We start from the raw sequence: 56,400 nt of genomic DNA, 5'->3' as shown, positions 1-56,400 counted from the left end.
AGAAAGGTAGTACCGGTCGCTTCCGCCCATGAGGAGACCCGTGTTCCGACCTGTCCCCCTGGTCATCATCACCCTCCTGACGGCCTTGACGGCTCCCGTGACGCTCGCCCGCCCCGTGGCCGCCGCCCCCTCCCCGGCGATCGTCAACGTGGCCCACCGCGGGGCCTCCGCCGACGCGCCCGAGAACACCCTCGCGGCTTTCGTGCTGGCCCGCGTCCAGCGCGCCGACGTGTTCGAACTCGACGTCCAGCAGACCAGCGACCACCGGCTGGTCCTGATGCACGACCGCACGCTCGCGCGCACCACCGACGCCGAGCGCGTCTTCCCCGGCCGCGCCCCCTGGGCGGTCGGCGACTTCACCCTCGCGGAGATCCGCAGGCTCGACGCCGGGTCCTGGTTCGGATCGCGATACGAGGGGGAGCGGGTGCCCACGCTGGGCGAGACGCTCGCCGCGATGCGCGGCAGCGGCCTCGGCCTGCTCCTGGAGATCAAGGACCCGGCGCGCCATCCGGGCATCGAGACCCGCGTCGCCGGCGAGCTGCGGCGGCACCGGGCCTGGCTGTCCGCGGGCCGGGTGATCGTGCAGTCCTTCGACTGGGGCTCCATGCGCAGGTTCCACCAGATCATGCCGGACATCCCGATCGGCCTGCTCGGCACGCCCGAGCCCGGGCGGCTCGCCGCGCTGTCCAGGTACGCCGGGCTGATCAACGTCCCCTACACCGACGTGACCCGCGACTACGTCCGGCGGATCCACCGCTACCGGATGCGGGTGATCTGCTGGACGGTGGACGGCCAGGCGGCGATGCGCCGCCTGGCCGCCTACGGGGTCGACGGCATCGTCACCAACCGGCCGGCCGTGCTGCGGCGGGCGCTCGACCGGTGACGACGCGCGGCGGTCAGCTCACGGCCGCCGCCGCCGTCATCGCGGTCGTGATCCGGCGCAGGTCGTCGTCGTCCACGACGTACGGCGGCATCGTGTAGATCAGGTCGCGGAACGGCCGGATCCACACGCCGTGCCGGGCCGCGGCCCGGGTGGCGGCGGGCAGGTCCACCTCGTGGTCGAGCTGGATCACCCCGATCGCCCCCAGCACCCGCACGTCAAGAACCCCGGCGACGCCACGGGCCTGGTCCAGCCCCTCGCGCAGGCCCTTGGCGATCGCCTCGATCCCGGTCCGCCAGTCCTGGCCGAGCAGCACGTCCAGGGACGCGTTGGCCACGGCGGCCGACAGCGGGTTGCCCATGAAGGTCGGGCCGTGCGCGAGCACCGGGAAGTCGCCGCGCCCGATGCCCTCGGCGACCTCGGTCGTGCACAGCGCCGCCGCCATGGTGAGGTAGCCCCCGGTCAGGGCCTTGCCGACGCACATCACGTCGGGGGCCACCCCCGCGTGGCCGGCGGCGAACAGCTCGCCGGTGCGCCCGAAGCCGGTGGCGATCTCGTCGAACACCAGCAGCACCTGGTGCTCGTCGCAGAGCGCGCGCAGCTCACGAAGGTAGCCGGGGGAGTGGAAGCGCATCCCCCCGGCGTTCTGCACGACCGGTTCGACGATCACGGCGGCGAGTTCGTGCGCGTGCCGTCCGATCAGGTCGGCCAGGTGCGCCACGTAGCCGGGGTCGGGCTCGACCTCGTAACCGGACGGCGGCGCGTCGGCGAACACCTGCCGGGGCAGCACGCCGTCCCACATGGTGTGCATGCCGCCGTCCGGGTCGCACACCGACATCGGGTGGAAGGTGTCACCGTGGTAGCCGCCGCGCCAGGTCAGCAGCCGATGCTTGCCAGGACGGCCGAGCGAGCGCCAGTACTGCAGGCACATCTTGATCGCCACCTCCACCGACACCGACCCGGAGTCGGTGAGGAAGACGTGCCGCAGCGGCTCCGGCGTGATCTCCACCAGCCGGGCGGCGAGCCGGACGGCGGGCTCGTGCGTGAGCCCGCCGAACATCACGTGGCTCATCCGCCCGGCCTGGTCCCGCAGTGCGTCGTCGAGCACCGGATGACGGTAGCCGTGGATCGCGGACCACCACGACGACATGGCGTCCACCAGCTCGGTGTGCCCTTCGACCGGCTCGGCGGGACGCAGCCGCGTCCCCCGGGCCGACTCGATGAGCAGCGGCGGCTGACCGCCCGGCATCGCGGCATAGGGGTGCCAGACGTGCGCGCGGTCGAGGTCGAGCAGGTCGCACGGGCGCAGCGCGCGGTCAGGCATTGGGCGGCAGGTCGGTGCCCGCTCCGCGCCGGCGCACCACGACCAGGTCGGTACGCGCCCCTGTGACCCCTGTGCCCGCTGTGTCCTCGGCCTCCTCCTCGACGGCGTCCGCCGCCGGGGCGCCGCCCCGGTGCTCCGGCAGCGTGGTCGTCCCCGAGTCCTCCACCTCGAACCCGGCGTCGGCGATCATCTCCAGGTCGGCCTTGCCCGCCTGGCCCTCGCTGGTCAGGTAGTCGCCCAGGAAGATCGAGTTGACCAGGTGCAGCGCGAGCGGCTGGAGTGTGCGCAGGTGGATCTCCCGCCCGCCGGACAGCCGCACCTCCACGTCCGGGCAGACGAACCGCACCATGGCCAGGATGCGCAGGCAGCGCTGCGGGGTGAGGTGCCACTCCTGGCCGAGCGGCGTGCCCTCGAACGGGATCAGGAAGTTGACCGGCACCGAGTCGACGTCCAGCTCGCGCAGTGCGAACACCACGTCCACCAGGTCGGCGTCGCTCTCGCCCATCCCGGCGATCAGCCCGGAGCAGGCGGAAAGGCCCGCCGCCTTGGCGTCGCGCACGGTCTCGACCCGGTCGTCGTAGCCGTGGGTGGTGCAGATCTCGTCGTAGGTCGCCTCGGCGGTGTTCAGGTTGTGGTTGTAGGCGTGCGCCCCGGCGTCGCGCAGCCGTTCGGCCTGCCCGCCGGACAGGAACCCGAGGCAGGCGCAGATCTCCACGTCGCCCGCGCGCTCCTTGATCGCGGCGATGGTGTTCGCGACGCGCTCCACGTCGCGGTCCGTCGGGCCGCGACCGCTCGCGACCAGGCAGACCCGCTTGGCCCCGCCGGCGACCCCGGCCGCGGCGGCGTCGGCGGCCTGCTCCGGCTTGAGCCAGGTGTAGGTGAGCACCCCGGCCTTGGAACCCAGTCGCTGCGAGCAGTAGCCGCAGTCCTCGGGGCACAGCCCCGACTTCAGGTTGACCAGGTAGTTGAGCTTGACTCGGCGTCCGAACCAGCGCCTGCGCACCTTCCCCGCGGCGGCCACGACGTCGAGGAGTTCCTCGTCGGTGGTCGCCAGCACGGCGAGCGCTTCCTCCCGCGTCGGTGATTCGGCGCGGAGTCCCTTGTCCACGAGCGTGTTCAACAGGTCCATGTGGTGATCCTCAACCGTATCGCCGCCTGAGGCCAATGCCCGATCCGCACAAGCCGTACTGATCAATCTTTGTGCGCTTCGGCCGGGACGCCGGTGCGGCCCCGGTCCGGCCCAATCTGGTGCGTCCCGGTCGGGTGTCGCTTCAATCCGGCTCTATTTCCGGACGGGGCCCGGATCCGGGCGCCGCGCGGCGCCCGGACGCCAGGATATGGCCGATCACCGCCGTGTAGTCGTGGTCGCCCAGCCCGGCGGCCTCGGCGTCGGCCAGCCAGGACCGGGCCGCCTCGGCGAGCCGTCCGGCCGCGCCCGCCTCGTGCGTGATGAGGCCCGCGTCCTTGACGGCGTTCCGTAGAGCGAACAGCTTGGGCGGATCGTCGGCCTCGACGGCCGGACGGCGGCGCTCGGCCTGCGGCCCCAGCGGGGTCAGGCCGAGGACCCGCCAGGCGATGTCGCGGGGCAGCCCGAGACGGTCGGCCAGCGCCAGCGTCTCGCCGAGCGCGGTGAGCGTGATGAGCAGGGCCTCGTTGGCGACCAGCTTGGCCGCCGCGCCCGAGCCGAGCGGGCCCGCCTCGACCGGGGTGCCGAGCACGCCGAGCAGCGGCAGGGCGGCGGCCACCGGGCCGGGATCGCCGCCGACGAAGACCGACAGCGTGCCGCTCTCGGCCTCGTTCAGGCTGCCCAGCACCGGCGCGTCGATCAGCGCGACCTCTGGCGGCAGCACGGCGCGCAGGTCGGCCACGGCGGGCGGACCCACGGTGGACATGTCGATGACGGTCGCGCCGGGGGACACGGCGGCGGCGATGCCGTCGGGACCCTCGGTCACCTCGCGCAGCGCGGCAGGCCCGGTGACCATCACCACGACGGTGGCGACGCCGCGCGCCGCCTCGGCCGGGGTGGCCGCGACCCGCGCGCCCCGGGCGGCGAGCGGGTCGGCCCGAGCCGCCGTGCGGTTCCACACGATCAGTTCGTGGCCCGCGGCCAGCAGCCGGGCGGCCATCCGCCCGCCCATCGCGCCCAGGCCGATCCACGCGACCTCGCTCATCGTGCCCCCCAAAGATCACGATCGTCAGCAGACCGAGCCTAACGCGCGCGGGCCGTCCGCCCGCGGACCTCGCCCCGCGTCGTGGCGGGGCGGGTTCCCGCCGGGGTCAGCTCTGGTCGAGGACCGTCATGACCAGGATGAGCCCGCGCCGCGAGTGGTCGGCCCGGCGCAGGTGGGAGATCTTCACGGCCAGCGGGGTGGTGCGTCCCCGGCGGTTGACCGCGTCCATGACCACGCCGTCCATCCGGTTCACCGCGCGGGCGTCGCGGGTCATGGCGGCCCGCAGGTGCGGCGTCAGCGCGTCGAGCGGCAGCCCGATGTCGAGCGAGGCGAGCGGCTTGCCCGCCGCCTCGTCGGAGCGCAGCCCCCACAGCTCCTCGGCGCCGGGACTCCAGACGATCACGATGAGGTCGTCGTCCAGCACGATCACGGCGTCGCCCAGGCTGCGCACCACGGCGGAGACGAACTGGTTGGCCTGGTCGAGCTCGATGCTGCGGTTCGTCAGCGCGTCGTTGATGTGCTGGAGCTCGTCGTTGGTGGACTGGAGCTCCTCGTTCATGGTCTCCAGTTCCTCATTGGTGGACTGGAGCTCCTCGTTGGTGGTCTCCAGCTCTTCGTTGGTGGACTGGAGTTCTTCATTGGTGGTCTCCAGTTCCTCGTTGAGCGACTGGAGTTCCTCATAGGCCTGTTCCAGCTCCCGGTTGGCCTGCTCGAACTCGTCGCGGAGCTTGCGGTAGCGGGTGACGTCGGAGAAGTGGATCCCCACCCCCACGAGGTCGCCGCCGGACAGCAGCGGGACCACCGAGACGTCGAACACGCTGCTCTCCGCCGCGCCCACCCGGTGCCACACGACGTCCTGTAGCTCGATCGGGCGCATCGTCTGGCGGGCCTGCTCGATCACCGAGCGCAGCTCGATCGGCCGGTAGGAGACCTCCAGGTCCTGGAAGGGCCGCCCGACGTCGCGGGGGCGCAGGTTGAACAGGGCCTCCGCCCTGGTGTTGACCAGCGCCAGGCTGCCCTCACGGCTGATCACGATCTGCGCCACCGGCCCCGCGGCCAGCGCCATGGCCGCAAGCGCGGGCAGGTACGGCGAGCGCTCCGACGCCCCGCCCAGCGGCCACGAGGGCCGGTTGCCGGGCGCCGCCGTCTTGATCTTCCGGAACAGTCGCATCCGCAGATCGACCGGCTCGAACTTGTCGCCGTGGTTGAGCAGCATCTCGGCCTTGCCGAGGAACAGGTACCCCGGGTCGGCGAGCGCGAAGTGGAACCGCCGGACGATGCTGAGCTGCGTCTCGGTGTTGAAGTACATCAGCGTGTTGCGGGCGAGCAGCAGGTCGACGCGGGAGATCGGGGCGTCGCGGGTGAGGTCGTTGCGGCCGAAGATGAGCTGGCGCCGCAGGTCGCGGCGGAAGGCGTATCCGCTTTCCACGGGCTCGAAGAAGGTCTCCCGTAGCGCCGGCGGCACCGTGGTGAGCTGGCGTTCGGCGTAGACGCCCGCCCGCGCCACCTGCAGCGCCTTGTCGTCGAGGTCGGTGCCGTAGATCTTCACCCGGTCCCGGAAGGCGTCCATGCCCAGCTCGGAGGCCAGCACCATGGCGACCGTGTACGCCTCCTCGCCGCTCGCGCAGCCCGCGCTCCACACCCGGATCGCCTGGCCGGCCGTCCTGGCGCCGAGCAGTGGAGCGATCACGTCCTCGCGTAAGGTCTGCCAGGCGGCGGGGTCGCGGAAGAAGCCGGTGACGTTGATCAGCAGGCTGTCGAAGAGCCGTCCGTACTCCTCGGGCTCGACCTCCAGCAGGTCGCGGTACTCGCTGAAGTCGTTGAGCTTCAGTGCCTCCAGCCGGCGGTTGATCCGGCGCATGAGGGTCGTCCGCTTGTAACCCGTGAAATCGAATCCACGCGTCTCCTTCAGCAGAATGAGGAGTTCGTCGAACTCGCGCTCTTCCTCTGACGTCACATGGGAAGAGTACGCTTCAGAACCCCTGCCGTAAGGGGCCCCGGGCGCTATCGCGGGAGCGCTCTCACGCCTGTCGTTCGGCGGCCCTTCGCTGGCGTTCGGCCTCGCGGCGATGCGCCTCGGCGTCGCCGATTCCGGCGGCGGCCAGATCGTCGTGCAGCATCGCCGACTCCCGGTGGGCCTGGGCCGAGTAGGCCCGGCTCGCCTCGGCGCTGAGCCTGGCCGCCTCGGCGTACCGGCGGGCGGTCTCGATGACGTCGGGCACCGATCGCGGCGGAGGCGGCTCGCGCTCGGCGCGGGCGTCGGCGAGCTGCCGCCTGCGCCGGGCGACCTGCTCGGCCCTGATCCCCGCGCGGCGTCCGCGTTCCCGCGCCCGCGCGGCCCTGGCCCGCGCCTGCTCGGCGAGCAGCCGCGGCCCGGGTTCCGCGTCGCGCTCCCGCCGGGGCTCGTCGCCGCCGGTGGTCATCGGGCCTGCCCGTCACCGGCCGGGGGTGGACCTCCTGGCCCCGTTCGCGTGGGGGACTCCCGCACCTTGGCCCGCATCATGGCGAGCGTGTCGCGGCAGCGGTCCAGGGTGTCGGACAGGGTGGTCCTGGACCGGCCCGCCAGGAAGAGCCGCCACTGCATGGTGTTCACCTGCTGGCGCGCCTGACGGCGCAGCTCGTGCGACCGGTTGATCAGCGAGCGGCGGGTGTCGGCCGGAGGCGGAGGCTGGGACGGCTGCTCCTGGGCCGGAGGCTTGCCGGGCCGCAGGTGTCTCGTCCCGGCTCGCCCGGGGGCGACCGCCACGTGGGGGATCCGGCGGTAGCGGGGTAGGTGGCGTCGCACCCGGAGCAGCGGGAGGACCGCGGCGTCGAGGTCCACGCCCGCGTCGGCCAGCGCCTCCGTCAGCGCCGGGAACGCCTGGATGGCGGGCCGTACGTGCTCGGCCATCACCTCCAGCAGGCGGCACAGCCCGGGACCCGGCTCGGCGATGACCAGCCGGCCGCCCTTGGCGAGCAGGGTCTGGTGGGTGGCGGCCAGTTGCTCGACGCCGCTCATGTCGCAGAACGACAGCTCCCGGGCGGCCACGATCACGTGTGTCACCGGCGAGGCCGTGAGCTGCTCCAGTACGGCGAGCAGCGCGTGCACGGTCGTGGCGTCCAGCTCTCCCGCCAGGTTGATGACGGCAACGGTCTCGGCCACAGAAATGAGACGTACATGGAGATACATGCGCGTTTCCTCCGTTCGACCCCTGCACCCCTTGATGGAGGTCTCCCCGAGCCGTCTCGCCGGGGGCGAGCCGTGTAATGACATCCTGCACCTCCGCCGTGGCGACGGCCAGAGCCCCCGGGGGTGGGCGATGATCGCCGGGTGATCTACGGCTGTCCGGAACTGACAACCTGCGCCATATTCGGCTGACCCCCAATCGCACATACGGATGTGACGTCTACCACTTACCGATCGGATGTCCGGTCGGATCGGTGTGCTTCTATGTGCTACCCGGCTGGTCGTAGGGCCTATGGGCGACTTGTGGATCTTCATTTGGTTTACCGGTGACATGTAACGGACCAGTAACGGTCTACCGCCTAATGCAACTTATGCCCCATCGGTCGCATCCGTATGACTACGGTCTTCTTTTGTGTCTCTTGACCGGGGCTATGGACTGTCTTTGACATTCCGTGACCCACGCTCGAACGGTTGCGTGGCGCAGAGCAGGACCCGACGTCCCGCCGTACGACGATGTGAGAAGGAGCAAGATTGAACACCCGAGCCAAGCGCCTGGCCCTCCCCCTCGGAGGCGCACTGGTCGCCACCACCGTGGTCGGCGCGTCGCTCGCCACGACGGCCGAGGCGGCACCCGACCGTAAGACCGTCTCGCTGGCGTCCAAGTCCGGCGCGACGAAGGTGGCCGGCAAGTGGACCGCCGCCCGTCTGAAGGCGGCGAAGCACTACACCGACGGCTCCAGCGCGTCCGGTAAGTTCAAGACCTCCCGCAAGGCCAGCGCCGACGGTTCTCCCGGGCTCATCTCCCCGGACAGCAGCAACCGCTCCGCGGGCCGCTCCAAGAACGTGAACCTGCCCACCACCGTGGGCCGGGTGTTCTTCGAGGTGAACGGCCGGCCGTACTACTGCTCGGCCTCCGCCGTGGAGTCGAAGTACGCGAACCTGGTCGCCACCGCGGGCCACTGCGTCTACGACACCGACCAGAACACCGCCGTGCGGAACTTCGTGTTCATCCCCGGCTACCACGAGGGCAAGGCCAACTGGGGCTACTACGTGGGCGCCCAGATGCACACCCACTACGACTTCGCGAACTTCGAGGACTACGACAGGGACTACGCCTTCGTCAACGTCTACAACGGCATCAAGCGCGAGGGGCGCCGCTGGGTCGACGCCGGTCGCCTGAGCGACAACGTGGGCGGCCAGGGCTTCGCCTGGAACCAGAAGGTCGGCGCCAACGTCTACGTCTTCGGTTACCCGACCGCCGCGCACCCCGACGGCGACCGGGTCTACACCGGCGAGACCATGAAGTTCTGCTACGGCAAGACCTACTATGGCCCGGCCGTGCCGAAGTACAAGGTCGAAGAGGGTGTAGCGGTGAAGTGCGCCTTCACCCCCGGCTCCTCCGGCGGCCCGTTCATCAAGCAGTACAGCAACACCAAGCGGGTCGGTTACCTGAACGGCGTCGTGAGCCTCGCGATCGACTCCGACGACAACAACCGCTACGACCGCATCTCCTCGCCGTACTTCGACGGTGAGACCGCCGCGATCTACAAGTACGCCTCCAACCTGTGGACCGGGAAGCTCCCCGGCGTCCGCTAGTCGCGCGTACCCCACGAAGGGCCCGGCCATCGGCCGGGCCCTTCGTCGTGCGGTCATGACGGCTGTCAGGAGTGATCCGGGGCTTCACCATATCCTGCGAGACAGGATATGGTGAGCGGCATGAGCCAGCGTGCGATCACCGAGCCCGCCTTCCTGATCCTCACCGCGCTGGTGGGCGAGCCTCGGCACGGCTACGGCATCGTCCGCGAGGTCGAGGAGCTGTCGGAGGGCCGGGTGCAGTTGAAGATCGGCACCCTCTACGGCGTGCTCGACCGCCTGGCCGCCGACGAGCTGGTCGAGTTCGACCGCGAGGAGGTGCACCAGGGGCGGCTGCGCCGCTACTACCGGATCACCGACTCCGGTGCGCGGGCACTCGCCGCCGAGGCCGCCCGCCTGGCCGGGAACGCCGAGACCGCCCGCGCACGGCTGCGGGCCCACCACGCCTGGGGTGCTTGATGAGCCTGCTGGAAGACCGCTACCGCCTGGCGATCCGGGTGCTGCTGCCCCGCTCCTACCGTGCGGGGCGTGAGGAGGAGATGGTCGACGCCTTCATGGAGGGCGCCGGCGAGGCCGCCGACGAGCCGGACGCCCGGCCCCGGTGGCCGGAGATCGCCAGCCTGGCCGGGCTCGGGCTGCGCGTCCGGATGGGCGGTGCGGGAGCGTCGCCGCGATACGTCGCCCTGGGCGAGGCGGTCCGGCAGGTCGCCGTGCTCGGGCTGTTCTTTCACGCGACCATCGGGGTGGCCGTGGCCGTGGGCTTCCTGTGGACGACGCCCTCGCCGTACACCGTGCAAGGACTGGCGCGGGGGCTCGACAGCCTGCTCTGGGCGGCCGCCTTCCTGGCGCTGACCAGGGGGTCGACCCGGGCCGCCCGGGGGCTCGCGGTGGCGGCGGCGGTTCTGGCCACGGCCGTGACGCTGCCGGTCGATCCGCTCGGCGCGGTGCTCAACGTCCCGCTCGCCGCGGTGCCCGTGCTGGCGCTGTGGGCGGGCTTCCACCGCGCGGCGCCGCGGCCGGACCTGCCCGGGTGGCTCGCCGCGCTGCCGGTCGGGGCCGGGCTCGCGCTGGGCGCGCTGCTGCTCGTGGCGGGGGCGGCGTCGCTCGCGCCGAAGATCGACCTGCGCGTCTGGTCGTTCGTGTGGCCGTGGCTCGCCCCGTCGGGGCTGGCGTGCCTGGGCCTGCTGGCGGCGTCGGCCGTCCATCTGGCCGCTCGCCGCTCGCCGTTCCGCCCGTGGGCACTGGCGATCCTGGCCGTTCCCGTGCTGGTGGCCCGGCTTCACCCGCTGCTGTTCCAGGGCGTCGACCCGATCACCCGGACCATGGCCGTCGTGCAGATCGGTCAGTTCGCCGCCCTGGCGGTGTGCGCGGCGCTGTTCACCGTGCTGGCCCTGCGCGCTGTTCCCCGGGAGGCTCCGCTCGTGCGGTGAGGGGTTGCAGTGCCGCCCCATCGATTTCCAAGTGGCCCGCAAGACCCCCGAAGCAGGATGGCAATCGCGCCGACAAAGCCGGATATATGGCGAAAAGTCGGGATTGCCGGACCTCACCTGGGGAGAGCATGGCCATCGATGTCGTGGACGGAACCGGTTCGCTCAGCGTCTGCCTGATCGGAAAGTACCCCCCGATCGAGGGTGGGGTGAGCGCCCAGACCTACTGGGCGGCGCGGGTGCTCGCCGAGCGCGGCCACCGCGTGTACGTGGTGACCAACGCCGACGAGGTCGAGCCGTCGTTCCGCGTCCGGCTGGGCGACGGCGAGGCCGAGTACGAACCCACGTTTCCCGGGGGCGGGTTCGTGCGGGTCTTCCGCCCGGAGCGCTTCGGCCGCCGCATGGACCACATCCCGCAGGGCAACCCCTTCGTCAGCAAGCTCGCCGGCCTGGCCGTCCAGGTGGTCAGGGAGTTCCACTGCGATGTCGTGGTCGCCTCCTACCTGGAGCCGTACGGCGTCGCCGGGCACCTGGTGGGCGGCTGGACCGGGCTGCCGGTGCTGGTCCAGCACGCGGGCAGCGACCTCGACCGGCTGATGCGGATCCCCGAACTGGCGGCCACCTACCAGGAGGTCTTCCGCGCGGCCCGAACCGTCATCACCAAACCGGCGCTCACCGGCCGGTTCCTCGGCATGGGCGTGCGGCGCCGGGCGATCCGGATGTCGCCGCCCTACGCGGTGCCGCCCTGCTTCGGGCCGGACGCCGAACCGCTCGGCGCGGCGGAGATCGACGAGCTGGCGCGCTCGCTCCCGGACGGCACGCCGCCGTCCGGGTACGACCCCGCGCTGCCCACCATCGGCATGTACGGCAAGCCCGGCGAGTTCAAGGGCACCTTCGACCTGATCGCCGCGTTAGGCCGGGTCCGCGAGTCCGGCAGGGCGTTCAACCTGCTGCTGATGGCGGGCCGATCACGAACCGGCGCGGTCCGGGCCGCCGTGGACGAGCACGGGCTGCGCGACCGCACCTGGCTGCTGCCGTTCCTCCCGCACTGGCAGGTGCCGCGCCTCATCCGCGCCTGCACGGCCACCTGCTTCCTCGAACGCGACTTCCCGGTGGTCATCCACGGCCCGGTGGTGCCCCGTGAGGTCCTGGCCACGGGCACCTGCCTGGTGCTGTCCGGCGACATCCACGCCAAACAGGGCTACCGCGACGAGCTGACCGACGGCCACAACGTGGTGCTGGTGCCCGACCCCAAGGACCACGACGTCCTGGCCGCCCGCCTGACCACGCTGGTGGACGAGCCGGAGACCGCCCGCCGAATCGGCAGGAACGGCCTGTCGGTGGCCGCCGGGTTCCCCGGCTTCACCCCGTTCGGCGACGCCTGGGAAGACCTCCTGACCCGCGCGGTCACCCGCGACGCCACCCCCGCCGAGTCCGGCGAGACGCTGGCCGCCTGGGTCGCCGGGCGCATGCCCTGGACCAGGGAACTGCTCGGCGACGCCCTGGACGACCTGGTCGCCGAATTCGAGGCAGGGCGCACCGCCCCGGCCCCCCACGACCTGCGGACCCTCGACGAGTTCTGCGGCCACCTCGAACGGCGCTCCGCCGAGCGGGGCGACCCCGGCGGGCTGTCCGGCCCGCTGCGCTACCAGCGGGCCCGGCTGTGGGCGCTGCGCGCCGGCGAGACGAGACCCGGCCCCGCACTGCCCCCCGCCCCCGACGCGCTCGGCGGGCGCACGATCACGGCGGAGACCGTCGCCGGGCTGCGCCCGCTGGTCCGGGCCGAGATCCGGCTGGAGCGGTTCGAGCGCGACGTCGTCGAGCGGTTCTGCCTGGGCGGCGGCGCGGGCGGCGACCGCCCGGTGCTGATCTGCTTCGCCCGGCTCGCCAACCTGGCCCAGACCGAACTGCGGGTGAGCCCGGCGACGGCGGCGCTGCTGCGGCTGTGCGACGGGACCGCCCCGACCGCCGACGTCATCGAGCGGCTGGCCGCCGACGCCGGCGGCACCGCCGACCGGCTGACCGAGCGGCTGACTGGGCAGGTGCTCACCGCGCTGTCCGGCCTCTACCGGGCCGGGGTCGTGGTCTTCGTCCGGCCGTCCCCCGCCGAGGACGACCCGCGGGTCGCCGGCGACACCGGCCCCGTCCTCGTGGCCGGCTGAGGCGGCCCGACCCGGCCGTCTCCCACGGACCTCCGGCCGCACGGGGCGGCGCCCCGCCGTACCGGCGTGCCTGGAGGAGAAGGAGAGGAACGCCATGAGGACCATCACGGACGCCCCCGTCCCGGTGGCGGCGGGCATCGAGTTCGAACTGGAGCAGCTCGCCACCCGGCTGGGCGCGTCCGAGCCGGAGGTCTCCTGCGCCGGCTGCACCGGCTGCAAGGCGTAGCCCCCCAAAGACCCCGGCGGGAGGCCCCATCCTCCCGCCGGAACCCCCGGGGGCCGGGAACCTTCCGGCGTCCCGGGACCGCATCCGATGAACAGGAAGGAACAGCGATGACCACGATGACGATGGAGAGCCTGTCGCTCACCGGGGCGGACCTGGAGTTCGAGCTGGAGCAGCTCAACTCGAAGATCGTGATGGCCCAGCCCGACGTGGCCTGCAGCGGCTGCGGAAGCTGCTCGGGGTGCGCGCACAGCGGTTGCTCCGGCTGCGCCCACTAAGCAGGACGGGTAGGGCGCTCCGCGCGCCCACCTGAGCAGGGCAGGGCACGGCGGCCGGGGCCGTCGTGCCCGTTGGGCGGGCGATCACGGCGCCGCCACCGCCCGGCGCGTGAGACGTGCCGGGCGACCTTCGGTACCACCGCTAACAGGAGGAAGGCATGTTCGAGGACCTGCCGAGGCTCGGCGCCGGCCTTGGGTATCGCACCCCGCTGCACGAGCAGACGATGGCCGCGGCGGACGAGATCGACTTTCTTGAGATCATCTCCGACCAGTACCTGTACGCCGCCCCCGACAAGCTGGACCGGCTGCTCGCGCTCCGCGACCGGTTCACCCTGATCCCGCATGGCGTCGGCCTCTCCATCGGCACCGACGTCATCCCCGGCGCGGACTACCTGTCCCGGCTCGCGAGTCTGGTCGAGCGGACCGGCGCGCCGTGGTTCAGCGACCACCTGAGCTTCACCAAGGTCCCGGAGACCAACGTGGACCAGCTCACGCCGCTCTGGTTCACCGAGGAGACCCTGCGCGTGGTCTGCCGCAACGTCAAGACGGTGACCGAGCGGGTGGACGCGCCGTTCCTGCTGGAGAACATCACCTACTACGCCGAACTGCCCGGCGCGGAGATGACCGAGGCCGAGTTCATCACCCGCGTCCTTGAGGAGACCGGCACCGGCCTGCTGCTGGACGTGAACAACGTCTGGGTCAACTCCGTCAACCTCGGCTTCGACCCGTACGAGTTCCTGGACTCGATCCCGCTGGAGCGGACCGTGCAGATCCACATCGCGGGCGGCAAGGAGATCGGCGGCATGCTGGTCGACACGCACAGCGAGCCCGTCAGCGAGGAGGTCTGGGGGCTGCTCGACCACGTGCTGCGGCGCGCGCCGGTCAAGGCGGTGCTGCTGGAGTGGGACCAGGGCTGGCCGGAGTTCGGCGAGATCCTCGCCCACCTGAGCCGCTCGCGCGAGATGATGGCGGGCGCCGCCGCCGGGGAGAACGCGGCGTGACCCTCCTCGACATGCAGCGGGCCTTCAGCAGGATGCTGACGGACCAGACGTTCCAGCGCGGCTTCATGCTCGGGGAACCGGCCGCCCTCGCGGCCTACGACCTCAGCGACGCCGAGCTGAGCAGCCTGCGCGGCATCGACCGGGACCGGCTCGCGCTGCAGGCGCGGCTGCTGGCCGACAGCCGCCTGGAGCTCGCCCTGGGCGCGCTGCCGCTCACCTCGCTGCTGCTGCACCACGACCTGCACGACCACGTGGAGCGGTTCTGCGGCGAGTTCCCGCCGGTCCCCGAGGCCAACGGGGCGATGATCGTGGAGGCCGAGCGGCTGTGCGCCTTCGCCGTCCGGCTGCTGCGCGAGGGGACGCTGACGCCGGGCTGGGCCGAGGACGTCGTCGAGTACGAGCGGATCGTGCTCGACCTGAGCACCAGCCCGGCGGCCTGGGAGGGCGCGGCCACCGTCGCGCTGCTCAACGAGGCGGCCGGGCCGCTGAGCGCCGGCGACCTGCCCGGCCTGGTGCCGGTCACCTCCACCAACGTCCGCCTGGCCACCTTCTCCCACGACCTGGCCGCGATCGTCCCCGAACTGGAGGACGGGCGGGTGCCCGAGCGCGTGGAACGGCTGGCCCGCCCGCAGTACCTGCTGTTCGTCAAGCGGCCCGCCGCGGTGCTGGTGCGCCGCCTGCGGGTCAACGCCGCCACCGCCGCCCTGATCGAGGCGGGAGACGGGGTGCGGACCACGGAGGAGGTGCTCGCCGACGTCGCCCGCGCGGTCGGCGCCCCGGCACTGGCCCCCGACGCGCGGTCGGCGGCCCTGGCGACCCTGCTCAGCCTCCGCGAACTGGGCGCGGTCGGCTTCCGCGCGCCCGAGGGTGACCCGAAGGAGCAGTGACATGTGCGGAATCGCCGGAGTCGTCGGGGTGGCCGACGGCGAGCTGGTGGCGGAGATGACCCGGACGCTGGCCCACCGCGGCCCCGACGACCAGCGGTTCGACCTGGCCGGGCCGGTCGGCCTCGGCTTCCGGCGGCTGAGCGTGGTCGATCTGACCGGGGGACGGCAGCCGATGCGCCTGGCGGCGGGCGGCGTCCGGCTGATCGTCAACGGGGAGATCTACAACTACCGCGCGCTGCGGGCCAGGCTCGGCGGGCGCGGCCACGTCTTCACCTCCGCCTCCGACAGCGAGGTGATCCTGCACCTCTACGAGGAGTACGGCGAGCGGTTCGCCGAGCACCTGCGCGGCATGTTCGCCGTCGCCGTCGCGGACGGCGACCGCGTCCTGCTGGCCCGCGACCCGCTCGGCATCAAGCCGCTCTACTACGCGAGCGCGCCCGGCGCGCTGCTGTTCGCCTCCGAGGTCAAGGCGCTGCTGCGGCACCCCGGCGTGGACGCCGGACTGGACGCGCAGGCGTTCGCCGACCACCTGGTCCTCGGGCACATCAGCGGCGACCAGACCTACTTCCGGCACATCAGGAGCCTGCCGCCGGGATGCCTGCTCACCGCGTCGGCCGAGGATCCCGAGCCGCGCGTGACGCCGTACCGGGCGACGACCCCCGACCCCGCGGCGGGCGCCGCCACGTTCGACGAGGCCCTGGACAACGTCGTGGACCTGCTCCAGGACGCGGTGGCCACCCACCTGGCGGCGGACGTCGAGGTCGGGCTCACCCTGTCCGGCGGCCTGGACTCGGCGGTGCTGGCCACGCTCATGCGCCGGGTGACCGGCGAGCCGTTCCGCGTCTACAGCGTGGGGGACTCGCCCGGCCACCCCGACATCGTCCAGGCCCGGCGCGTCGCCGGGTGGCTGGACCTGCCCCACCACGTCGAGGTGATCGGCTTCCAGCGGTACCTGGACACCATCCCCGCCTACTTGTGGTCGTGCGAGACGCTGGTCGGGGTCGGCGGGATCCCGCTCTACCACCTGTCCGGGCGGATCGCCCGCGACGTGAAGGTGTGCCTGAACGGCGAGGGCGCCGACGAGCTGTTCGGCGGCTACGGCGACTACCTCGAAAGGCAGAGCCGCGTGCGGTACGTCCAGCCCCGGCTCGACACGCTGCGACGGCTGCGCGCGCTGCCGAGCCCGCGCGCCCGCGAGATCCTGCAGGGGCTGTCCGGCGAGCTGAGCTTCGAGGAGTACCTGGAACGGACCTTCGCCGACAACATGCGCGACCAGCTCGTCCGGATGCACCTGGAGACCCTGGACAAGTCGTCCATGGCGGCCGGGCTGGAGATGCGCGTGCCGTTCCTGGACAAGCCGCTGGTGGAATACGTCACCGCGCTGCCGACCGAGTACAAGGTGAGCCACCGGTTCGGCCTGCAGAAGCTGCTGCTGCGGCGCGCGGCGCTGCGGCTGTGCGGCGGCGAGGGGCCGCTGGCCGACAGCGTGCTGCGCCGCAAGATCGGCGCGCCTTCCTCGGGGTGGAGCCTGCGCGGCGAGCTGAAGCGGCTGTGCGACCGGTCGCTGCCCCCGGAGTACCGCGAGCGGCACGAGTTCGGCTTCTGCTTCGACGACAACCTGGACCTGCTGCTGTTCGACCTCTTCCACGAGATCTTCGTCGTCGGCCGGGGCGAGTTCCCCGGCGACCTCTCGGTGACCGGGTTCATCGCGCGCAAGGCCGGGCGTCCGCTCGCGTCCGCCGATGTCCGGTAGGTCGCCGCTGCTGCGGGTGATCGGGCTGCTCGGGGCCCACCGGGGGCGCACCGCCGTCACCTTCGGGCTCGGGTTCGCCGTGATCGGGCTGTCCACGGCGCTGCCGCTGGTCACCCGCGCGGTCATCGACGACGCGGTGCTGCCGGGCCGTACGGACCTGGTCGTCACGGGCGTCCTGGCGCTGCTCGGGCTGGCCGCGCTGCGCTGGGCCTGCGGCTCGCTGCGGCGGGCCGCGGGCGGGGTGATCGCCCTCGACGTGGAGTACGACCTGCGCTCCCGCCTGGCCCGGCGGCTGCTCGCGCTGGAGTCCGGCCGGTCCGACGCCCTGCCGACGGGGCAGGTGATGTCACGCCTGGGCACCGACATGGGCGCGATCAAGGGGTTCCTCGCCTTCGGCTTCCTGTACGGCGTGATCAACGCCCTGACGGCGGTGGCCGCGCTCGCGCAGATGGCCTTCCTGTCGCCCGCGCTCACCCTGGCGGTGCTGCCCACCACCGTGCTGTTCGCCGTCGTCGCGGTGCGCTACGACGCGCGGCAGCGGGCCGTGTTCCGCGCCCTGTACGCCAAGGAGGGCGACCTCGCGGCCGAGACGGAGGAGACGGCGGCCGGCATCGCGACGGTCAAGGCCCTCGGCGTCGAGGACCTCCGCCAGGAGCGCTTCGAACGCGTCAGCGCGGGCCTGATGACGGAGGGCCTGCGCGCCGCCCGGCTGCGCGCCCGCTTCGGCACCCCGCTCGGCGCGCTGCCCGCGCTCGGCCAGGCCACCATCCTCTGGTACGGCGGGCACCTGGTCATCGACGGCGCCCTCACCCTCGGCACGCTGATCTCCTTCAACGCCTACCTGCTCCTCCTCACCGGCCCCATGTACCTGCTCAGCGCCATGACCGGCGTCATCAGGCGGGCGACCGCCGCCGCGGAGCGCGTCTTCGAGATCCTCGACCGCACTCCCGCCATCACCGACGGCCCCCTGACCGCGCCGCGCCCACCGGAGGGGCCGCGCGGCGCCCGCGTCGTCTTCGAGGGCATCGGCGTGCACCCCGAGGGCGCGTCCCGCCCGGTGCTCGCGGACGTCCACCTCGCCGTGGAGCCGGGCGAACGCGTCCTGATCACCGGCCCGAACGGCGCGGGCAAGTCCACCCTCCTCGCGCTGATCCCACGCCTGACGGCCCCCACGACGGGCCGCGTCACCCTGGACGGCCACGACATCGCCGACCTCACCCTCGCCTCCCTGCGCGAGCAGGTCGCCATCGTCCCCCAGCACCCGATCCTGCTCTCCGGCACCCTCCGGGAGAACGTCGCCCTTGGCCGCCCCGACGCGCCGGACGGCGACATCCTCACCGCCCTCGAAACGGCAGGAGCCCTGGACCTGCTCGACGCCCTCCCAGGGGGCCTCGACACCAGAATCGGCGAGCACGGCGACACCCTGTCCGGCGGCCAACGCCAACGCCTGGCGATAGCCCGCGCCCTGCTCACCCACCCAAGACTCCTCCTCCTCGACGACGCCCTCTCCCAGGTGGACGCGGCCACCGCAGCATCCGTGGTGACCCGCCTGACCACAGCACTCCCAGGCATGACCATCCTCACCACCGGACCCGGCGCCCTACACCACCTGACAACCCGCACCATCCACCTTGCGAACGGCCGAACAGCCACCCCGAGCAGAGCCATGGCCGGAATGAGGGGGGCCGATGAACGGTAGCTCCGATGGTGGCGTGCGGGGTTGGCTGGGGCCGTTGCTGGTCGCGCGGTGGCGGGCGCTCGCGCTGGGTGGGGCGGCCGTGCTGGTGCGGACGGCGGCCGGGCTGAGTCTGCCGTACCTGGTGAAGCTCGGGATCGACGACGGTGTGGTGCGCGCGGATCGGGACGCGTTGACCTGGGTCTTCGTCGCCTGTGTCGTGGTCGTCGCGGTGCAGTGGGCGGCGGCCAGGGCCGAGGTCCTGGTCCTGGCCAAAGCAGCGCAGAGCGTGCTGCACACCGTGCGCTCCCGGCTGTTCGCCCACCTGCAGCGGCTCTCCCTGGACTTCCACGAGCGCGAGCGCGTGGGCGGGGTGGTGGCGCGGATCACCGGCGACGTCGCCGCCATGCAGCCGCTGGCCGCCGAGGCCCTGGTCGGGCTGGTCACCGGGGCGGTGACGGCGGTGGGCGTGACCGTCGTGCTCTTCGTGCTGGACTGGCGGCTGGCGCTGGCCGTCATGCTGGTGGCCCCGCCGCTGGCCGTCCTGGTCACGTGGTTCCGCCGCGGGTCGGCGGTGGCGTGGCGGCGCGTGCGGGAGAGCTCAGGCTCGGCCGCCGCCGAGGCGCGCGAGCTGGTCGCCGCCGTGCCCGTGCTGCAGGCGTTCCGCCGGGAGGAGGCGGCGGCCGGGCGGCTGGCCACGGCCTACGGACGGGAGCGGGACGCGTCCCGCCGCCCGGTGGTGCAGGCGGCGCTGTTCTTCCCCGCCGTGGAGTTCGGCGGGGCGGCGGCCACGGCGGTCGCGCTGGCCGTCGGCGGGCACCAGGTGATCGGCGGCGCACTGGAGATCGGCACCCTCGCGGCCTTCCTGCTTTACCTGCGGTTGCTGTTCGACCCGGTGTTCCAGCTCAGCGAGCTCTTCGACAGCGTGCAGGCCGGGACGGCGGGCGCCGCCCGCGTCGGCCAGGTGCTCGCGCGGCGGCCCGCCGTGGCCGAGCCCGCCGACCCCGTGCCGCCGCCCCGCGCGGCGGGCGAGCTGCGCATGCGAGACGTGCGGTTCACCTACCCAGGGGACGGTGACCCGCCGGAGGCGCTGCGCGGGGTGGACCTGTGCGTTCCCGCCGGGAGCACGCTGGCCCTGGTCGGGGCGACGGGGGCGGGCAAGTCGACCATCGCCAAGCTGCTGACCCGCGCCTACGATCCGGCTCACGGGACGGTCACCCTGGACGGCCTCGATCTGCGCGCGGTGGGCCTGGCGGGGCTGCGGCGCGCGATCGCCTACGTTCCGCAGGAGCCTTTCATGTTCGGGGGCACGATCCTGGAAAACCTGCTGCTCGGCAGGCCCGGCGCGGACCGGGACGAGGCGGCGGACGCCGTCGCGGCGGTGGGGGCGGACGCCCTGGTACGACGGCTGGACGGCGGGCTCGACGCCCCGGCGGGCGACCACCTGGCGGCGGGGGAGCGCCAGCTCCTCGCGTTCGCCCGGTTGTGGATCAGGCCCCCGGGGGTGCTCGTGCTCGACGAGGCCACCGGACACCTCGACGAGGAGTCCGAACGCCGGGCCCAGGAGGCGCTGCGCCGCCTCCGCCGAGGCCGGACCGTCGTCGTCATCGCCCACCGCCTGACCACCGTCCTCGAAGCCGACCAGGTCGCCGTCATCTCCAACGGCCGAGTAGTGGAATCCGGCCCACCCGCCACCCTCCTGACCCACGGCGGCCCCTTCGCCACCCTCTACGCCCAATGGCGGAAATCAGGCACCTCAACCTGACCGCTCCCGGCCGCGGTCAGGCTCTGTGGTGGGCGGTGGGGTTGGTTGATGTGAGGGATTGGCCGAACCAGTGCTGGAGGGCCTGGGGGAGGGTGTCGGGGGTGTCGGCGGCCCAGGCTACTTGGCCGTCGGGGCGGATGAGGAGGGCGTGGGCGGGTGGGGAGGGGCTGGTGGCGGGGACGAGGTCGACGCGGTCGCGCCAGGGATCGGCCGCTTCGCGGAGGCCGGGGACGCCGAGGTCGAGGAGTACCGGGCGGGCCGTGCGCATCAGTTCGGCGACCCGGGACGGCTCGCCGGACGGACGCTTAAGGGGGAGGTCGGGGGCGATCCGGCCGACGAGGGGGTGACCGTGGGGGGCGGGCCGGCGGACGTCCGCGCCGCTCATGAGTTCCGCCACGTGCCGCAGCGGCTCCTCGAACCGCAGCAGTTCGGTGACCAGTTCCCGCAGCGCCGCGCTCTCCTCACTGTCGCCGTCGCGGTCCAGTGCCGCCTGGGCTCGGGTGTGCAGCAGCGCGCGGGCGGCGGCGGCCCGGCGTTCGGTGTCGTAGGAGCCGAGCAGGTCCGGCGGCGCCCAGCCGCGCACCCGCGCGGCCAGTTTCCAGCCGAGGTTCAGCGCGTCGGTCATGCCCGCGTTGAGGGCCGAGCCGCCCGCCGGGAACAGGTGCGCGGCGTCTCCGGCCAACAGCACCCGCCCGTCCACGAAGCGGTCGGCGAGCCGGGCCTGGGCCACCGTCCGGGACATCCAGATCGGTTCGCCGAGCGGCAGTTCCGCGCCGAGCACCCGGCGCGCTGCCTCCTGGAACTCGGCGAGCGACACCGCGCCGCCGTCCACTCCGTCCTCGGTACCGGACTCGGGCCCGCGCCGTTCGCGGATGCCCACGACGTGGACGCCCGGGTGCAGCGAGGTCACGATGACGCGCCCGCGCGGGGTGTGGTTCCAGCCGGGCTCCAGGCGTCCGAAGCCGGGGACCTCGACCTCGGGGGCTTCGAGCAGCGCCCCGGCCGCGCCCTCGGACCGGAAGTGCCCGATCCGCACCGCGTCGGGGTCGGCCGTCCCGGGGAAGCCGATCCCGGCCTGCTCGCGCACCGGGCTGCGCGCGCCGTCGCAGCCCACGACGTATCCGGCGCGCAGCCGGTACGGCCCGTCGGGGCCGCGCACGGCCAGCGTCACCCCGCTCTCGTCCTGTGCCATGGTGGTCAGCTCGTGCCCGCGCCGGATCTCCGCGCCCAGCTCGGCGGCCCGTTCGCCGAGCAGCCGTTCCAGCCGGGGCTGCTGGATCACCAGCACCTCGAACGGCGGTTCGCCGCCCAGCCTGGACAGTTCCAGCGGGATCGGGCCGAACGGATACCTCGGGACCGGCCCTGAGTAGGGGCTGCCCTCGCTCAGGCGTCCCAGCAGGCCGCGCTGGTCGAGCAGCCGGATGATCTGCCCGCCCAGCCCGTTGGCCTTGGGCAGTTCGGACGGCTCCGGCCGCCGCTCCAGCACGACCGGCCGCAGGCCCGCCAGCCGCAGCTCGCACGCGAGCAGCAGCCCGGTCGGCCCGGCGCCGACGATGACGACATCGGTGTCCACGTTCGCCTCCAGATCGGTGGAAGGCTGTCAGGCTAGGTTGACAAAATCGGCTTTGTCAACCTAGCCTGACAGGGTGGACGTAGAGCGGATCTCCGAACGACTCAAGGCCGGTGACCCGGCCGTGGGGCTGCGCGCGGTCTCCGCGCTGCACCGGCTCGCCGAGCGCGTCGAGGCCCTGTCGGTCGCCGCCGCCAGAGAGCAGGGCTGGACCTGGGAGCAGATCGGCGACGCGCTCGGCATGTCCCGCCAGTCGGTGCACGCCAAGTACGGGAAGTGAGGCGCACATGCTCGGCCGATCCCGCAGTCCCTTCGCGTCGGTGGTGGACGCCGCGCTCGACGAGGCCCGCCGCCGGGGCAACCGCCGCCTGGGCACCGAGCACCTGCTGCTCGGACTGCTCCGCGCACCGGAGTCCCCGGCCGCCCGCGCCTTCGGGGTGGACCTGGGGACCGCCCGCTCCGGGCTCGACCTGCTCGACCGTGAGGCGCTGGCCTCGATCGGCATCCGGGTGGGGGACATCCTCGACCCGGAGTTCGCGCCGCACCGGCATCCGGCGGTGCGGGTCAGCGCGGTGACCTCCACGGCCCGGGCGACGCTCGGCAAGGCCGTGCGGGGCACGACCGTGCGCACCCGCCATGTCGCCCCAGCGCGGCTGCTGACGGCGCTGCTCGACTCGGCGGCCCCCGACCCGGTGGCCGATCTGATCCGCGTCCTCGGCGTGGATCGCGACGCCGTCCGGCGGCGGCTCGAAGCGTCCGGCTGATCGACCTTCATCGACACCGGTTGTAAAGAAGGAAGGTTTCCTCTAACCAACCAGTAATGTCAATTAACGACACAAGTCATGATTTGCCCCTACTGTGGCATGCCGTCGGATCCCCGATGGAGGAGCTTTCATGACCGTCGTCCGATTAGCGGCCGTCGCCGTACTCGCCGCGCTCGCCGTGTCGCAGACCGGTGTGGCCGGCCCGGCGTGGGCCCGTGCGGCCGCCGATCCCCTGGAGACCGCGTTCGCCGAGGCCGCCGCCGCCCGCGACGTGCCCCGCGACCTGCTGGTAGCGGTCGCCTACGCCGAGACCCACCTCGACGGCCACGGCGGCGCGCCCAGCGCCAGCGGCGGCTACGGCGTCATGCACCTGGTCGGCAATCCCACCACGCACACCCTCGAACGCGCCGCCGAACTGACCGGCGAGCCGGTCGCCAGGCTGCGCGCGGACACCGCCGCCAACGTCCTCGGCGGGGCGGCCGTGCTCCGCGCCCTCGCCGACGAGCAGGGCCTCGACGCCGCCGCCCGCAAGGACGTGGCCCGCTGGTACACGACCGTGGCCGAGTACGGCAACGCCTCCACGCCGGAGGTCGCCCGGCTGTACGCCGACACGGTCTACGAGCTGCTCGGCACCGGGTTCCGCGCGGCCGGAGTCACCGTCGCGCCGAGGGAGATCACCGTGGACCGCGGGCCGTACGCGCGGATCCAGGACCTCAACGCGCGCGGCTCGGGATTCCGCGCGGCGAGCGCCGACTACCCGGGCGCCGCGTGGGTGGCCGCCAACTCCGGCAACTACACCGGGGCGAACCGGGAGTCCAGCCACCGGATCGACCGGATCGTCATCCACGTGACCCAGGGGTCGTACGCCGGGACGATCTCCTGGTTCCAGAACCCGAGCGCCAAGGTCTCGGCGCACTACGTGGTCAGGTCCTCCAACGGGGCCGTCACCCAGATGGTCCGCGACAAGGACATCGCCTGGCACGCCGGGAACTGGAACTACAACACCCGGTCCATCGGCATCGAGCACGAGGGCTTCGTGAGCGACGCCTCGTGGTTCACCGACGCCATGTACCGGTCCTCGGCGGCGTTGACCCGTTACCTCTGCGACAAGTACGGCATCCCCAAGACCAGGGCCGCCATCATCGGCCACAAGGAGGTGCCGGGGGCCGACCACACCGACCCCGGGTCGCACTGGAACTGGTCCCGGTACATGGGGTTCGTGACCGGCGGCGGCAACCCGTCATGGTCGGCCACCGTGGACAACACCACCGCCGGACGGTTCACCGCGAGCGCCGCCTGGGGCACCTCGGCCTACTCGGGCCAGCGGCACGGGGCCGACTACCGGTTCACCGCGCCCGCGCGAACCAGCGATCCCGCCTGGTTCCGCGTCAAGATTCCCAGCGCGGGTACATACCGGGTGGACGTCTGGTACCCGGCCGACCCCGGCTACAACAGCGCGGCACCCTACATCGTCGCCGCGAGCGGCGGAAACAAGACCGTCTACGTGGACCAGCGCGCGGGCGGCGGCACCTGGCGCTCCATCGGCACGTTCTCCCTGGCCGCGGGAGACCGTGACGTCGTCGGCGTGAGCCGGTGGACCTCCGGCGCCGGTCAGGTGATCGCCGACGCGGTGCGGATCACCCGCACCTGAGAGACCGGCACGGCCGGCGCGTCCTGGCAGGGCGCCGGCCGTGCCCCGTACCCGATCCCGGCGAAGCCGCTCACGCACGGTGTCGAGCCAATGTTGATCAGGACCACCTTGGACGTCGGGTAGCGTTCTTCCCTTCGGCAGGAAGGTGAGAGAGCGCTATCAGGGGTTGTTATTTCCCTTAGTGGGCGAAATGACGGATGCTAGAAGGTCCAAAATTGTCAACAATGTCATCCCACTGTGTGCGATGCGAGTCAAGTGAGAGGCTTGGTCGGTCAGCATGATCGTCGATCGGGGAGTGAGCGTCATGGATGCCGTCGAATACCTTGAGGCGGCGGTGGATCAGGAGCACCGGCACGCCGGGCCGATGGTGCCACGCATGATCTTAGGTGCGCGCTTACGCGCCTTACGTGAGTCTATGGGCATTTCCAGGGAGGAGGCGGGCGAGGCCATCCGCGCCTCCCACTCCAAGATCAGCCGCTTGGAGCTGGCCCGGATCGGTTGCAAACTGCGAGATGTCGCCGACCTGCTCACCCTGTACGGCGTCAGCGGCGAAGACGAGCGGGCCACCCTGCTCGAACTCGCCCAGCACGCCAACACGCCGGGCTGGTGGAGCGCCTACTCCGACGTGACGCCGCACTGGCTGCACGCCTACCTCGGCCTGGAACAGGCCGCGAGCCTGATCCGCACCTACGAGGTGCAGTTCGTGCCCGGCCTGCTGCAGACCGCCGGTTACGCGCGGGCCGTCATCTCGCTCGGCGACATCGGCGTCTCCGAGTCGCGCGTGGAGCGCGGCGTCGAGCTGCGGATGGGCCGCCAGCAGATCCTGCACCGGGCCCACCCGCCACGCCTGTGGGCGGTGCTGGACGAGGCGGCGCTGCGCCGTCCGATCGGCGGCGCCGCGGTGATGCGGGCGCAGATCCAGCACCTCATCGAGGCGGCCGACATGCCGCACATCACCATCCAGATCCTGCCGTTCACAGCCGGCGGCCACGCGGCCTCCGGCGGGCCGATCACCATCCTGCGGCTGCCCGAGAGGGTCCTGCCCGACGTCGTGTACCTGGAGCAGCTCGCCAGCGCGCTCTATCCCGACCGCCCGGCCGATGTCGCGCACTACACGCACGTGATGAACCGCCTCGCCACCGAGGCCGCGCCCGCCGTCGAGACGCCCGCCCTGCTGCACCGCATCCTGCGGGACACCTGAGCGGTCGGCCCATCGGATAGCGTGCACTGGTGACTGAACCGGTTGAATTGGTAATTTTCGACTGCGACGGCGTGCTCGTGGACAGCGAGCGCATCGCGTCGCGGGTGCTCACGCCCGTGCTGCGCGAACTGGGCTGGCCGCTCGGCCAGGCGGAGGTCGTCGACCTGTTCATGGGCCGGTCCAGCAAGTCCATCAACGCGCTGATCGAGGCCAGGCTCGGCCCGGAGCTCGCGCTGGAGGCCGAGCGCCGCTTCCTGAGCGTCTACCGCGCGGCCCTCGACGCCGAGCTGACCCCGGTGGACGGCATCGTCGAGGCGCTGGACGCGATCACGCTTCCCACCTGCGTCGCCTCCAGCGGCAGTCACGGCAAGATGCGTCACACCCTCGGGCGCACCGGTCTGTATCCCCGCTTCGAGGGCCGGATCTTCAGCGCCACCGAGGTCGCCCACGGCAAGCCGGAACCCGATCTGTTCCTGCACGCGGCCGAGCGGTCGGGCGTGGAACCCGCCCGGTGCGTGGTGGTCGAGGACAGCCGGTACGGCGTGCAGGCGGCCCGCGCCGCCGGGATGCGCTCCTTCGGATACGCGGGCGGGCTCACCCCGCCGCACCGCCTGGAGGGCCCCGGCACGGTGATCTTCCATGACATGCGCGAACTGCCCTCGCTGATCGACCGGCTCAGGCTCACCGGGGGACCGGCCCCGGCCCCGAGCTGCGGGTGCGCGCCCGGCCGCTGACCGGCCATGCCGACCGGCACGGAGGCTCGCACGCGGGAGCGGAACCGTCGAGGAACGGCCGGCCTGGGTGGGTGGGCACGGAACCGACCGCCCTCGACATCGATCCTCCTGTGGGGTTCGACCTTCCTCCCCGAGAATTCCCGGCCGCGCACTCGCTATACGTAGCCAATCGGTCGCAGTGTGCTTACGCCTGGCTGACGTGTGAGCACACGTGGGCGTAGCGTCGGGTCCGATGACGACCTGCGAGCCCTGGGAAGGGACCGGCCGGACATGACAGATCCGATCAGATGCCCAGTGTGCGAAGGCCGCGACGGCGAGGGCGACCTGTCCTCCCGGTGCGGGTTCTGCTCCGGGCGGGGACGGGTGGAAGGTCCGGGCTCTCTGACCTCCGCCGAGGCCGCGGCGTGGGAGCGCGGGGCGTGGCAGGATCCGGCGGTCCCCGGGGCCTCGCCGTGCCGTTACTGCCTGGGTGCGGGCCAGGTCGTCAGCCTCGGCGGAGGCGGGCAGGTGGGCATGCAGATCACCACCGGCGACTGCCCGCTGTGCGCCGCTTGAGACCGCCCGGCGCGCGCCGGTCGAGTGGCGCGCGCCGTCCTCACGGACGCAGGACGGTCTTGCCGATGGTCGTCCGCTCCTCGTAGGCGCGGTGCGCGGCGGCGGCCTCGGCCAGCGGCAGCACCACCCCGGTCACCGCCTTGATCCGCCCGTCGGCGGCGTAGGCGAAGGCCCGGTCCTGCAGCGCGGCCACCTCGGCGGGCGGCAGCAGCACCGAGGCGAAGCCGCGCACGGTCAGCCCCCGGTTGAGGATGCCGGCCACGTCCAGCTCCGGCGGCGTGCCCCCGGCCGTGCCGTAGATGATCATCCGGCCGGTGCCGGGCGCGAGCAGGCCGAACGCGGTCCGCGCGACCTCCCCGCCCACCGTCTCGAAGACCACCGCCACGTCGCCGCCCGCGGCCTTCCTGACCTCGTCGTCCCAGCCGGGGCGGCCGTAGTCCACCACGGCGTCGGCGCCGAGCTCTTCGGCGAACGCGAGCTTGCGCTCACCCTTGACCGCCGCGACGACCCGCGCCCCGGCGTCCTTGGCGAGCTGCACCAGCAGGCCGCCGACCGCGCCGGTGGCCGCCTCGACGAGCACCGTCTCGCCCGGCCGGATGGCGGCGGCGTCCAGCGCGCCGATCGCCGCGGGCGCGGAGGCCAGCATGGCCAGGCCGTCGTCGAGTGCGAGGCCGTCCGGCAGCGCGCGTACGGCGGCGGCCGGCACCACGGCAAGCTCCGCGTAGCCGCCGCCGGCCATGCTCAGGGCGAGCACCCGCCGTCCCACCCACTCCTGGTCGGCCCCCGGCCCGGCCGCCACCACCGTGCCGCCGATCTCGAAGCCCGGCGTGAACGGCAGCGGCAGCGGCACCTGCGGCATCAGCCCGCCGCGGATCTGCACCTCGACGAACGAGACCCCCGCCCCCTCCACCCGGATCAGCAGCTCGTCCGCACCCGGGACCGGATCGGGTGTCTCCTCCAGCCGGAGCACGTCGGCCGGGCCGTACTCATGGAACCTGATGGCGCGCATGCGCACCCGCCTCCTCATGTCGTAGGACATCAGGGACGGTATCCAGAAGATACTTGTTACTTCAACGATACTTACTTACCATCAGGCGGGTGAAGGAACCGCTCGACCCGGAGATGTTCGACCCGGCCTGCCCGTCCAGCGCGATGCCGATCAGGATCGGCGACAAGTGGACCGCGATGGTGGTCGTCTGCCTGGAGGAGGGGCCCCGGCGCTTCTCGGAGCTGCGCGTGCCGATGCGGGGGGTGACCCCGAAGGTGCTCACCCAGACGCTGCGCGCGCTGGAGCGCGACGGCATGGTGACCCGCACCGTCTACCCGGAGATCCCGCCCCGCGTGGAGTACGAGCTGACCGAGCTGGGCCGCAGCCTGTTCGGGCCGATCGCGGCCTGCCGGGCGTGGGCCGCCGCGCATCTGGAAGACCTGATGCGGGCCCGGGAGGAGTACGACGAGATCACCGCCGAGTCACCGGGTGGAGCCCAGCTTGCGTGAGATGCGCAGCGCTGCCTCGGCCACCTGCGGCCCGAGCGTGCGCACCCTGGCGGCGGTGATGCGCGAGGTGAGCCCGGAGACCGAGATCGCCGAGGTCACCGTGTTGGCCTGGTTGAAGATGGGCGCGCCCACGCAGCGCACCTCCGGCTCGTTCTCCCGGTCGTCCACCGCGTAGCCGCGCTGCCTGATCCGGCCCAGCTCGGCGCGCAGGCTCGCGCCGTCGGTGATGGTGTGCCGGGTCACCGTGGGCAGCCCGCCCGCGACGACCTCCTCCACCACATGGTCCGGCTGCCAGGCGAGGATCGCCTTGCCCACCGCCGTGCAGTGCAGCGGCGCGCGGCTGCCGATCCGCGAGGCCATCCGCACATTCGTGGCGTTCTCCACCTTGTCGATGTAGACGATGTCGGGCGGATCGTAGATCACCAGGTGGACGGTCTCGCTCACCTCCACCATCAGCCGGTGCGACTCCTCGGCGGCGATCGCGCGCAGGTCCAGCTTGGCCAGGTAGGCCTGGCCCAAGTGGAGCGCTCCCGGCCCCAGCCGGTAGGCGCCGCTGCGGCGGTCGCGCACCAGCAGCCCGGCCTCGACGAGCGGCGTGGCGATGCGCAGCACGGTGCTCTTGGACATGCCGACGGCCTCGGCCAGCCGGGTCAGCGAGAGGTCGGCGCCGGTGTGGTCGCGCACGTGCCCGAGTACGGCCAGCGCCCGCCGCAGTGAGGCCGACCGGTTGCGCTCGGCGGGGGGTTCTGTCATCACCGCTCCAGAAGCTACGAGGCGGTTCTCCTCATTGTCACGTATGCACAACATCGTTCTGCAATGCACAACAAACCGGTCGCGCTCTTCCCGTGTAGTGGGCGCGAACTTAGTCTCTGCCGCCATCGGAGGTAATAGTGAAGATTCTTAACTGGGTAGCGACAGGTGCCGCCCTCCTCGCGCTCGCGGCCTGCGCGCCGTCCACCGCCCCGAGCGGCACGGGCGGTGATGAGAAGTCCGGCACCCTGCGGGTCTGGCTGTTCGACGAGCCGAACCGCGCGCCGAAGGAGAAGGTCGTTCAGGAGGCGATCGAGGAGTTCACCGCCGCCAACGCCGGGACCAAGGTCGAAGTGACCTACATCCCGACCACTCCGGCCAGGCACGAGAAGTTCAAGGGCGCGTTCAACGACCCCGCGAGCGCGCCGGACGTCGCCGAGTACGGCAACACCGACCTCGCCGAGTACGCGGCGGCGGACGGGTTCACCGACCTCGGGCCGGACCTCTCCAGCTGGCCCGAGTACGCGGATCTCAGCGGAGACCTCCGGCGATCCGCGACCGTGGACGGCAACCTGTACGGCATGCCGTGGTTCATCGGCATCCGCGCCCTCTATTACCGGACCGACGTCTTCGACGAGCTGAAGCTCAAGCCCCCGGCGACGATCGCCGAGCTGACCGAGTCGGCCCGCACGATCCGCGAGAAGAAGCCCGACCTGTACGGCATCGCCGTCGGCGGCGAGTACACCTTCGGCGCGCTGCCGTTCGTCTGGGACGCCGGCGGCGACATCGAGAAGCTGAACTCGCCCGAGTCCCGCAAGGGCGTCAAGGCGTACACCGACCTGCTCAGCGACGACGTCTGCCCGCCGCAGGCGTGCGCGAGCCTGACCGGCGGCAAGACCGTCGAGCTGTTCGCCAGCGGCAAGGCGGCGATGGGCATCCTGGGTAACTTCAGCAGGTCGGCGGTGGACGCGGGGGCGGCCGCGGGCAAGTACGGCGTCATCCCGCTGCCCGGCGCGGAGTCCGGCAAGATCGCACCCGCCTTCGCCGGCGGCAACAACCTGGGCGTGATGAAGAGCAGCAAGCACCGCTCGCTCGCCGTCAAGTTCCTGCAACTGCTCGGTGGCAAGACCTACCAGCTCAAGATGTACGACGCGATGGGGAACCTGCCGACCCTCACCGGGGCGCGCGACGAGCTCGCCGCGAAGGACCCGTTCCTCAAGCCCTTCCTGGAGACGGTGGCGGCGGGCACCAAGTTCGTGCCGATCGACCCGGCCTGGGTGAAGATCGACAACCAGAAGGTCATCCCCACCATGCTGCAGAAGATCGCGACCAAGCAGTCGGACGTCGACCAGGCCACCGATGAGGCGGCGACGGCGGTGAACACCGCCTTCGGACGGTCATGACCACTGCTCCTCCCTCCCCACCGCCCCCGGACCGTGACGACCCGTCGTCCTCCGGGGGCCCGGGACGGCCTCCCAGCGCGGACGCCGGAACCGTGACCGCCGGGCCCGCCGTCGTCTCGGCGGGCTCCGAGAGGTCGTCCCCGGAGGGTGCGGTGTCGGCGGAAGTGGCCGCCGGCACCGTGCCGGGGAGCGCGCCGGGCCGCGGGCGGCTCCGCCACGGGCGGCCGAAGGCCGGGCCCGGCGCCCGCCTGCGCCCGCTGATCTACCTGCTTCCCGCCGCCGCGGTGCTGGTGCCGCTGTTCGGCTACCCGATCTACATGCTGGGCCTGCTGTCCGTCTTCGACTACCGGCAGGCCCAGGTCAGCGGGGGCGAGCCGACGCGGTTCATCGGCTTCGGCAACTACGCCACACTGTTCTCCGACGACCGGTTCTGGTCGATCCTCGGCCAGACCGTGGTGTTCGCGCTGGCCCTGGTGATCGCCACGCTCGCCGTCGGCGCGACGCTCGCGGTGGTGCTGACCAGGGCCGGACGCTGGCCAGGGCTGCTGCTGTCGGTCGCCGCGATGGCGGCGTGGGCGGCCCCGGCGATGACCGGCTCGACGGTCTGGATGTTCCTCTTCGACGCCGACCTGGGCCTGGTCAACCAGGTGCTCGGGATCGACGGGTTCAACTGGTTCTACGACAAGTGGATCACCTTCGGAGTGATCGGCGCGACCGTCGTGTGGCACTCGTTCCCGCTGGTCATGGTGACGCTGTACGCGGGCATCCAGGCCATCCCGTCCTCCGTGCGAGAGGCGGCCTCGCTGGACGGCGCGTCGGAGTGGCAGTCGTTCTGGCGGATCATCGTGCCGATGTTGCGCCCGCTGATCACCATCGTGGTGATCCAGTCGATCATCTGGGACTTCAAGATCTTCACGCAGATCTACGTGATGACCAACGGAGGCGGCATCGCCCTGCAGAACTCGGTGCTCAACGTCTACGCCTACCAGACCGCGTTCGGTTCGTCGGAGTACGGCCTGGGCTCGGCGATCGGCGTGGTCATGACGCTCATCCTGCTGGTGGTCACGCTCTTCTACATTCGCGCGCTGTACCGGACGGGGGAGCGGCTGTGAGAAGAGCCCGCCTGGTGGCCAACACGGTCGCGGTGGTCACCGCCCTGGTCACGCTGTTCCCGATCTACTGGATGGTGCTGTCCGCGCTCAAGCCCGCCGGGGAGATCCAGTCGCTCCAGGTGCGGCCGTGGACGTTCGCCCCCACCTTCGAGCACTTCCAGCGGGTGCTCGGCGGGGAGAACTTCGCCCGCTACTTCGTCAACAGCCTGGTCGTGGCGCTGACCGTGGTCGTGCTTTCCGCGCTGGTCGCGTTCCTGGCGGCGGTGGCCGTCACCCGCTTCACCTTCCGGTTCAGGACGACCGTCCTGATCATGTTCCTGGTGGCCCAGATGGTGCCGGTCGAGGCCCTCACCATCCCGCTGTTCTTCCTGGTCCGCGACATCGGCGCCACCGTGCCGGGCGTCGGCCTGAACACGCTGGGGTCGCTGGTCCTGGTCCATCTGGCGTTCTCGCTGCCGTTCGCGATCTGGATGATGCGCGGGTTCGTCGCGGCGGTGCCGGAGGCGCTGGAGGAGGCCGCCATGATCGACGGCGCCAGCCGTGCCGTGGTGCTGTGGCGGATCCTGTTCCCGCTGGTCGCGCCGGGCCTGATCGCGACGAGCGTGTTCTCGTTCATCACCGCCTGGAACGACTTCATCTTCGCGCGGACCTTCATCATCTCGGCGAAGGACAACCAGACCCTGCCCGCCGCCCTGCTCGTCTTCTTCAAACCGGACGAGAACGACTGGGGTGGCATCATGGCCGCCTCGACGCTGATGACCATCCCGGTGCTGATCTTCTTCATCGCGGTGCAGCGCAGGCTGGTCTCGGGCCTGGGCGGCGCGGTCAAGGACTGAGCCGGCGGCCGGGCCGCCGTGGCCTACTCCAGGCCCCGGCGGATCCGGTCGCGTTCTCTCTTCAGCGCCTCGATCTCCGCGTTCAGTTCTTCTCGCCTGGTGAGGTCGGAGGCCTGGTCTCCGGCGTCCTGCGGATAGTCGACGGGGCCGCCCATGGCGTCCTTCAGCTTGGCGAGATCTTCGTCGATCTCCCGCAACCTCGCCTGCGGATCGTCGGTGGACATCCGGGCACCCCCTCGTCTGCCTGCCTTGACTGGCCTTCCTACCTACTGCCTACCTACTACGGCTACCCATTACGGCCGTCCACTCACAGCCAGGCGGGCAGGGCGGGCAGGGACGCACCAGGGGCGGGGGCCCGGCCGATGGTCCAGGCCAGCAGGCCGGCGGCGGGGGCATCGGCGGTGACGGCTGCTCCGGCGCCCGCGATCTCCCAGGTGCGGTCGCGGTCGGACGGGGCGAGGACGACCGCCGGGCAGCCCTCCCGCTTGGGCAGGTCACGGCTCACGTCGGACAGCAGGGCGTCCACCAGGTCGGCGGGGAACCGGTCGAAACCGACGCCGGTGTTCATGTCCACACTGTGGATCCAGACCTCCCGGACGCGCAGCCAGGGCAGGTCACGGCCGCTGAACACCGCGCCGCTGCGGTGACGCACCTTGGCGTCCCAGGACTCGTCGGGCATCTCGGCGATGGTCGCGCCCAGGCGCTTGCCCGCCTCGACCGCCTCGCCGTGCAGTCGCTCGGGGGTCAGGGTCGCGGCGCGGCGCTCGATGTCGGCGTTCCGGGCCTCGTCGGAGGCGTACATGGGGGTCTCGACACCGGTTCGCGCCCAGGTCAGCAGGTTGCCCAGGGCGTCGGCGGAGGCCGCGACGTGCCCGGCCACGTGGGCGCGGGTCCAGCCGGGCAGCAGGGAGGGCCCGGAGAGGTCGGCCGAGGCGATCTGCTCCTCCAGGAGCCGCTGGCCCTCGTCCATCCAGCGGAGTGCCCGCGCGATGTCCACAGCGTCACTCCTGTCACTCCTGTCACTCCTGTCGCTCGTGTCACTCATGTCGCTCCCCTTGCGTGTGCATACGTCGGTCCGACGCTACCCGATCGCGTTTCAGCGGACGATCGCCGGGTGTCTCACCTGGTGAGACGGGGGAAAACTCGCCAGAGGCCGCCGCCGAAGGCGCGCCGGCGGCTTGGCGTCCGAAACTCGAAAGGCGCCGGAAGCCGGGGCGGGCGCTAAAGTCCAGGCTATTTCCGTGACCATTCGACGGCATTGCGTGACGGCCGTGACGGGCAGGTCAGCGTAGGGGAGAAGCGGTCGATCCCATTTCCAGGGCCCACCGTTTGTCCGTATATAAGGGAAATGCGGCCACAACCCAACCCGGTCCACGGCCGACCGCCCCACTAATGGAAATGCGCTTCGCCCGATATCCGGAACGGCCCACGACCTGCCTCGACGGATTGTCATGTTCCGATTGACGGGCGGTGGTCATCTGTGGTCGGCTCGTCACTCCTGTTTCATCGGTCGCCGCTGCTCAGACCCGCGGGGGGAATTCACCTGATGCCGCGTCTCCACCGACATGCCCTGACGCGTGTCCTCGCCGTCGCGCTGCTCGCGAGCGCCGCGACGGCGCCGCCCGCCCATGCGCGGGCCGCCGTCACGGCGGGCGGCGAGACCGCGGCGCGTCCGCCCGCCGCCGCCAAGCCCCGGATCGAGCCCGTCCCCCAGGTCGAGGCCCCCTCCCGGATGAAGGAGGACGTGCCGCGCGGCCCCTCGATCGCCGCCCGGCCCGTCCCCGCCCGCGAGGTCGGGCCCCGGCCCCCGGCGGTGACCGTCCCCGAGGGCACCGCCCTGGCCGACCGGATCGCCGCCGACGCCACCGCGCGGCTCAAGGCCGCCGGGCTCGGCGGCGGCCCCGACGCGCGCAGGCTGCTGCCCGCTACCGGCCCGGACACCGACCACCTGCGGCTGCTCAAGCCCGTCACGCGCGAACTGGGCGGCCTGGCCGACGGGCTCAAGGACCTGACCGGGGTCGATCTCAACGCGATCCGCAAGACGGCGGCGCGGGGCGTGGCCGCGATGACCTTCCGGCTGTGCGCCGAGGCAGAGGGACGCCGGGCGTCGTGCTCCGGCCCGCAGCCGCTGCTCAAACCCGCCTCCGCCGACGTGACCGGCGACGGCACCGCCGACGTCACCGTCGAGGTCGTCCCCATGTTCGAGCGCGGCGCCGACCTCTCCGCCGGGGCCGGGGTGTCGGTGCGCCGCGCCGCGTCCAGCGAGACCAAGGGCGGCCCGCTGAAGGCCCAGGTGTGGGCCGAGTACGACCTGCCCGGCACGTCCGGAGCACGCCTGTCGGTCGGCTTCGACGGGCTCCACAGGGGCGGCTCGCTGTCCGCCGCCGACTGGGGCGTCTTCCGCGTGGCCAAGGCGGGGAGCGGCGTGTTCGACGTGCGCGCCGAGGTGAAGCGCTCCGGCCCGGCGGCCTCGACGGCGACCGTCGCCGCCGTCACCACCATGCGCGGCGACACACCGGTCGGCGCGACCGTGGCCAGCCTGGCCCAGCGGCCCGCGCCCACGCGGACGACCGCCCGGGCCCGGCTCGACCTCGCCCGGCTGGAGAGCACGATCACCCTCCGCTCGGAGGGCGGCGGACGCCTCGACGCGCTGGTGGTGAACGACCGGCGGGGGGCCGCGCCGTACCAGGAGCAGGTGACCCAGCTCAGCGTGAGCCGGGTGCCCGACCGGCTGACGGCCAGGCTCGGCCGTCCGGACAAGAGCGGCGCGGCGGAGGTCAGGCTCACCGGCTCGGCCCGCATCCCCTCGGCGAAGCTGCACAACTACGTCTTCCGCGGCGGACGGCCGGTCAAGGTCGCGAGCATCGGCATGACCGGCCTGCCCACCGACTTCCGCGCGCGCTACGACCCGGGCGGCGGCCGGAACCAGGGGCTGACCACCGAGACCGGCTCGGGCCGCGCCACGTCCGCCGACGTCGTCTACTACGACCAGGCGGCGGCCCGCACGGTGTTCACCGCCACCCTCAACGGGCTGCCCGCACGCGTGCGGCTGATCCACGACGCCGCCGCGCGCACCGTCACGCAGCGGTCCAGCTCCCGGATAGGCGGCTTCGCCGCCGTGCTGCAGCGCAACGGCGGCGCGGTCGCCACCCCCGACGGCGGCCACCTCACCATGATCAAGAGGGGCGACCGGCTGGGCGTCTCCGGCCGGATGAACGGCCTGTCCGGGTTCGAGGCCCGCTACGGCGACCGCCCGGAGGCCGCGCTGCGGCTCGGCCCGGACGGGGGACCGGGCGGCGGGGCGTTCGTCGCCGCGGCCGACATCGACGGAACGCACCTGACCCGGATAGAGCTGTCCAACACCCCCGCCGGCGTCCGCGTGCGGCTCGACCCGGCCGCCAGGAAGACCGAGTACACCGCGAGCGGGGCGATCTCCCGGCTGCGCGTCGCCTACACCGGCAGTCGCGGGGGCCCCACCATCGACGCCACCCTGCACGGCGTCCGGTCCCGCGTCGAGACCTCCTGGCAGATGGGCGAGCGGACGGTGGCCCACCTGTCCACGGACCAGCGGCTCGCCAAGGCCGACATCTTCGTCAGCAGGACCCCGGTGACCAAGGTCGCCCCCACGTCGGGGGAGGACCTCTCGATCACCGTCCAGGGGGTCCGCCGCGCGATCACCGTCACCGCCGACGTGCCGCGCCGCCGTCTGGACTGGAACGCCGACGAGCCGGTCGACTCGGTCACCGCGCTGGCCCGCGTCAAGTCGCAGGGCCGCTACTTCCGCGCCGCCGCCGAGGTCCGAGACGTGCCCGCCCGCTTCGAGGCCACCTGGAGCCCAGGCTCCTACCGGTTCCGCGGCGTGAGCGGCCCGATCGGCGCGGCCACCATGGCGATCACCAACCACGACGGCGCGAAGGCCCCGACCGGGCCGCACCTGGCCGCCCACTACCGCCAGTCCGACCAGAACCTCGACGCCAGCGTCCGCATCGACGGCCTGTCCGAAGCCGAGCTGAAGGGCGCGGGAGGCGACATGTCCGCCGTGCTGAAGGGCCGCAAACAGCGGGTCGCGCTGGACGCGGACGTCACGCTCGCCGGTGACCTGCGCTTCGGCGCGCTCGGCACGGTCGGCCCCATCCCCGGCGACCTAACCGTGACCGCCGGGCCCGGCGGAATCGTCACCTACGACACCGGGGGCGCGCGCCTCGACCTGGCCGCGCGGATCTGGCTGGGCAAGGCCGCCGCGCTGTCCGGCGGCGACACCGCGATCCCCGGCTTCGCCAGCGGTGTGTCCCTCATCGACATCCGGTGCACGCCCGGCGCCCCCGGCTGCGCCTCCGACGCCGGGGCGTTCTGCACGACCGATCGCGGCTGCTTCGGCGTGGAGGGGCACATCCGGCTGACCGGCCTTCCCGCCAAGCTCACCGTGGACCCGGCCAAGCGGACGTTCTCCTTCGCCGGGTTCAGGCCCCGCGACCGGAAGCTCGGGGTCTATCTGGCGGGCTCCGTGGTGACGCCCACGCCGTTCCGGGCGCGTGCCGTACTCGACGGCCTGCCGGAGTCGATCACCAGCATGGCCGTCGGCCCGTTCGAGGTCGCCCCCGGCAAGGACGCCGACGGCCGGAACGCGAGCGTGGTGCGGGCCGGGTACCGGATCGAACCCCCCGCCACGCTCACCTCGCTGCGCGCGACGGCCGAGGTGGACACCGGCGGCCCCGGCGGGACACCGGGGACACCGGGAACACCGGGAACACCGGGAACACTGCGCGGCGAGGTCGAGATGAACCCCGTTCCCGCGTCGGCGTCCGTCACGGGCGTCTACGGTAAGAAGACCGGTATCGCGGTGCGCAACTCCTCCGCCATCAGGAAACTGGTGGCCCGGGTGACCTCCGCGCCGCGCGGGGCGCGCCCCGGCACCGCCCTGGTCAGGTTCACCGACGTGCCCGCGTCGCTCGACCTCGCCTCCGACATCCCGGACACCGGCCTGCGGATGCCGACCTTCTCGTACAAGGCCGCGGCGGGCACGCTCGACGGGCTGTTCGCCGTCCAGGGCTCGCTGGTCGAGCAGTTCTGGCGGCCCACCGGGGGCCGCCTGCTGGACGCCTCGGTCGGCGTCACCGACCTCGCGGCCGACACCAAGGTCCGGCTCAACGCCGACCACTCGACCGAGGTGATCTCCAGCCCGACGCCCACCGGGAGGCTTCAGGTCCACGCGGGCCTGTCGGTCGAACCGGTGCGCCGCCAGCCGATCTCCGCGCAGGAGGAGGTCCCCTACACCGGCGGATTCCTCGACCTGCGGATGAAGGGGCACTTCGGCCTCGGCCGCAGCGCCATCGGCGACCTGTCGCTGGGCATCTCCGGCGTCTCCTGGATGAAGATCAGCCCCGGGCGGATCCCGTTCGGCATGACCGCGCACCGGGCGCTCGGCTACCTGTTCCCTGGGTTCGAGGGCCGCTACCGCCGTGTCGACATCGGCGCGCGGGACGTCGCCCTGCGGCCCGACGTCAACGTGAACCTGCGGATCGAGAAGGGCCTCGGCCGCGACGCGTTCTCCGACACGCTCCGCATCGGACCGGCCGACTCGTTGCGGTTCCGCCGCTACGACGGCACGCTGCGCCCGATCAGCGCCCGCCAGCGGCTCTCCGCGGGCCCCGCCGACCTCGCGTGCGTGACGATCAGCACCCGGCCGGGCCTGGTGCCCGGCGGCACCGGCGACGGCGGCATCACGCTGCGCGGCTCCGACGGCCCGCAGGTGGTCTCGCTCCTCGACCCCGGAGGTCAGGTCCAGGGATACGCCATCGACCTGCTCACCCGGTTCATGTCGCCCTATCGGGGCGCCGAGTGGAAGGTCTCCGGCGTCGATCCCGGCGGCTGCGGACGGCCCGGCGCCGCCAAGCCCAGGGCGGGCTCAGCCGAATGAGATGTGGGCGTAGTCGGCGACCGGGACGTAGCCGATCGCCTGGTAGATCGAGTTGGACGTCGGGTTGGACAGGTCGGTGAACAGCAGCACCTGTCCGACCCCCGTCCGCAGCGCCGCCTCGGAGGCCGCGTGGGTGACGGCGGCGCCGTAGCCCCGGCGGCGGTGGGCGGGCGGGGTGTAGACGATCGCGATCCGCGCGGCGCCCGCGACCGGCGGGGTGAACCCGGCCAGCGCCACCGGCCGCCCGCCGCACTCCCACAGGATCAGCTCGCCGCGCTCGATCCCGAGGCGCACCCCCGGGGCGGGGTCGTCGCCGGGGTGGTCGGGATGCGACTCGTCGAGGAACTCGCGGTACCACCCGGCGACCAGGTCGAGATCGGCGGGCCCGGCAGGTCGCGCCGTGCCGTCGGCGGCGGGCGGGCGCGGTGCGCCGAGCCGATACAGGCGCTGGGCCATGCGCCCGGACTCCGGCCGCGACCAGGCCCGCCGGAAGATCTCCGCCGTGGCCAGCGGCCCGGTCACCCCGGGCACCTCACGCCCGTCCAGCGCCCCGGCCAGGGCGGTGACCGCCTCGGCGGGGGCGTCGGTGACCACGATCGGGTAGTTCGGGGTCTGCACGACGACGCCCCGGACCTCCGGCCCGTCCGGCAGCCAGCCCAGCACGCCGCCAGCGGGCGCCTGGCCGAGCCGCAGCCGCAGCAGCAGCGTCAAAGGCACCGTGTTGGCGGCCGGATCACGGCGCAGCCACGTCTCGGCCTGCGGGGGGAACGTCGTGATGTCAGCGCAGAATGCCCATTCCACCGGACCAGCGTACTGCCGGGGCAGCGGACGACCTCGGTGCGGCACTACCATCTCGACTGCGCCGAGATGCGGTAGGTGTGGTGGTCGGCAACGGAACGGTAGGGATGGACGAGCGCGAACGGGGAGGGCTGCCGACAGGGCTGGGCAAGCTGTTCGCCGATGGCGGCACGGGCAGGTCCCTCGCGGTCGATCTTCCTCCGGGGGGCCTCGTGTGGCCTGACCCCGGATACGCTCCCGGCCGGTCCTGCGCGCAGCCGGCATTCTGGATCAGCGACGAGCCGGGCTCCGGCGAGCTCTGGGCCGCGCTGCGGGCCGAGCACGCCCACTCGGGTCTGTGGCCGGTGCTGCTTGAGGAGTCCGTGCAGCCGTGGGCGGCCGGGCAGATCGCGCCCGACGTCCCCGAGGAGATCGACAACTACAAGCCCGCCCAGTTCATGGCCGAGGTGTGGGAGGACTGGTGCGAACTCGCGCACCCCGACCAGATCGAGGACCTCGCCCCGTTCGGCGACCGGTGTCCCGGGCTGGCGGCGCCCGGCCGTCCGATGGCCCCGGCCGAGCAGGTCGCCGACTGGTACGCGGGCGTGCTGGCCGAGCGCGGCATGCCGCTGGGCCTCGCGGCGGTCCGGCGCGGGGCCGACGCGCTGGCGGTGATGGGCTGGCAGGGGGCGCTGCACCACAACGAGTGGACGCCGCCGCTGGCCGCCGTGGTGCGGAGCTGGGAGGAGCGCTTCGGCGCGCGCGTGGTCGCCGTCGGCTTCAACACCCTGGAGCTGAGCGTGGCCGCGCCGCCGACCACCTACGAGCACACGTTGCACGTCGCGGCCGAGCACTGGGCGTTCTGCCCGGACAGCATCGTCCAGGGTCCCGGCACGCTGGAGGAGTACGCCGAGCAGATCGCCGGGGTCAACGCCTGGTCCTTCTGGTGGGACTGAGTCTTCGAGGCTCTTTCAGTCGAGGACGCGGCCGACCATCCGCGCGTACATCCGCCCCGGGCTCGGCACCGTCGGCGGGGCCAGGAACCCCGGCAGGACGGGCAGGCCCACCGCGAACGGCTCCAGCAGCCCGTAGACGGCGGCGGCGTCCGGCGGGCGGTCCTCCGGCCGCTTCTCCAGCAGCGCGGCGACGAGCGCGGCCAGGCCGGGCGGCACACCGTCCACCGGGGGCGGCGGGTGGTTCACGTGCGCGTCGAGCACCGAGTAGTCGGTCGGCCCGGTGAACACCGGCCGCCCGCTGAGCGTCTCGTGCAGCACGCACCCGAGCGCGTAGAGGTCGCTGCGCGCGCTCGCCACGCCGTGACGGATCTGCTCGGGCGCCATGTACGCCGGAGTGCCCAGGATCTGCCCGATCCGGGTGAACGGCGCCGCGCCCGCCTCCCGCAGCACGGCGAGCCCGAAGTCGAGCACCTTGACGCTGCCGTCGGGGCACAGCATCAGATTGTTCGGCTTCAGGTCGCGGTGGCAGATCGACAGCGCGTGCGCCGCCGACAGCACCGCGCACGCCTGCGCGGCGATCGCCGCGGCCCACGGCACCGGCAGCGGGCCGTGCTCGCTGATCACGTCGGCCACGGTCACGCCGTCGATGAACTGCATCACCTGGAACAGCCGCTGGTCGTGCGCGCCGAAGTCGAACAGCACGGGCGCCCCCGGATGCTCCAGCCGGGCCAGGATGCGCGCCTCCCGGATGAATCGCTGCTCAAGCTCCGCGTCGTGCTCGGCGGGCACCCGCAGCAGCTTGACCGCGACCTTGCGGTCGAGGTGCCGGTCGTGTCCTCCGTAGACCGCGCCCATGCCGCCCTGCCCGAGCGGGAGGTCGGCGAGGACGTAGCGGTCGGCGATGACCATCGCACCCCTTCTGCGGGACGTTCGGGAGGGCTACGCCCCTTTGTCGCACGGCCGGAGGTGACCGTCGGCCAGCCCTTCGAAGCCTAGCCGGATCAAGGCCTCGCCCAGCGCGGCCGTCTCGCGCAGGCGATCTCCCAGGGCGACCAGTTCCCGGAACGCGCCGCCGTACGCGCGCTGTTCCTCCAGCGGCAGGCGCGGGATGCGGACGCGCCGGGCGTCGGCCCTGCTGGAGGCGGGATGCACCCGCGAGGACGTGGCGGCGGCCGACACCCCCGCGAAGCGCAGGAACCCCGCCACGAAGTCGGGGTCGAGCCCGGCCGGGTCCACCCGGTAGGCGGTGAGCTGCGGCCCGAGCGCCGCGCCCGCGCCGTCGCCAGGTCCGGTCACCCGGACCACGCCCGTGGGGGACGTCACGATGTCACCGGCGGCGAGCGGCACCAGCGCCGCGTCGGCCCAGGTGCGCCCGGTCGGCGGGCCCCCGGCCGCCAGGTCGTCGCCGGTCAGCACCAGCAGGTCGCCCTGCCCCATGGGGACCTTGAACGGGGCCTGGTAGACCGTGATCAGGCCCTCCTTGACCAGCTCGGCGACGCTCGTCATCAGCGGCTCGCGCTCCTCGCCCGACGGTCGCAGCGCGGGCGGTCCCGCCGACAGCGCCGCCAGCACCGTGCCGAACGCCTCGCGCGCGGCGGCGAACCCGCGGCCCAGCTCCTCGGCGCCCCGGCGCGGGCGGTGCCGCGCGGGGCTGAGGTCCACCTCGTCGTCCAGCAGGTCGATGATCCGGACCGTGCGGCCTGGCTCGGCCTCCTTGCCCGCCGTGCCGTTCGCGAAGGCGGGCCAGGCGGCCTCCACGGCCGCGAGGTCGTCGCCCGCGTCCATCATCAGCAGCAGGGACGGCGGGCGCTCACCGGGCGCGGGACGGCGCAGCAGCCACAGGTCGGGGCCGCCCGGCGAACCGGCGGGGGAGAGGGACACCACGCCGCGCAGCGCTCCGACGCGCAGCAGGTTGCCCCGGATGCGCCGGCCCGGACGGCGGCTCGCGGCGGCGGGCGGCATCAGGATGGCGACCGTGCCGCCGGGCCGTACCCTGGCCAGGCAGTGCTGCACCCAGGCCAGCTCCGACTCGCCGCGCGGTGGCAGGCCGTACTCCCAGCGCGGGTCGCCGGTGAGCTCGTCGAACCCCCAGGCGCGCTCGTTGAACGGCGGGTGGCACACCACGGCGTCGGCATTGGTCGCCCCGAACCCGTCCCGCGTGAGCGCATCTCCTGCAATGATCTCTGCGTGGGCTCCGCGCAACAGCAGGCGGACGGCCGCGATAGCCGCGGCCGTCTCGTTGATCTCCTGCCCGAGCACCCGCGGATGATCTCCCGGCCGGGTCTCGGCGGCTTGATGCCCGTTCTTCGTGGAATTGTCGGTGTTTCTCCGGGGAAGTGTGGTCACGAGCAGGGTGCCGATGCCGCACGCGGGGTCGAGCACCGTGCGGGTGTCCGGCCCGGCCACCAGCCGGGTCATCAGCGCCGCGTAGTCGCCGCGCGTGACGTCGAGCGCTCGCGAGTGGGCCTCCACGTAACGCTCGACGATCAGCTCGAACGCGTCCGCCGGGCCGTGTTCCCCGGCCAGCTCGGCCACCAGCCGGGCCACGTGCGGGCCGGGCTCCGCGCCGCCGAACGCCGGAACGTCGCGGGTCGCCGCGGCCACCGCCGCCGGCAGGCCGGTCAGCGCGGGGTCTCGCGCCAGGCGCCGCCATCCGGCCGGATCCCGGTGCAGGAACAGCAGCAGGATGCCCGCCCGGCCGACCAGCTCGGGCAGGCTGAGATCGTCGCCCGCGCCGCGCAGCGACTGCCAGACCCGGTCGCCGAGCGACACCTCGAACGTCTTGCCGTTCTTGCGCAGCCAGTCCTCGACCTCGCGCAGCGAGAAGAGCGGACTGGCCGCGGTGCCGCCGACCGGGCGCGGGAAGTCGTCATAGCGGCGACGCCAGTTGCTCACCGCGGCACGCCCCACATCGGCGAGCCGGGCTATGTCGCCCGCGTTGACGGTAGCGTCGCTGCCCATGGTCGCCAGACTAGTTCAACCTGTCCCATCGGTCTACGACTCTTTTGCTTGTGAAGTGACTCAACCAATGATTAACTACTAACATGGCACACACGCTGCGCTACGCCGCTGCCTCCGACGTCGGCCGCCGCCGTGAGCAGAACGAGGACTCGGCCTACGCCAGTCCCCGGGTGCTCGCCGTGGCCGATGGGATGGGCGGATATGCCCACGGCGAGGTCGCCAGCACCGTCGCGATCACCGCTGTGGCGGCGATGGACGGCGGGCTTCCCACCGACGGCGTCGACCTCCACGCGACCATGCGGACGCTCGTGAAAGAGGTCAACCACACCATCGGCGAGATGACCGAGAACGACCCCGGCCTGCGCGGAATGGGCACCACGCTCACCGCCATGCTCTGGGAGGGCGGCAACTTCGCCCTCGCCCACATCGGCGATTCGCGGGCCTACCTGCTCAGAGACGGCGCGCTCTACCAGATCACCCACGACCACACGCTGGTCCAGACGCTGGTGGACGACGGCAGGATCACCCCCGAGCAGGCGTCGGTCCACCCGCGCCGCTCGATGCTGCTGCGCGTGCTCGAAGGCACCGGCGACGGCGACCCCGACGTGCGCGTTCGCGAGGGCGAGCCGGGCGACCGCTACCTGCTGTGCTCCGACGGGCTCACCGCGGTCGTCGGCCCCGACACGCTGCACGAGGTGATGTCCGGCCTCGACGACCTCGCCGAGGTCGCCGCCCGGCTGATCGAACTGGCCAACGAGGGCGGCGGCCCCGACAACATCTCATGCGTGGTGGCCGACTTCGTCGAAGTGCCCGACTCCGAGGTGTACGACCTGACCGGCGTCACGGTGGGCGCGGCCGCGGCGGCGCGGCCCCCCGCCTGACCCTGGTCCGTCCGGTTCAGCGGTTCGTCCGGTTCGGCGGGGTCAGAACGCTTCGAGGGCTTCGAGCGCCCTGAACACCCCCGCCGCGACCTCCTCGGGTCGCGATTCGGCGACGTCGAACGTCAGGTCGGCCACGCGTGCCATCATCGGCCCCCGGCCGGCCCGCTGCTTGGCCAGCATCGCCCTCAGGTCGGCCTCGAAGTGCGGGCGATGCCGGCCGGACAGCATCCGCTCGGCCAGCACCGCGTCCGGGGCGTCCAGCCAGATCACCAGCACCGGCCCGAGCAGGGCGGGGGTGTCCGGCGAGTCCATCGTGCTGGCCGCCGCCGCGATCACGGACGGCGGGTCGTCGGTCAGCGACTCGCGCAGATGCTCGAACTCCCGCTTGTGCAGGACCTCCGCACCCATCCGCTCGACCGTCTCGGCCGCGGTCATTCCGTAGCGGGCCTCCATGTCGGGATCGCTGTCGCGCAGCGTGCGGTGCAGCCGCTCGGCGATGAGGGTCGCCACCGTCGTCTTTCCCGAACCCATGAGCCCGATCACGACGATGGGCGTGTCGGTGGCGGCCTGTCCGGTGGGGGACTCGGCCGGGGGCGTCGTCAAACTCCGTCACCTCCGGGGTGGGTCGTGGGGTGGGTGTCATTCTCCTGCCCGGTAAGGGGCGGTTCAGCGCGGGGGTGACGTTTGAGATCCGCCTGACGGATAGAAGGCAATGCGTTGGCTGGAAGGAGACAACCCCATGACCATCGCCGGGAGCATCATCCTCATCATGCTGGGTGCCATCCTCACCTGGGCGGTCGAGTTCGAGTTGGCGGGCGTCGACATCAACGTGGTCGGCGTGATCTTGATGGTGGGCGGCGTGGCCGGACTGCTGTTCGGGCTGTACCGGATCCAGCAGGCCCGCCGTACCGTCGTGGCCACCACCCACCATGAGGCGCCCACGACGCGACGCGTGTACGAGGAGCGTCGCCACGACGACCCCATGGTGTGACGGTTCAATGCCCCCACCTCCCACTGACCGGCGCCGTCGCCGGCGTGCCGTAGACCGCTATCTCACCAAACTGATCGCGGGCGCTCTGGAGCGGCAGGCGCGCAGGAGGCGATCGAAGTGTGCCCGGAGAGTGGAGGGGTTGGCGCTGTCCTCGGCTGAGTGCGCAGCCGAGGACAGCGTCCAGCCGCCGCTGGCGGCCTCGGGCCGCCGGGATGTCCGGGGCAGGTGGCTGGCGGGGGGCCTCGGCGAGGCGCGGCCGGGAAGGTGGCGTGCGCGCCCCGCCGAGGCGGTCAGGTCATCCACGCCCCGCTGCCACGCCAGCTCATCGCTAGAGGTCCCACGCGTCACCCGAAACGGTCGTCGTCGCCCCGTCACGGCGATGCGCGGTCAGCACCGTCGCGCCGTACAGGTACTCCGCCCCGGACATGGACGGCATGATCCGCGCGAACCGCACCCGGCCACGCCCGTCCGGGAAGGTGGCCAGCGCCGCCAGCATGTCCGCCGCCGCGACGGCTGCCGAACCGGTCACACCAGCAGAACTGCTCTTCCCCGCATCCACCTTCCAGGAAGCGAGTACATCGTCGTCTTGCTCGATCTCCATCAAATCGGGCATGCCGGATTCCGGCACAGGGATAAGATCTCCCACGGGTCGCAGCTCCTATCTGCGGTCAAGGAACCCGTCGAGCGTTCGTAGCGTCCCGGCGGGTTCCGCCTTTTCAAGGCATGAGGTGACCGTAAATCGAGCCCGTGAAAGTGTCATTGGTACTTTCCGAGGAGATCTCTCGGAAGTCTCAACGAGAGTGAACGGCGCTGGTCAGTAAGGCATTTTGACGACGTCGGCGAGTGCGCGCATTTCTTCCGTAAGGGTCCGCCTGCGACTGATCACGCGTGTAAGGATGTCCTTCGCGTAATGTTGCACAGAGATCCACTCCGGTGAAGCCTGTGACAATTTCATCAAAACGCCCAGCGCTTCACTGGTGCGCCGAGTGGAGACCAGAGCGTTTGCCACGTCCAGATGGTGCCGGTTCCTCCCTGCGGCCTTTGCCAACAGAAGCTGTTCCGGTATCTGCTCGGCGATTTTTAGTACTTTGTCGGGCCTGTCCTGAATGGTGGCATTCTCTGCGCGTTGCATGGCGACCGTTGATGGCCCAAATGTCCGTGCCGTACTGGTGTCGGCGAGAATCTCATGGCCGATTCTCGCGGCGGCAGCGCGGGCCAGCTTGAGCATGTCTTCGGCCTCGCCCTCCCGATTGTCGCGAATCGCGGCGGCGGAGGCGAACAGCAGGAGTTGTCCCCACGCGCTCAGTTCGCCCGCAGTCGCGCGGCTGAAGCGAGGTTCGATCTCATCAGCCCAGGTCGTGGTTATGGAGCGAGCTTCGTCGAGGAGGCCGCGCCGGAGATGCAACCACGCCATGGTGCTCACCGCTGCGGCGGCGTCGAGTCTGTTGTCCGCCGTGTCGAGAGCGAGTTGAAGCGTCACGTCGGCGGTGCTGTACTGCCGGGTCTGAACGAAGAACCATCCGGCGAAGTTGAGCAGTTGCGAGCGAATGGCCCGTCCGGAGCCGTTGAGGGCATCGGCGTCCCGCAGTAGATACGGCAGGGTCTGGGAGACTTCAGCGTATTGGTGCACAGCCATAAGTGGCTTGAGCGCGTCGAACGCGGCTCGAACGCCCTCACTGGTCGGTGCTTCTGTGGGCTGTTCTATGCGGCCCACAAGTGCGCGTTTCGTCGCATCCCATATCTCTATATGGGCTGAGAGATCATTCTCCTCTTCGCCTTGGGAGGGGCCGATGAGGCTCATGGTGGGAACGCGAAGAGCGGCGGCCAGGCGGCGAACCGTCTCCAGCCGTGTGTCCTGAACGACACCTTGTTCGATCTTCCTTACCAGGCTGACCGAAATGTCGGCTAGGTCGGCGAGTTCCTTCTGGGTGAGTCCTCGTCGCTTTCTTGCGGTCTGGAGTCGGGCGGCGAGTTCCATGGTTTTGTAGCCTTCAGGCATAGCCCAGCCCTTCTGGAGTCCCCAATGACTTCAGGTTACGGCGCAAGGCTTTATTTGTGCACCACGCTCGCAGGAACGGTCGGTACCAATATGCGCGATTTAGGCGGCCCTGGTCATCGCTGTCTCCCTGCTGCCGCGCGTCCGCAGTCGTTACGGCGCCTGCCACTTCCCCGCATGACCGGGTGGCAGGCGAGGGCGTGGGCGTCGGGCGTAGCCCGACACCAGGAAGATCGTCCGAGCGCAGCGAGGGCCGTTGGGTACGGACCGCCGATCTGGCGGCCGTACGGAGAGGTCAATGGGGGTGGGGGAGTCGTCAGCGAAGGTGGTGGACGGCTTCGCGGATGGCGGTGCGGTCGATGCCCGCGTCGCGGAGTTGTTCCTTCGGGGTGGCCGAGCCTGGCATGTGGCGGACGGCGAGCTTGATGACGCGGGGGCCGAGGTCGCTGACCGCCGACAGGACCGCCTCGCCGAGGCCGCCCTCGGGCCAGTGGTCCTCGACGGTGATCAGGTTGCCCGTGGTGGTGGCCGCCGAGCGCAGGGCCTCCACGTCCAGGGGCTTGATCGAGTAGAGGTCGATCACGCCGACCCGGGTGCCCTCCTCGGCCAGTTCGTCGGCCGCGGCCAGGGCCTCGTGGACGGTGACCCCCGTGGCCACGATCGTCGCCAGGTCCTCCGGGGAGCTGCGCAGGACGCGGCAGCCGCCGATCGCGAACTCCTCGTCGGGGTCGTAGATCACCGGGGTCGTCCCACGGGTGGTCCGCAGGTAGCCGACACCGGGGATGTCCGCCATCGCGGCCACCAGTTTGGCCGTCTGGTTGGCGTCGCAGGGGGAGAGCACCGTGCTGCCGTGGACGGTGCGCATCATCGCCAGGTCCTCAAGGCCCATCTGCGACGGGCCGTCCTGGCCGATCTCGACGCCCGCGTGGGAGCCGACGAGCCGGATGTCGGCCTGGCTGATCGCCGCCATCCGGATGAAGTCCGCGGCCCTGGTCAGGAACGCGGCGAACGTCGTCGCGAACGGCACCCAGCCGCGTACCTGCATGCCGACCGCCGCCGCGATCATCTGCTGTTCGGCGATGTAGAACTCGAAGAACCGCTCGGGGTGGGTGTCGGCGAACACCTGGGCCTTGGTGGAGTCGGCGACCTCGCCGTCCAGGGCCACCACGTCGCCGCGCGCCGAGCCGAGCGCCGCGAGGGTCTCGCCGAAGGCGGTGCGGGTGGCGACCTCGTCCCCGACAGTGAAGTGCGGGAGTTTGAGCGGATTGTGGGGGACTCCATTGGGTTCACGCGCCGGATCCGGCTTCGTCACCTCGACGCGGATGGTCTCGCGTTCGCCGCCCAGCTCCCCGATGGCGCGTTCGGGGTCGGCGAGCGGCTTGCCGTGCGCCCCCTCGCGGTCCTCGACGGCGGACACGCCCTCGCCCTTCCTGGTCCGCGCCAGGATCGCGGTGGGCCGTCTGCGCATGTTGCGGGCGTCGTTGAGGGCGTAGTCGATCTGTCCGGGGTCGTGCCCGTCGATCTCCACGGTGTGCCAGCCGAACGCACACAGCCTGCGGGCGTACGCGCCGGTGTCCCACCCGTGCCGGGTCGGCCCGTGCTGGCCGAGACGGTTCACGTCGACGATGGCGGTGAGATTGCCGAGTCCCTCATATCCCGCCTGCTCAACGGCCTCCCACATGGACCCTTCGGCCAGCTCGCCGTCCCCGCACAGCACCCACACGTGGTACGGCAGGTGATCCAGCCTTCGTCCCGCGATGGCCACGCCCACCCCCACGGGCAGTCCTTGGCCGAGCGAGCCGGTGGCCACGTCCACCCACGGCAGCCTGGGGGTCGGATGGCCCTCCAACCGGCTGCCACGCTTCCGGAACGACAGCAACTCCTCGTCGGTGATGGCCCCGGCCGCCTTGTAGAGCGCGTACAGCAGCGGGGACGCGTGGCCCTTGGAGAAGATCAGGTGGTCGTTGGCCGGGGAATCCGGGTGGTCGAAGTCATAGCGGAGGTGGCAGGCGAACAGCACGGCCATGAGGTCGGCGGCGGACATCGAGGAGGTCGGATGCCCGGATCCGGCGGTGGAGGAGGCCCGTACGGCGTCCACGCGCAGTTGCGTCGCGAGGTCGGCCAGGTAGCGGAGATCGCGTTCGGGCATGATGACTCCCTTCGTCTCTGCACTGACTCCCCGACTACCCGACCCGCCTAGCGGAAACCTGGCGGCGGCGACGGCGTATGAGCGCCGATCCCACGACGGCGGCGGCCCCGGCGGCGGCTCCGGCGGCGGCCGACACCCATACGGGGATGCTCCGATACCGCGCCTTCCCCCGGTCTCGTGCGGCGCCGCCGCGGGCGAGGTAGCGGTCCACCACGGCGGGGGCCACCCGCTGGGCGATCAGGGTCGCGGCGGTGGAGGCGCCGACCCGGTGCTCCTTGCGCTCGGGGTGCAGCGCGGCGAAGACCATGGCCTCGGCGACGGCGTCCGGACGGTGGACGGCCGAGCCGTCCTGGTCGTCCGTGGGAGCCGGAGCCGGGAACCGGACCGTTGTGATCTTGAGGGCGCTGCCCTCTTCGAGGAGTTCCGTCCTGATCGACTCGGTCATGCCGCTGATCGCGTGCTCCGCCCCGCAGTACGCGGACCTGAGCGGCACGCCCCGATACGACAGCGTCGATCCGGCCTGCACGATCACGCCGTGCCCGCGCGGGCGCATCAGGTCGAGTGCCACGCGGGTGCCCCACGCGCAGCCGAGATACGCCTCATCCGTGACCCGCTCGAACTCCCGGGGGTCCATGTCGGCGAAGCGCGCGGCCTCCGTGGGGAACGTCACATTGATCCACACGTCGATCGGGCCCAGATCGGCCTCGATCCGCTCGGCGGCCGTCCTGACCTGCGCCAGGTCGGACGGGTCGGCCTCGTAGACCATGCCGCTGCCGCCCGCCGCGCCCACCTCCACGGCGGCGGTGGCGAGGCCCGCCGACTCCCCGGCGATCAGTCCGACGTGCGCGCCCTCCTGGCCGAGCCGTCCGCCCACGGCACGGCCGACGGCGCCGTCGGCGCCGGTCACCACGACGACCTTGCCGACCAGCGCGTCCCTGCGCTCGGGGGATCTCGCGAAGGGCTGCTCCGGCCGGGTGTCGCCGCCGGTGTCATGCCAACCCGTGTCATTCCAGCCGTTGTCATGCCAGGTGTCGCTATTCCAGTCCGGCACTGCCGTCCCCCTCTTGCTCGCGCGCGGACTGCCGGTGCACGGCGAGCCAGATGTCGATGATGGTCACCACGGCGACGACCGCCATCACGATCGTCAGCCAGTAGATGTGCGCCACCACGCCGAGCACGCCCACAGCCGCCGCGAACAGCAGGAAGAACGAGCCGATCCGGATGTGCACCACGTCCCGCGGTGTGGATGGAACGGCCGGCTTCTCGCGTCGCGTCATCTCCACCTCCTCTGTCGTACAGCGGAGAGTGTCCCGTACCCAGCGCGGGTGCTCTCATGCCCCGCGAGCAGGGTGAGCGCGGCTTCGAGCACGCCGTCCACGCTGGTGGCGGGGTCGTCCACCCGCAGGCACGGCGTGCCGTACGCCTCGGCCAGCCGGGCGATGCCCGCGCTGCCGCACACCACCAGCCGGGCCCCGGCCACCACGGCGCAGAGCTGCCGCATCGACGTACGGCCCGTCAGGACGGCATGCGGCGGCAGGAAGCTCTGCGCGGCGACCCGCGTGGCGACGAGACGGTCCGACCGGCCGCCGGTCACCACCACCTGACCGCCCTTCCCGGCCACCACATCGGCCACCAGCGCGAAACGGTGCTCGGGCCGGCGGCCTCGGTCACCATGGTGAGCAGAGCGCCCGGAGCGTCCAGAGTGCGCAGCGTGCGCAGAGTACGCGGAGTGCCGGAAGCGTCCGCCCTGGCCGGGATGGACGACGACGGCCCCCTTGGCCTGGTTGCGGCACAACGGAATGGGCAGGGCGATGTTGCCGGGGTCGGCGGCCACGCCGTACCACTCCAGGAGACGGCACCAGCGGAGAGCGTCGTCCGCCACGTCCTCGTCCCATTCGGGGCCGGTGAACCCGTCCGTGCCGCCGGACCGATGCCCCCACAGGTCGGCCGGACGCAGGTCGAGCAGCATCCGGTGCGTGCCGGGATCGGCGTCGCGCAGGTTGACGGCGAGGTCCGGCGGGCCGCCGGCCAAGGTGAGCGGGCGGCCGGGGTGCAGTGGGACAAAGCGCTCCACCGCACCGGTGAGCGCCGCGAGTTCCGCCAGCTCGGGCCGCGCGGCCAGCAGCACCCGCTGACCGGACCCGCGCAGCGCCCGCAGCGCCGGGACGGCCGCCAGCAGGGCCCCGAGACCGTCCCCGCACAGGACCAGCGCGCACGGACCGGAAGGCCCATCGGAGCCGGATGGGCGGACATGTAGCGAATGGCCTGGGGTGTCAACGACAAGTCGCATGGTCACTCCTGCGTGCGCCGCCGGAGGTCTTCCGGCATGGCGAAGACGACGAGAGTGCCTGCGTCCTAGACACGGGGCGTGAAACGCCTCGGCCACTGGTGTTCCCGATCTCCCGGCGTCGAACCCCGCCAAAGCCCGCCGCACGGGGCCCGCCGGTTTCGCGGCGCCGCGCAAGGGCAAGCGGAGGCCGTAGACGAGGGCTGTGAAGGGAGTCATGATGACAGACGAAGCCCCACAGTACGTCGCCGCCAGAATTCAGCGCGCGCTGGCCGAGGACACACGTACGCACGAATTGGGCATCCGCGTCGATGTTCGTGGGGATCAGCTCTACCTGCGCGGGCAGGTCACCGGCGAGGACCGCCGCCGGATGATCGCCGGGGTGGCTCATGAGGCCGCGCCCGATCTGACGGTCCACAACGAGGTCAGCGTGGTCGAGGTCCGTGACCCGGGAGAAGAGGAGACCCTGTGAGAGTGCGCATCGCCGCGGTCGGTGACATTCACATGAGCGAGGACCTGCGCGGCAGGTTTCGCGCCCGGCTCGACGGGATCGAGGAGCGGGCCGACGTCCTGCTGCTGGCCGGCGACCTCACCCGGCACGGCACCGCGGAGGAGGGGCGCGTGGTCGCCGACGAGTTCCGCGGCCTGCCGATCCCGGTGGTCGCGGTGCTCGGCAACCACGACTACCACTCCGACGCGGAGGAAGCGATCGCCGTGCTGCTGCGCGACTCGGGGATCACGGTGCTGAACGACAACGCCACGGTCATCGAGCGCGACGGCATGACGCTCGGCGTCGTCGGGGGAAAGGGCTTCGGCGGCGGGTTCGCCGGCAAGTGCGCCAGTGAGTTCGGCGAGCCGGAGACCAAGGCGTTCGTCCGCCATACCAAGGAGATCGCCGAACGCTGGCGGGTGGCACTGAAGGAGACCCAGGCCGATCACCGGGTGGTGCTCGCGCACTACTCACCCGTCAAGGACACCCTGGAGGGGGAGCCCAAGGAGATCTATCCGTTTCTCGGCAGCTACCTGCTGGCCGAGGCGGTCGACGCCGAGGGCGCCGACCTCATCCTGCACGGTCACGCCCACCTCGGTACCGAGAAGGGCGTGACGCCTGGCGGGATCCGGGTTCGTAACGTGGCGCTTCCGGTGCTCGGCCGAGCCTACGGCGTCTACCGCCTCGGGAAGGAGGAGACGCCGTAGGACGGACGGCCTGGGTGGCCGAGAGGTTCATCGCCCCTCGGCCTTATACGTTGAAGATGCTCACCCCGCCGGGGCCGACGAGGAATCCGAGGACGATGAGCACGACACCCCAGAGGATGTCGCGCCGGGCCAGGATCACGTAGATCCCGGCGATGACGAGTACGACTGCGATGATCCAAAGCAATGTGGCCATGGGCCCGCTACTGCCCCGGCGATTCAGCGCTTAACATCGCCGTCCTCCCGGTGGCGGTAAAGCGTGAGCAATGGCTGGGCGAACCAGAGCCAACCGCAGGCCAAGGCCACCGCCGCTCCGAAAAGCGTGGCCTGCCAGGAGTTGATGACGACCTCTGTGACCAGCGCGACCGCGCTGGTCATCGCCAGGGTGAGAAGCAGCGCGCCCGCGATTCCGAGCCCGTTGGCGTTGTGCAGCATCCGTTCCTTCAGCCCGGTGCGGAACAGCAGCCGGTGCTGGGCGGCGGGCGCGATGAAGCAGATGGAAGCGGCGGCGGCGGCCATCAGGGAGATGAAGAACAGCCATCGCCCGACGGTGTCCACCTTGGGGAAACCGGCGGCGAAGGGCAGCGTCAGCAGGAACGCGAACAGCACCTGCACCCCGGTGACCGCCACCCGCAGGCCCTGCAGTAACTCGGCCAGCTCACGGTTCACCCGTTCCTTGTGACTTTCATCCGGACCCGAATCCATCAGGTGTCCGGCATCGGCGTCTGCATCGGCCGTTCTGGCCGATAGTGGCTGGGTCATACGGCAGCGGCTACCCTGCGAGACCACGCTCATGTCTAGCCGCAGGTCGATCGGGTAGCGGATCATCATGGGCAGCCACAGCCATGAGGTCACCGATGCCATCCTTGAGACCCTCAAACGCGCCGGAACCGGCCTGAAAGACGCCGACGTCCGCTTCGCGCTCGCGGGCGGCTGCGCGGCCTACGCCCGCGGCGCGGCCCCCTCCCTGCACGACGTCGATTTCGTGCTGGTGCGGGAAGACGTCGACCCGGCCCTCGAAGCCCTCGCCAGGCTCGGCTTCCGCATCGTGCGCCCGCCGGAGGACTGGCTGGTCAAGGCGTATGACGAGCAGGGTCACCTGGTCGATCTCATCTTCCGCGTGGCCGACCGCGAGGTGACCCCCGACCTGATCAAACGGGCCGAGCCCCTGACGGCGTCGGCGGTCATCCTGCCCGTGCTGGACGCCACCGACCTGGTCATCTCCTGGCTCCTCCCGCTCTCCGAGCACAGTTGCGACTACGGTTCCCTGCTCCCGCAGGTCCGCGCCCTGCGCGAACAGGTCGACTGGAACCGCGTCGCCTCGGTCTCCGCCCCGTCCCCGTACGCGTCCACCTTCCTCACCCTCCTGGAACGCCTCGGCGTCCTCCGCGAGCCCGCCGTCGCCACCACCGAACCCCTCTGGCCCTGACCTTTCCCACCCCCAAAACCCGTACGAAGACCCCGCAACCGTCCTGTATCCTTGGTGACGCAGACGCGCCGCTAGCTCAGTTGGTCAGAGCAGCTGACTCTTAATCAGCGGGTCCGGGGTTCGAGTCCCTGGCGGCGCACCCGATGGAAACCCCGGCTCAGTGCACTGAGCCGGGGTTTCTCGGTTCTCGCAGGCTCTCCGTTGAGCCGGTGCCTAACGTTCACCCGGGGTGACAACGCCGGACTCGTACGCCAGCACCACGGCCTGCACCCGGTCGCGCAGCCCGAGCTTCGTCAGGATGCGTCCCACGTGGGTCTTGACCGTGGTCTCCGACAAGAACAACTCGGCCCCGATCTCGGCGTTGGACGCACCTCCTGCCAGGCTGAGGAAGACCTCACGTTCACGCTCCGTGAGCACGTTGAGCACGGCGTCCGGGTCGGTGTCGGCCTTCGCGACGAGCCGCCCGATGAGCCGGCGGGTCGTGGCGGGCGCGATGATCGAGTCGCCCCGGTGCACGTGCCGGATCGCGGCGATGATCTCCTCACCTGGCGCGTCCTTCAGCATGAACCCGCTCGCACCGGCGCGCAGCGCGGCCAGGGCGTGCTCGTCGAGATCGAACGTGGTCAACACCAGCACCTTCGGCGGGTCGTCCAGCCGCTGGATCTCCCTGGTGGCGATGACACCGTCCATTCGGGGCATCCGGATGTCCATAACCACCACGTCGATGTGCCGCGACTCCAGCGCCGAAAGGGCCGCCAGGCCGTCGACGGCCTCGGCGACCACCTCCATGTCGGGCTGGGACCTGACGACCATGGTCAGGCCGTTGCGCAGCAGCTCCTGATCGTCGACGATCATGATCCGGATGATGGGAGACTCCTCGGCTCATAAGGCAGGGTGGCCGACAGTTCGAAGCCGGCGCCGGAGCGTCTGCCGGCCTCCAAGGTGCCTCCCACCATGCTGAGGCGTTCGCGCATCCCGGTCAGCCCGACGCCGGCCTCTCCTGCGGGCGGCCCGGCGCCGTCGTTCGTGATGGTGATGTGCAGGCTGTCCGCGCGCCAGGCCAGCGTCATGCCGGCGGCGGCCGTCGCCCCCGCGTGCTTGATCACGTTGGTCAGTCCCTCTTGGATGACACGATAGGCGGTCAGGTCGACGGCGGGGCGCAGCGGCCGGGCGTCCCCGACCTCCTGTACGGCGAGCCGTACGCCTGTGTCGCGCACCTGGTCGAGTAGGTCGGAGAGATCGCCGAGGCCCGGTTGCGGAGTGGTGCCGCCGTCGGCGCGTAGCACGCCAAGGAGCCCGCGCATGTCGCGCAGGGCCTCGCGCCCGACCCCGGCGATGGTGGCGAACACACCCGCCCCGGGGGAGCCGGGATCGGACAGCCTGCCGCCTTCCGCCTGGCTGACCATGACGGCGAGCGAGTGGGACACCACGTCGTGCATCTCGCGGCTGATGCGGTCGCGCTCCGCCCGCGCCGCCTCTTGCCGCTCCCTCGCACGGTCGGCCTCCGCGCGCTCGGCCTTCGCTCTGAGCTCGGACAGGAACAACACCCGGATCCGGCTGAGGCGGCCCAGCGACCATAGGCACCCCGCCGCGGCGACCAGGCCGACCGACAGCCCGATCCGCCACGCGACCGGTTCGTAGGAGCCCGACGAGCCGCCCCATGAGGCCGGATTCCACAGACGCGCCAGGACCAGGGCCACACCCGTCAGGGCGACGGCCAGGCAGGCGAGGCTGGGCAGCAGGTCGAGCCGGCCGCAGACCGTGTAGAGCAGCAGCCCGAAGACCAGCGTGCTCGGCAGCAGCACCGCCGGATAGTAGGCGCCGCCCGGGTCATGCAGCGGCGGCAGGGCCACCAGCAGCAGCATCGCCGCGGCGGCCAGGCCGTACGCCATCAACGGGCGCAGCCGACGCGGAACGACGCACCCGTGCAGCACCAGCAGGCCGAGACCCGCGAGCAGGCGGAGCGGGAGAGGACTGTCCGAGACCCGGAGCAGGCTCAGCGAGACCAGGCCGAGCGGCAGGAGTAGCAGGACCGCGAGCAGGGCATCGGTGCTCACCTGATGCCGGTCGAGAAACGAGTCCACCGCGGCGTCGGAAGATGACGGGGACTCTCGCACGTCCACCATTATGGTCGGCGTGCGTGAACGAGGTGCCGGCGGCGGAAGAGGTACGCCAGCGCGGCCACCGCCAGAGCCGCACCCCACAGCGGCCACAACATCTCCGGCAGCCAGGCCCCCAGTTCGCCGTCCGCCCCCGCGGGGCCGACCTGCTCGCCGGTGAGCTTCTTGCGGACGTACATCAGTCCGGCGGAAGTGATGGGGAGGGAGAGGGCCAGTGCCGAGTAGGCCGGGAGCCTCGCCGGAATCGGACGCCCGCGCAGGAACGGCACCCAGCGCGGCCAGATCTCGCCCCACGGCCGGACCAAGCCGACGGTCAGGACCGCACCGATGAGAGCGAGCGTGCTGAGACCGGCGCCGATCGGGG

Annotated in this window: 55 protein-coding genes and 1 tRNA gene (1 of these 56 cut by a window edge); 30 read left to right on the top strand and 26 right to left on the bottom strand. The window is 71.9% G+C overall.

Annotation, left to right across the window (positions count from 1 at the left end):
- Nucleotides 1-40 precede the first annotated feature (40 nt).
- Nucleotides 41-883: a glycerophosphodiester phosphodiesterase family protein gene (locus tag P3X83_RS11560; RefSeq protein WP_277304964.1), complete on the top strand. Its 843-nt coding sequence runs from the start codon at nt 41-43 to the stop codon at nt 881-883.
- Between the two features lie 13 nt (nt 884-896).
- Here P3X83_RS11560 and P3X83_RS11555 read toward each other — a convergent pair whose 3' ends face one another.
- The 6 genes from P3X83_RS11555 to P3X83_RS11530 all read right to left on the bottom strand — a co-directional run bounded on the left by P3X83_RS11555 (nt 897) and on the right by P3X83_RS11530 (nt 7,517).
- Nucleotides 897-2,204, bottom strand: a complete 1,308-nt coding sequence (locus P3X83_RS11555) for an adenosylmethionine--8-amino-7-oxononanoate transaminase (RefSeq protein ID WP_277304963.1) — start codon at nt 2,202-2,204, stop codon at nt 897-899.
- The gene (gene bioB / locus P3X83_RS11550) at nt 2,197-3,333 is read right to left on the bottom strand and encodes a biotin synthase BioB (protein WP_277304962.1); all 1,137 of its coding nucleotides are present in this window, start codon (nt 3,331-3,333) and stop codon (nt 2,197-2,199) included. Before bioB ends, P3X83_RS11555 begins: the two co-directional genes overlap by 8 nt.
- A 142-nt stretch (nt 3,334-3,475) precedes the next feature.
- Nucleotides 3,476-4,375 carry an NAD(P)-dependent oxidoreductase gene (locus P3X83_RS11545; protein ID WP_277304961.1) on the bottom strand — a complete coding sequence of 300 codons (900 nt, stop codon included), beginning with the start codon at nt 4,373-4,375 and terminating at the stop codon, nt 3,476-3,478.
- Between the two features lie 106 nt (nt 4,376-4,481).
- Complete coding sequence (locus P3X83_RS11540; protein ID WP_277304960.1) at nt 4,482-6,332, bottom strand: CheR family methyltransferase; 1,851 nt, start codon at nt 6,330-6,332, stop codon at nt 4,482-4,484.
- A gap of 64 nt (nt 6,333-6,396) precedes the next feature.
- A complete protein-coding gene (locus P3X83_RS11535) occupies nt 6,397-6,798 on the bottom strand; it encodes a hypothetical protein (protein WP_277304959.1) in 402 nt (133 codons plus the stop codon).
- Nucleotides 6,795-7,517, bottom strand: coding sequence for an STAS domain-containing protein (locus P3X83_RS11530; protein ID WP_277304958.1), 723 nt, complete (start codon nt 7,515-7,517; stop codon nt 6,795-6,797). Before P3X83_RS11530 ends, P3X83_RS11535 begins: the two co-directional genes overlap by 4 nt.
- Before the next feature lie 555 nt (nt 7,518-8,072).
- Here P3X83_RS11530 and P3X83_RS11525 point away from each other — a divergent pair.
- The 11 genes from P3X83_RS11525 to P3X83_RS11475 all read left to right on the top strand — a co-directional run bounded on the left by P3X83_RS11525 (nt 8,073) and on the right by P3X83_RS11475 (nt 20,305).
- On the top strand, nt 8,073-9,137 hold the full coding sequence (locus tag P3X83_RS11525; RefSeq protein ID WP_277304957.1) for a trypsin-like peptidase domain-containing protein: 1,065 nt from the start codon (nt 8,073-8,075) through the stop codon (nt 9,135-9,137).
- 120 nt (nt 9,138-9,257) lie between these two features.
- Nucleotides 9,258-9,593 (top strand): PadR family transcriptional regulator, encoded by a 336-nt coding sequence (locus tag P3X83_RS11520; protein ID WP_277304956.1) that lies wholly within the window; start codon nt 9,258-9,260, stop codon nt 9,591-9,593.
- On the top strand, nt 9,593-10,564 hold the full coding sequence (locus P3X83_RS11515) for a hypothetical protein (RefSeq protein WP_277304955.1): 972 nt from the start codon (nt 9,593-9,595) through the stop codon (nt 10,562-10,564). Before P3X83_RS11520 ends, P3X83_RS11515 begins: the two co-directional genes overlap by 1 nt.
- A gap of 128 nt (nt 10,565-10,692) precedes the next feature.
- Nucleotides 10,693-12,723, top strand: coding sequence for a glycosyltransferase (locus tag P3X83_RS11510; RefSeq protein ID WP_277304954.1), 2,031 nt, complete (start codon nt 10,693-10,695; stop codon nt 12,721-12,723).
- Between the two features lie 94 nt (nt 12,724-12,817).
- Complete coding sequence (locus P3X83_RS11505) at nt 12,818-12,949, top strand: hypothetical protein (RefSeq protein ID WP_277304953.1); 132 nt, start codon at nt 12,818-12,820, stop codon at nt 12,947-12,949.
- A gap of 107 nt (nt 12,950-13,056) precedes the next feature.
- A complete protein-coding gene (locus P3X83_RS11500) occupies nt 13,057-13,224 on the top strand; it encodes a hypothetical protein (protein ID WP_277304952.1) in 168 nt (55 codons plus the stop codon).
- A gap of 158 nt (nt 13,225-13,382) precedes the next feature.
- The gene (locus P3X83_RS11495; protein WP_277304951.1) at nt 13,383-14,225 is read left to right on the top strand and encodes a DUF692 domain-containing protein; all 843 of its coding nucleotides are present in this window, start codon (nt 13,383-13,385) and stop codon (nt 14,223-14,225) included.
- Entirely contained in the window at nt 14,222-15,112 is an 891-nt protein-coding gene (locus P3X83_RS11490) for a hypothetical protein (protein ID WP_277304950.1), read from the top strand. The genes P3X83_RS11495 and P3X83_RS11490 overlap by 4 nt, the downstream gene beginning before the upstream one ends.
- A gap of 1 nt (nt 15,113) precedes the next feature.
- A complete protein-coding gene (gene asnB / locus P3X83_RS11485; protein WP_277304949.1) occupies nt 15,114-16,865 on the top strand; it encodes an asparagine synthase (glutamine-hydrolyzing) in 1,752 nt (583 codons plus the stop codon).
- Entirely contained in the window at nt 16,855-18,564 is a 1,710-nt protein-coding gene (locus P3X83_RS11480; RefSeq protein ID WP_277304948.1) for an ABC transporter ATP-binding protein, read from the top strand. Before asnB ends, P3X83_RS11480 begins: the two co-directional genes overlap by 11 nt.
- A 13-nt stretch (nt 18,565-18,577) precedes the next feature.
- Nucleotides 18,578-20,305, top strand: coding sequence for an ABC transporter ATP-binding protein (locus tag P3X83_RS11475; RefSeq protein ID WP_277304947.1), 1,728 nt, complete (start codon nt 18,578-18,580; stop codon nt 20,303-20,305).
- Nucleotides 20,306-20,321: 16 nt separating this feature from the next.
- Here P3X83_RS11475 and P3X83_RS11470 read toward each other — a convergent pair whose 3' ends face one another.
- Nucleotides 20,322-21,878 carry an FAD-dependent monooxygenase gene (locus P3X83_RS11470; RefSeq protein ID WP_277304946.1) on the bottom strand — a complete coding sequence of 519 codons (1,557 nt, stop codon included), beginning with the start codon at nt 21,876-21,878 and terminating at the stop codon, nt 20,322-20,324.
- 73 nt (nt 21,879-21,951) lie between these two features.
- On the opposite strand from P3X83_RS11470, the gene P3X83_RS11465 reads away from it, so the two are divergent.
- From P3X83_RS11465 to P3X83_RS11440, 6 genes are all read left to right on the top strand, one after another.
- On the top strand, nt 21,952-22,155 hold the full coding sequence (locus tag P3X83_RS11465) for a helix-turn-helix domain-containing protein (RefSeq protein ID WP_277304945.1): 204 nt from the start codon (nt 21,952-21,954) through the stop codon (nt 22,153-22,155).
- A 7-nt stretch (nt 22,156-22,162) separates the two neighbouring features.
- Nucleotides 22,163-22,639, top strand: coding sequence for a Clp protease N-terminal domain-containing protein (locus tag P3X83_RS11460; RefSeq protein WP_277304944.1), 477 nt, complete (start codon nt 22,163-22,165; stop codon nt 22,637-22,639).
- A 130-nt stretch (nt 22,640-22,769) separates the two neighbouring features.
- Complete coding sequence (locus P3X83_RS11455; RefSeq protein WP_277304943.1) at nt 22,770-24,290, top strand: N-acetylmuramoyl-L-alanine amidase; 1,521 nt, start codon at nt 22,770-22,772, stop codon at nt 24,288-24,290.
- Between the two features lie 277 nt (nt 24,291-24,567).
- A complete protein-coding gene (locus P3X83_RS11450) occupies nt 24,568-25,491 on the top strand; it encodes a helix-turn-helix transcriptional regulator (protein WP_346742701.1) in 924 nt (307 codons plus the stop codon).
- A gap of 29 nt (nt 25,492-25,520) precedes the next feature.
- A complete protein-coding gene (locus P3X83_RS11445; protein WP_277304941.1) occupies nt 25,521-26,225 on the top strand; it encodes an HAD family hydrolase in 705 nt (234 codons plus the stop codon).
- Between the two features lie 270 nt (nt 26,226-26,495).
- Nucleotides 26,496-26,780, top strand: coding sequence for a hypothetical protein (locus P3X83_RS11440; protein WP_277304940.1), 285 nt, complete (start codon nt 26,496-26,498; stop codon nt 26,778-26,780).
- Nucleotides 26,781-26,820: 40 nt separating this feature from the next.
- On the opposite strand, the gene P3X83_RS11435 is transcribed toward P3X83_RS11440, so the two are convergent.
- A complete protein-coding gene (locus tag P3X83_RS11435; protein WP_277304939.1) occupies nt 26,821-27,789 on the bottom strand; it encodes a zinc-binding dehydrogenase in 969 nt (322 codons plus the stop codon).
- A gap of 89 nt (nt 27,790-27,878) precedes the next feature.
- On the opposite strand from P3X83_RS11435, the gene P3X83_RS11430 reads away from it, so the two are divergent.
- Nucleotides 27,879-28,277, top strand: a complete 399-nt coding sequence (locus P3X83_RS11430; RefSeq protein WP_277304938.1) for a helix-turn-helix domain-containing protein — start codon at nt 27,879-27,881, stop codon at nt 28,275-28,277.
- Here P3X83_RS11430 and P3X83_RS11425 read toward each other — a convergent pair.
- On the bottom strand, nt 28,251-29,030 hold the full coding sequence (locus tag P3X83_RS11425; protein WP_277304937.1) for an IclR family transcriptional regulator: 780 nt from the start codon (nt 29,028-29,030) through the stop codon (nt 28,251-28,253). The genes P3X83_RS11430 and P3X83_RS11425 overlap by 27 nt on opposite strands.
- Nucleotides 29,031-29,167: 137 nt before the next feature.
- Between P3X83_RS11425 and P3X83_RS11420 the strand changes: the two genes are divergently transcribed.
- From P3X83_RS11420 to P3X83_RS11410, 3 genes are all read left to right on the top strand, one after another.
- The gene (locus P3X83_RS11420) at nt 29,168-30,430 is read left to right on the top strand and encodes an extracellular solute-binding protein (protein ID WP_277304936.1); all 1,263 of its coding nucleotides are present in this window, start codon (nt 29,168-29,170) and stop codon (nt 30,428-30,430) included.
- 92 nt (nt 30,431-30,522) lie between these two features.
- Complete coding sequence (locus tag P3X83_RS11415; protein WP_277304935.1) at nt 30,523-31,542, top strand: sugar ABC transporter permease; 1,020 nt, start codon at nt 30,523-30,525, stop codon at nt 31,540-31,542.
- On the top strand, nt 31,539-32,378 hold the full coding sequence (locus P3X83_RS11410) for a carbohydrate ABC transporter permease (RefSeq protein WP_277304934.1): 840 nt from the start codon (nt 31,539-31,541) through the stop codon (nt 32,376-32,378). The genes P3X83_RS11415 and P3X83_RS11410 overlap by 4 nt, the downstream gene beginning before the upstream one ends.
- Nucleotides 32,379-32,401: 23 nt before the next feature.
- On the opposite strand, the gene P3X83_RS11405 is transcribed toward P3X83_RS11410, so the two are convergent.
- On the bottom strand, nt 32,402-32,602 hold the full coding sequence (locus P3X83_RS11405) for a hypothetical protein (RefSeq protein ID WP_277304933.1): 201 nt from the start codon (nt 32,600-32,602) through the stop codon (nt 32,402-32,404).
- Between the two features lie 83 nt (nt 32,603-32,685).
- Complete coding sequence (locus tag P3X83_RS11400) at nt 32,686-33,375, bottom strand: maleylpyruvate isomerase family mycothiol-dependent enzyme (protein ID WP_277304932.1); 690 nt, start codon at nt 33,373-33,375, stop codon at nt 32,686-32,688.
- Between the two features lie 549 nt (nt 33,376-33,924).
- On the opposite strand from P3X83_RS11400, the gene P3X83_RS11395 reads away from it, so the two are divergent.
- The gene (locus tag P3X83_RS11395) at nt 33,925-38,295 is read left to right on the top strand and encodes a hypothetical protein (protein WP_277304931.1); all 4,371 of its coding nucleotides are present in this window, start codon (nt 33,925-33,927) and stop codon (nt 38,293-38,295) included.
- Here P3X83_RS11395 and P3X83_RS11390 read toward each other — a convergent pair.
- Complete coding sequence (locus P3X83_RS11390) at nt 38,284-39,096, bottom strand: GNAT family N-acetyltransferase (protein ID WP_277304930.1); 813 nt, start codon at nt 39,094-39,096, stop codon at nt 38,284-38,286. The two genes, P3X83_RS11395 and P3X83_RS11390, sit on opposite strands and share 12 nt — an antisense overlap.
- Nucleotides 39,097-39,200: 104 nt before the next feature.
- Here P3X83_RS11390 and P3X83_RS11385 point away from each other — a divergent pair, with 104 nt between their 5' ends.
- Entirely contained in the window at nt 39,201-40,028 is an 828-nt protein-coding gene (locus P3X83_RS11385) for a DUF4253 domain-containing protein (protein ID WP_277304928.1), read from the top strand.
- Between the two features lie 15 nt (nt 40,029-40,043).
- Here the strand turns inward: P3X83_RS11385 and P3X83_RS11380 are convergent, their stop codons facing one another.
- Nucleotides 40,044-40,937, bottom strand: a complete 894-nt coding sequence (locus tag P3X83_RS11380; protein WP_277304927.1) for a serine/threonine-protein kinase — start codon at nt 40,935-40,937, stop codon at nt 40,044-40,046.
- A 30-nt stretch (nt 40,938-40,967) separates the two neighbouring features.
- Nucleotides 40,968-42,989: an N-6 DNA methylase gene (locus P3X83_RS11375; RefSeq protein ID WP_277304926.1), complete on the bottom strand. Its 2,022-nt coding sequence runs from the start codon at nt 42,987-42,989 to the stop codon at nt 40,968-40,970.
- 83 nt (nt 42,990-43,072) lie between these two features.
- On the opposite strand from P3X83_RS11375, the gene P3X83_RS11370 reads away from it, so the two are divergent.
- Complete coding sequence (locus P3X83_RS11370) at nt 43,073-43,870, top strand: protein phosphatase 2C domain-containing protein (protein WP_277304925.1); 798 nt, start codon at nt 43,073-43,075, stop codon at nt 43,868-43,870.
- A gap of 42 nt (nt 43,871-43,912) precedes the next feature.
- Here the strand turns inward: P3X83_RS11370 and P3X83_RS11365 are convergent, their stop codons facing one another.
- On the bottom strand, nt 43,913-44,473 hold the full coding sequence (locus P3X83_RS11365) for a shikimate kinase (protein WP_277304924.1): 561 nt from the start codon (nt 44,471-44,473) through the stop codon (nt 43,913-43,915).
- Between the two features lie 136 nt (nt 44,474-44,609).
- Between P3X83_RS11365 and P3X83_RS11360 the strand changes: the two genes are divergently transcribed.
- Nucleotides 44,610-44,861, top strand: a complete 252-nt coding sequence (locus P3X83_RS11360; RefSeq protein ID WP_277304923.1) for a DUF6458 family protein — start codon at nt 44,610-44,612, stop codon at nt 44,859-44,861.
- Between the two features lie 328 nt (nt 44,862-45,189).
- Here P3X83_RS11360 and P3X83_RS11355 read toward each other — a convergent pair whose 3' ends face one another.
- From P3X83_RS11355 to P3X83_RS11330, 6 genes are all read right to left on the bottom strand, one after another.
- Entirely contained in the window at nt 45,190-45,489 is a 300-nt protein-coding gene (locus tag P3X83_RS11355) for a hypothetical protein (protein ID WP_277304922.1), read from the bottom strand.
- Between the two features lie 186 nt (nt 45,490-45,675).
- Entirely contained in the window at nt 45,676-46,860 is a 1,185-nt protein-coding gene (locus P3X83_RS11350) for a helix-turn-helix transcriptional regulator (protein WP_277304921.1), read from the bottom strand.
- 313 nt (nt 46,861-47,173) lie between these two features.
- Nucleotides 47,174-49,006, bottom strand: a complete 1,833-nt coding sequence (locus P3X83_RS11345; RefSeq protein WP_277304920.1) for a transketolase — start codon at nt 49,004-49,006, stop codon at nt 47,174-47,176.
- Between the two features lie 34 nt (nt 49,007-49,040).
- Nucleotides 49,041-50,057, bottom strand: coding sequence for an SDR family NAD(P)-dependent oxidoreductase (locus P3X83_RS11340; RefSeq protein ID WP_277304919.1), 1,017 nt, complete (start codon nt 50,055-50,057; stop codon nt 49,041-49,043).
- Nucleotides 50,041-50,283, bottom strand: a complete 243-nt coding sequence (locus tag P3X83_RS11335; protein WP_277304917.1) for a hypothetical protein — start codon at nt 50,281-50,283, stop codon at nt 50,041-50,043. Before P3X83_RS11335 ends, P3X83_RS11340 begins: the two co-directional genes overlap by 17 nt.
- Nucleotides 50,280-51,296 (bottom strand): glycosyltransferase family 9 protein, encoded by a 1,017-nt coding sequence (locus tag P3X83_RS11330; RefSeq protein ID WP_277304916.1) that lies wholly within the window; start codon nt 51,294-51,296, stop codon nt 50,280-50,282. Before P3X83_RS11330 ends, P3X83_RS11335 begins: the two co-directional genes overlap by 4 nt.
- Before the next feature lie 217 nt (nt 51,297-51,513).
- On the opposite strand from P3X83_RS11330, the gene P3X83_RS11325 reads away from it, so the two are divergent.
- Together P3X83_RS11325 and P3X83_RS11320 are read left to right on the top strand one after the other, a co-directional pair.
- The gene (locus P3X83_RS11325) at nt 51,514-51,765 is read left to right on the top strand and encodes a BON domain-containing protein (RefSeq protein ID WP_277304915.1); all 252 of its coding nucleotides are present in this window, start codon (nt 51,514-51,516) and stop codon (nt 51,763-51,765) included.
- Nucleotides 51,762-52,490, top strand: a complete 729-nt coding sequence (locus P3X83_RS11320) for a metallophosphoesterase (RefSeq protein ID WP_277304914.1) — start codon at nt 51,762-51,764, stop codon at nt 52,488-52,490. Before P3X83_RS11325 ends, P3X83_RS11320 begins: the two co-directional genes overlap by 4 nt.
- Nucleotides 52,491-52,533: 43 nt before the next feature.
- On the opposite strand, the gene P3X83_RS11315 is transcribed toward P3X83_RS11320, so the two are convergent.
- Together P3X83_RS11315 and P3X83_RS11310 are read right to left on the bottom strand one after the other, a co-directional pair.
- On the bottom strand, nt 52,534-52,683 hold the full coding sequence (locus tag P3X83_RS11315; RefSeq protein ID WP_277304913.1) for a GPGG-motif small membrane protein: 150 nt from the start codon (nt 52,681-52,683) through the stop codon (nt 52,534-52,536).
- Between the two features lie 23 nt (nt 52,684-52,706).
- Nucleotides 52,707-53,342 carry a DUF6328 family protein gene (locus P3X83_RS11310; protein WP_277304911.1) on the bottom strand — a complete coding sequence of 212 codons (636 nt, stop codon included), beginning with the start codon at nt 53,340-53,342 and terminating at the stop codon, nt 52,707-52,709.
- Between P3X83_RS11310 and P3X83_RS11305 the strand changes: the two genes are divergently transcribed.
- Together P3X83_RS11305 and P3X83_RS11300 are read left to right on the top strand one after the other, a co-directional pair.
- Nucleotides 53,317-53,916, top strand: a complete 600-nt coding sequence (locus P3X83_RS11305; RefSeq protein WP_277304909.1) for a nucleotidyltransferase family protein — start codon at nt 53,317-53,319, stop codon at nt 53,914-53,916. The genes P3X83_RS11310 and P3X83_RS11305 overlap by 26 nt on opposite strands.
- Before the next feature lie 65 nt (nt 53,917-53,981).
- Nucleotides 53,982-54,055, top strand: a tRNA-Lys gene (locus P3X83_RS11300).
- Between the two features lie 74 nt (nt 54,056-54,129).
- Here P3X83_RS11300 and P3X83_RS11295 read toward each other — a convergent pair.
- The 3 genes in view from P3X83_RS11295 to P3X83_RS11285 are tightly spaced (at most 8 nt apart) and all read right to left on the bottom strand, a layout consistent with a single transcriptional unit that may run on beyond the window.
- A complete protein-coding gene (locus P3X83_RS11295; protein WP_277304908.1) occupies nt 54,130-54,771 on the bottom strand; it encodes a response regulator transcription factor in 642 nt (213 codons plus the stop codon).
- On the bottom strand, nt 54,768-56,033 hold the full coding sequence (locus P3X83_RS11290) for a histidine kinase (RefSeq protein WP_277304906.1): 1,266 nt from the start codon (nt 56,031-56,033) through the stop codon (nt 54,768-54,770). The genes P3X83_RS11295 and P3X83_RS11290 overlap by 4 nt, the downstream gene beginning before the upstream one ends.
- An 8-nt stretch (nt 56,034-56,041) precedes the next feature.
- Nucleotides 56,042-56,400, bottom strand: the 3' end of a protein-coding gene (locus tag P3X83_RS11285; protein WP_277304905.1) for a hypothetical protein. It continues 655 nt past the right edge of the window; 359 of the gene's 1,014 nt are visible here — the last part of the coding sequence; its start codon lies off the right edge, out of view — the gene reads right to left on this strand; its stop codon occupies nt 56,042-56,044.

This window comes from Spongiactinospora sp. TRM90649 (assembly GCF_029382225.1).
GTDB lineage: Bacteria > Actinomycetota > Actinomycetes > Streptosporangiales > Streptosporangiaceae > Spongiactinospora.
This window is presented reverse-complemented; position numbering and strand designations above follow the sequence as displayed.

Excerpts from the sequence above, each read along its gene's own strand:
- P3X83_RS11555 (WP_277304963.1), bottom strand. The coding sequence starts at position 2,204 with ATGCCTGACCGCGCGCTGCGCCCGTGCGACCTGCTCGACCTCGACCGC.
- bioB (WP_277304962.1), bottom strand. The coding sequence starts at position 3,333 with ATGGACCTGTTGAACACGCTCGTGGACAAGGGACTCCGCGCCGAATCA.
- P3X83_RS11545 (WP_277304961.1), bottom strand. The coding sequence starts at position 4,375 with ATGAGCGAGGTCGCGTGGATCGGCCTGGGCGCGATGGGCGGGCGGATG.
- P3X83_RS11535 (WP_277304959.1), bottom strand. The coding sequence starts at position 6,798 with ATGACCACCGGCGGCGACGAGCCCCGGCGGGAGCGCGACGCGGAACCC.
- P3X83_RS11520 (WP_277304956.1), top strand. The coding sequence starts at position 9,258 with ATGAGCCAGCGTGCGATCACCGAGCCCGCCTTCCTGATCCTCACCGCG.
- P3X83_RS11515 (WP_277304955.1), top strand. The coding sequence starts at position 9,593 with ATGAGCCTGCTGGAAGACCGCTACCGCCTGGCGATCCGGGTGCTGCTG.
- P3X83_RS11510 (WP_277304954.1), top strand. The coding sequence starts at position 10,693 with ATGGCCATCGATGTCGTGGACGGAACCGGTTCGCTCAGCGTCTGCCTG.
- P3X83_RS11505 (WP_277304953.1), top strand. The coding sequence starts at position 12,818 with ATGAGGACCATCACGGACGCCCCCGTCCCGGTGGCGGCGGGCATCGAG.
- P3X83_RS11500 (WP_277304952.1), top strand. The coding sequence starts at position 13,057 with ATGACCACGATGACGATGGAGAGCCTGTCGCTCACCGGGGCGGACCTG.
- P3X83_RS11495 (WP_277304951.1), top strand. The coding sequence starts at position 13,383 with ATGTTCGAGGACCTGCCGAGGCTCGGCGCCGGCCTTGGGTATCGCACC.
- asnB (WP_277304949.1), top strand. The coding sequence starts at position 15,114 with ATGTGCGGAATCGCCGGAGTCGTCGGGGTGGCCGACGGCGAGCTGGTG.
- P3X83_RS11480 (WP_277304948.1), top strand. The coding sequence starts at position 16,855 with ATGTCCGGTAGGTCGCCGCTGCTGCGGGTGATCGGGCTGCTCGGGGCC.
- P3X83_RS11460 (WP_277304944.1), top strand. The coding sequence starts at position 22,163 with ATGCTCGGCCGATCCCGCAGTCCCTTCGCGTCGGTGGTGGACGCCGCG.
- P3X83_RS11455 (WP_277304943.1), top strand. The coding sequence starts at position 22,770 with ATGACCGTCGTCCGATTAGCGGCCGTCGCCGTACTCGCCGCGCTCGCC.
- P3X83_RS11450 (WP_346742701.1), top strand. The coding sequence starts at position 24,568 with ATGATCGTCGATCGGGGAGTGAGCGTCATGGATGCCGTCGAATACCTT.
- P3X83_RS11440 (WP_277304940.1), top strand. The coding sequence starts at position 26,496 with ATGACAGATCCGATCAGATGCCCAGTGTGCGAAGGCCGCGACGGCGAG.
- P3X83_RS11435 (WP_277304939.1), bottom strand. The coding sequence starts at position 27,789 with ATGCGCGCCATCAGGTTCCATGAGTACGGCCCGGCCGACGTGCTCCGG.
- P3X83_RS11425 (WP_277304937.1), bottom strand. The coding sequence starts at position 29,030 with ATGACAGAACCCCCCGCCGAGCGCAACCGGTCGGCCTCACTGCGGCGG.
- P3X83_RS11405 (WP_277304933.1), bottom strand. The coding sequence starts at position 32,602 with ATGTCCACCGACGATCCGCAGGCGAGGTTGCGGGAGATCGACGAAGAT.
- P3X83_RS11395 (WP_277304931.1), top strand. The coding sequence starts at position 33,925 with ATGCCGCGTCTCCACCGACATGCCCTGACGCGTGTCCTCGCCGTCGCG.
- P3X83_RS11385 (WP_277304928.1), top strand. The coding sequence starts at position 39,201 with ATGGACGAGCGCGAACGGGGAGGGCTGCCGACAGGGCTGGGCAAGCTG.
- P3X83_RS11380 (WP_277304927.1), bottom strand. The coding sequence starts at position 40,937 with ATGGTCATCGCCGACCGCTACGTCCTCGCCGACCTCCCGCTCGGGCAG.
- P3X83_RS11375 (WP_277304926.1), bottom strand. The coding sequence starts at position 42,989 with ATGGGCAGCGACGCTACCGTCAACGCGGGCGACATAGCCCGGCTCGCC.
- P3X83_RS11370 (WP_277304925.1), top strand. The coding sequence starts at position 43,073 with ATGGCACACACGCTGCGCTACGCCGCTGCCTCCGACGTCGGCCGCCGC.
- P3X83_RS11360 (WP_277304923.1), top strand. The coding sequence starts at position 44,610 with ATGACCATCGCCGGGAGCATCATCCTCATCATGCTGGGTGCCATCCTC.
- P3X83_RS11350 (WP_277304921.1), bottom strand. The coding sequence starts at position 46,860 with ATGCCTGAAGGCTACAAAACCATGGAACTCGCCGCCCGACTCCAGACC.
- P3X83_RS11345 (WP_277304920.1), bottom strand. The coding sequence starts at position 49,006 with ATGCCCGAACGCGATCTCCGCTACCTGGCCGACCTCGCGACGCAACTG.
- P3X83_RS11335 (WP_277304917.1), bottom strand. The coding sequence starts at position 50,283 with ATGACGCGACGCGAGAAGCCGGCCGTTCCATCCACACCGCGGGACGTG.
- P3X83_RS11330 (WP_277304916.1), bottom strand. The coding sequence starts at position 51,296 with ATGCGACTTGTCGTTGACACCCCAGGCCATTCGCTACATGTCCGCCCA.
- P3X83_RS11325 (WP_277304915.1), top strand. The coding sequence starts at position 51,514 with ATGACAGACGAAGCCCCACAGTACGTCGCCGCCAGAATTCAGCGCGCG.
- P3X83_RS11315 (WP_277304913.1), bottom strand. The coding sequence starts at position 52,683 with ATGGCCACATTGCTTTGGATCATCGCAGTCGTACTCGTCATCGCCGGG.
- P3X83_RS11305 (WP_277304909.1), top strand. The coding sequence starts at position 53,317 with ATGGGCAGCCACAGCCATGAGGTCACCGATGCCATCCTTGAGACCCTC.
- P3X83_RS11295 (WP_277304908.1), bottom strand. The coding sequence starts at position 54,771 with ATGATCGTCGACGATCAGGAGCTGCTGCGCAACGGCCTGACCATGGTC.